The sequence below is a fragment of the Herpetosiphon gulosus genome (assembly GCF_039545135.1).
GTDB lineage: Bacteria > Chloroflexota > Chloroflexia > Chloroflexales > Herpetosiphonaceae > Herpetosiphon > Herpetosiphon gulosus.
Map to the genome: position 1 here is coordinate 1 of NZ_BAABRU010000006.1, position 57,671 is coordinate 57,671.

Genomic DNA, 57,671 nt, shown 5'->3' on the forward strand with positions numbered 1-57,671 from the left:
TCAAGGTGAGCGCGTAAGCCCATCGAGTCGCTGCTGCCAGCGATTGCGGCAATTCGGTCGAGCCACACGGAGGTTGGGTATGAGGCCACTTGGCGCATTTGTGAACCAAGCGTGCCACCAGTGGCATTAGCTTCGGCGTTCACCTGCGCAGCGTATTCACTGTTGATGTAGCCTTGTGCCCCCACAAATGGGTTGGCAACATGGATACCAGGCTCAGTGGTTGGCGCTGGCGTATTAGTTGGGCCAGTTGTACTGGTTGGAGGTGTGGTTGGAATCGTCGTATTGGTTGGGCGCGTGGTTGCGCTTGGAACTGGCGTATTCGTTGGAACATTTGTTGGGCCAGTTGTACTAGTTGGTGGCGTGGTTGGAACTGTCGTATTGGTTGGGCGCGTAGTTGCGCTTGGAACTGGTGTATTGGTTGGTGGTGTGGTTGGAACTGGTGTATTGGTTGGTGGTGTGGTTGGAAGAACGGTACCACCACAGGTTACACCATTGAGGGTAAAGACGGTTGGCTTGGCATTTGCCCCACTATAGCCAGCTTGGAAACCGAAGTTTACCGTGCCGCCAGTGCCGATGTTGCCATTCCAGCCTGCGTTGCTAACGCTCACATTCGCGCCGCTCTGCGCGACAACCCCACCCCAAAGATTGGAAATGGTTTGGTTGCCTGCGAACGACCAGCCGAGCGTCCAGCTTGAAACAGCTGAACCAGTGTTTTTAAGCGTTACATCGCCAATAAAACCGCTACCCCAATCGTTAGCAATGTTATAGACGACTTCGCAGCTTGTCGCTGCGGCGGTTGGTTTGGCATTTAGTTGGCCTAGGCCACTGCCAACCACGGCGGTCAAAAGAACAAGAATTAATCCACGGGAATTAAAGATCCGAGCCATCGAATTCGCCTCCTTGCGTAGTATGTGTACTCTTCATCGATTAAAACGCGCATGGTTTTATGTACACAAACAATTCATTGTCGTTCAACGTGGAAACTGCCTAAGAAGTGAACATCCTCCTTTGGAACCGGTCTCATTTAGCTAGCTTAATGTGGGTGAAATAGGCCTTGGGAGGGGAGGCGATGGCGTTGTTTGAGAGCGATCCCAAGACTGTTGTAAGAATGTTAAAGCTTTTAATTAATTTTGTCAATACTAAATCTTTAGAGTTTCTTAAGTTAATCCAGATCGCTAAAACCAGAATCGGTGGCAACGTTTTTGATACAATAGCAGCACACTTTTTAAGGCCAGACAAGGATCAGATTGCCATGCCAAATTCGCTACGACCCGCCGCGCCACGCATCGATCAAGCCACCATAACCAAGCTGCTGCATGAGTTTGATTGGAGCTCAACGCCACTTGGGGTAATCGATACTTGGCCAACTGCCATGCGCAGTATCGTTGATATGCTGCTGGCAGTTCCGGTCGCGATCGCAACGCTGTGGGGACAGCAAGGCATTATGATCTACAACGCTAGCTATGCTACTATCGCAGGCTCACGCCACCCCGAACTTTTTGGAATGCCAGTCACCGCAGCTTGGCCTGAAGCTGCCGATTTCAATCAGTCGATCCTTGATCAGGTCTTTGCTGGAAAAAGTCTTACCTACCAAAAACGCAACTTTATGTTGCAACGCAATGGCCGCAACGAACAAGTTTGGTTTGATCTCAGCTATAGCCCGATTTTTGACCAAAACGGCGAAATTCTGGGGGTCATGGCGCTGGTGGTCGAAATAACTGCCCAAGTTTTGGCTGAACAACAACGTCATCGCGCCGAAGAGCGCTTTCAATTGGCCTTGGATGCTGGCTTGCTGATCGGCACATGGGATTGGGATATCGTGGCCGATCGTTGTATTGTTGATCCGCGTTTTGCTGAATATTTTTCGCTTGATCCGGCCCTTGCCAGCCAAGGCGTGAGCGTCGAAGCCATGCTTGAAGCGATTCATCCCGACGATCAAGCCACAATTGGCCAATTAATTCAATCGGCAATTCACAGTGGCCAATCATATCGAGCTGAATATCGCGTGCTCCATCGTGACGGCGATTATCGCTGGGTCGAGGCTAATGGCTTTTGCATTTTTGAGCAAAATCAGCCGCAACGCTTTCCTGGGGTATTAATTGATATTACCGAGCGCAAGCGCCGCGAGGATGCCTTGGAGCATAGCGAAGCTCGCTTGCGGGCAATTTTCGATACCTTGCCTGTTGGCTTGGTTTTCGCCGAAACCCCGACTGGGAGGATCACCGATGGCAATGCCCATGTCGAGCAGATTTTGCGCCATCCTGTGCTGCCATCACCTGCGACCGAGGCCTACGGCGAATGGATTGCATACGATGAACACAATCAACTTGTGCCAATTGAAGAATATCCACTGGCGATTGCCGTCAAAACTGGTCAAGTTTCCGAGCGCGATTTTCACTATCAGCGGGGCGATGGCACCCGCGCTTGGATCAAGGTTATCGGCGGCCCTGTGCGTGATCTTGATAACACAATCACAGGTGGCTTGATCACAATCATCGATATTGACCGCGAAAAACGCGCCGAAAAACAACTGCAAGCGCTCAACAACGATCTAGAAGGCTTGGTCGCCCAACGTACCCGTGAGCGCGACCGAATTTGGCTGGTCAGTCAAGATCTGTTGGGCATTGCCGACCCAGCAGGCAATTGGCTGGCGATCAATCCTGCTTGGCAACGCACACTTGGCTGGGATGATAGCGATATTCTTGGGCGCACTAGCGAATGGCTTGAGCACCATGACGACCATGAACGTACACGCCAAGAGGTTGCCAAGCTGGTCAATGGCATTCCTACCAGCTATTTTGAAAATCGTTTTCGCGGTCGCGATGGCGAGTATCATTGGCTTTCGTGGACGGCAGTGTTGGATAATGGCTACCTCTATTGCGTTGCCCGTGATATTAGCAACGAAAAACAGCGCCAAGCTGAAATCGAACGAATGCAAACCCAATTACGGCAATCACAAAAAATGGAGGCGATTGGCCAACTCACAGGCGGCATCGCCCACGATTTCAACAATATTTTGACCAGCATTTTGGGTGGGCTAGATTTACTACAACGCCGCATCAACGTAGGTCGTTTCGATACGATTGAGCGCTATATTAACAGTGCAATCAAATCGGCTAAACGTGCTGCCGCATTAACCCAACGTTTATTAGCATTTTCGCGCCAGCAAGCGCTCGATGTTCAACCAATCAACATCAACAGTCTGATTCAATCACTCGACGATTTGCTCCAACGCAGCCTTGGCGAGCAAATTCAGGTTGCAACCAACCTCAGCGATGACGTTTGGCGGGTACGCACCGATGCCAATCAGCTTGAAAACGCCCTGCTCAACCTAGCGATCAACGCCCGCGATGCGATGCCCTACGGCGGAATTCTGACGATTAGCACCAGCAACATCGACGTGCAACAAGCAGATCAGCTACAACTTGACTCGCATGAATATGTGTTGATTGAAGTCATTGATACGGGCACTGGCATGAGTAATGAGGTGATTGAACGTGCTTTCGATCCATTTTTCACCACCAAGCCTTTAGGTCAAGGCACAGGTTTGGGTTTATCGATGATCTATGGCTTTATCAAACAAATTGGCGGGCATATTCACATTGAGAGCCAGCTTGAATATGGCACCAGCGTCAAGCTCTATTTACCGCGTGACCAAAGTGGGCTTGAGCATGGTTTTGCCGCCGAATCGGCTCAATCTCGCAGCATCGAGGGAGCCACAATTTTGGTGGTTGAAGATGATGAAGCAGTGCGTATGGTGTTAATCGATGTGCTGGACGAGTTGGGTTACCACACGCTTGAGGCCGAGGATGCCAGCAGTGCCTTGACCTTCTTCGAGCAACCAACACCAATTGATTTAGTAATTAGCGATATTGGTTTACCCAAAACCGATGGCTACGATTTGGCCCTCCAGCTTCGCCAGCGCTACCCAACCCTGCCAATTTTGCTCGTCAGTGGCTACACAGATCGAGTGGCAGTGCGTAGCGGCGAACTAGAAGCACATATGGAATTGCTCAGCAAACCATTTGAAATTACCGATTTGGCCAATAAAATTCACGATTTGCTGCAACAAAGCCACGAGTAAACTTGCCGCCTAGAAGCAAACTCACTTGTGGCCTTGAATCCAACATAAGCGAGCCTATCGCCTAGAAACAGGCTCGCTTGGCGATTTGGTTATGGCGCAACGCTACAAGCAACGCCATTCAAAACAAAGTTAGTTGGCACAGCATTTGTGCCATTATGACTAGCAATAAAGCCAAAGCTTTGCGTGCCATTGGTTGGAATATTGGCATTCCAATCGGCGCTATGCTTGGCCGTGACAGCTGAACCAGTTTGAGTCAGCACTGTATTCCAACTACTTATCACAGTTTGACCATTGGCAAAATTCCAAGTCAAGTTCCAACCACCACTAATCGGCGCTCCCAAATTGGTAATCGTTACACCACCAGTAAAAGCGGTATTCCATTGATTAACCGCATAGTTAATGCGGCAACCGCCAAGCGCTGGGGTTGAAGTTGGGGTGTAGGGCAAGCCGGTTGGCGTAATTGGGGTTGCGGTTGGCACGCGGGTCGCGGTTGGCGTTGGCGTATAGGGAATCGCGGTTGAAGTCAGCGGAGTAGCCGTTGGCACGCGAGTTGAGGTCGCGGTTGGCGGAACACTCGTTGCCGTCGGTGGTACACTGGTTGAAGTCGCGGTTGGTACACGCGTTGAAGTTGCCGTAGCAGGAGCTGGCGTATTGGTTGGGGTTGAGCCAGCAATATCACCATAAACAATCCCACGCCCATTCGTACCGATATAAACCCGCCCATAAATCCGTGGGTCGCCCGTAATGGTTTCATTGGTCGAGCCATATTGATGGTGATCATCGTTGATGCGCAGCCATGTTGTGCCGCCATCATCCGAGCGGAAGAAGCCTTCAACACCATCAATTGCCCCAGTAATGTAGATTGCTTGATAGCTCTGGCCGGGTGCAGCCTTGCCAAAACCAACGACATTAGCAACCTGCACTCCAGCAATGTTGCTGAATGTTGAGCCACCATCGGTTGAATGGAACAACCCATCTTGGCCACCAGCCAGCCACACATCACCTTCGATGCCTAAAACGGCCTCGATTTTGGCACTCTTGGTGGGCAAACCGGTTGCAACCGCCGTAAAGTTGCGGGCAGCATCAGTGCTGCGATAGAGCGTGCCATTGGCAATCCCATAGAAGGTTGTCGATTTTACTCGATCAGCAATCACGACTGCCCCAGCAGGAATACCGACACTCGCCGACCAACTATTACCACAGCCCATCGAGTAGCTGACCGGAGCAGTCGTCCCACTCCAAACAATCATCGAAGCATCAGCAGCCATGGCGATTTTGCCGCCGCCAACTGAGCCAGTTGGTTCACTGCCCGCATGCGACCAATTTTGGCCGCCATCCCACGAACAAGCTACCCGTTTGATCGTGCTGCCTTCGCCAACATAGCCCGTACGAGCCATCACGTTGGGTCGGGTTCCAGCGAAATCGATGCTGGTCGATGAGCCAAATTTGAGGCTAGCCGACCATGGTGGGGCGGTGGTGAGATCAGTATGGTAGAAACCAGCAATATCACCCAAGGCACTCACCAAGTGCACGCCTTCAGGTGGGCTGACCAATTCCAAAACTGCGGTCTCTTCAAGGCCATGGGCACGCACATCAAGCGCAACTGTGCCACCGGTATCCCAAGCGGTCAAATTATCGGTGCCATAAATCGTTGCGCCAGTGCCATACAACATACGGTCTGAATTGAATGGATCGATCTCAATATCACCGATCATCCAGCCTAATTTGGGCGCAACTTCGGGCGCAGTCGCATTGCCACCAAAATCGAGCCATGGCGCAGTGCTAATATCTTGGGTATAGCGGAAGGTACGTTCGGGATAATTGGCCCATGACCAGATGCCGCTCCATGTCGCGCCACCGTCGGTACTGCGATAAATCAAGGCATCAGGCCACCATGAATTGAGGCTGGTTACTAGCAATGTATTGGGATTTTGCGCATCAACCGCCAAGCCGCCATAGCCAAAATAATCGTCGGTGCTGCTCGAAGGAATTGGGCTGATATTCGTCCAAGTTTGGGTCGCGGTGTTATATTTCCAAACATCACCTTTGCTCCCATCGTAAGGGCCAGGTGTATCGCTGTAGGTGATGTAGAGCATGCCGTTTGAGGCCAAAGTAGCATGATGCGGCAAATAGCCAGCAGTTGGTTGGCCGGGTAATGCTGCCCAGGTTGCCCCGCCATCGGTGCTACGATAAATACTGGTGGTCGTATCGGCAACCCCAACATACATCGTTTGCGAAGCGCTGCCACTACTACCAGTCCGAGGATCAAAAGTTACCCACACCACCCCAATGCGGTCATTGAAATAGGGATCGGTATAGTTGCCAATCGCCGGAAAACTGGTAACTTGGGTCCATGTTGCACCATAATCAGTGCTGCGCCAGAGGCCTTGGCCACGTGTGCCGAGGTAAAGTACGCTATTTTTGTTAGGGTCAATCGCCAAACGTTCGCCCATCGAGCGGCCTGGCATATTGCCGCCAAGCTTAAATGGCAGGTCGGTGCGTGCCCACGAATTGCCTTTGTTGGTTGAGCGTAGAATCGCGCCGTTGGCCGAAGTCCAGTCGTTGGTATAGGTACCAGCGGCCAAATATACGCGGTTGGGGTCAACGGGGTCGGTCGCGAGGCTATCAATCCCAGTCCAGTTCCAATCGGTTGCACCAATCCAGTCAGTGAGGGGAATCCAGCGGTTCGTCGTGGGGTTCCAGCGGTATGCACCACCAATATCGGTGCGGGCATAGACCAAATCGCGTTCAGTTGGATTGTAAATAATGCCTGGGACAAAACCACCGCCAACAATCTCGACATTCGACCAATTGTATGGCTGACTACTTGCCGCCCGCGATTGCGGCACGGCCACCATCGCCTGAATTACGCCTGCAAACAGCACCACTACTGCTGCGGCCATCTTTAGCATTCGCATAGATGGGGTCTCCTTTGCACCCGGTTTTTGGTTACGATGTTTGGTTTAAAGCAGCAGGCAAGCACTGGCCATAACGACAAGCAGCATGGGCTTGACCTTTAATCAATATTAATTATGGAATCGGTTCCAAAAATACTCATAAATTAACCCTTAGTAAGCTCAATGGACGAATAAAACCTCCTTTGCCAAGTAGGTATTTGGGATCGGTCTCAAAAATTAAATTGCAATTAATCAAGCATCTTAGCTAAAAAAAGCAGTAAGTCAATACTAAAACTTTAGAGTTTATTAAAAAGACCTGCATGCGCAGACGATTCCAGCCATAATAGCGCCGATCTAGCGTTAGCGTTCGTCAGATCGGATTGTATCAAGGATCGCATCGACGGTCTGAGTGACATTCAAGTTACTCGTATCGAGCACAATCCATCCCTGATCAGGCGTATTTTGGCGGCATAAGTCCTGATACAGGCTCGCGATGACAGGCTGCCATTTTTGCCGATCAAATTGGCGATAGCGTTCATAGTTTCTTTCAATCACTCGTTCAAACGTTGGACAGAGCAAGATTTTATGCAATGCGCTCTGATCAGCTTGGGTAAACATCGCTTGGAGATCAGCCGAAACAAGCACATCATCAACAATCACGCTATATCCATGTTTCTGATACAACCCTGCCATCGTGCTGACGACTTCGCGGGCAAGCCGCAGTTGCTCGATCGCAGGCGGAGTCAAGACCGGAATCGGCTCAACCCGACCTGACACCACCCATGAACGTAGCTCATCGGTCGGGATATGCAAACTCAAGTTAAAGCGTTGCGCCAAATGCTGGGCAACAGTTGTTTTTCCGGAGCCAGGCGCACCTGTGATCACAATAATAGCGGCGTTCGCCATAAATCATTTCCTTATAGCTGAAAAGTGCTTTATCATTCCACTCACACCCAAACGGCTGCTAAGGGCACTAGCATTCAAGCCGAGCTTGGAGCCATGAATGAGCTTTGGCAATAAACGCTTGAGCCATCGCGCTATCAAAGGCCCAATTCTGAAAGCCATGTGGCCCGCCACCTACCACCTCAAACGTTACGTCAACTCCAGCTGCTTGCAAGTGCTCAGCATACAAACGATCTTCTTGATAAAACAAATCAATATCACCAACGCCAATCCAAGTTGGCGGCAAGCCTTGCAAATTTTCGCGCCGTGCAGGCACTGCATATGCTGGCATCGCGCCAACGCCAGGTTTAGCGGCCAAATAGGCCTGCCAACCGATCAGATTTTTGCGGTTATTCCAGACAAAATGGTCAATTGACGTTAATTCAGCATTGATAGTCGTGCGGTCATCAAGCATTGGGCAAAACAGCAATTGGGCCAGCGGCTGGATCGTACCCAGATCAACCAAGCGTTGCGCCAAACTTGCCGCCAAACCACCACCAGCACTTTCGCCACTCAGCACCACCCGCGATGGGTCAAGCCCTAGCATCGTGGCCTGTTGCTGAAGCCACTGCCAACCAGCCAAACAATCATCGAGCGGCGCAGGGAAAGGGTGTTCGGGAGCGAGCCGATATTCCACCGAAACCACCACAATCCCTAATCGTTGCGCCGTCGTGGCACACCATTGATCATCTTGCGAAGCCTGACCAATAATCATGCCGCCGCCGTGAATCCAAAAAAGTGCAGCGTTTGAGCGGCAAACAGCTGGACGATAGATGCGCACTGGGGGATTTAAATCGTTGCGTTGATCAACCGTCACTCCATCAAACTGCTTGGTAGGAATACGACTGCCCAACCAACGCACAAAACGCCGCCCCCAAGTGCTGCCCAACGGCAAGGGTGGAATTCGGCGAACATAGCGCTGTAATTCAGCAGCAACCATTGAAAGCTGCATCGATAACCCCTTTCAAACGTGGATTAATCCTAGTTCATAGCATTCTACTGGCGTTTTGTACAGTAAATGGCAGTGATTTACCAGCAAAAATCCCTTTTTTCGCCATTTCAGGCAGGTATGCTAAAGCTGGATCACCCAAAGGAGCAACCATTGCCAACGCGGTCAATTCGCACATCGCAGTTCGAAGAGCAGAGTATAAACCTACAGATACAAAAAGGGAACCAAAGAGGAGCAGGCAACGTTTGATTGGTGTGGTCCACAATGCATAATCAATTTAACCAAAAAGAGGATGTTATGCGACTAAAACGAAGCAGCATTGTGCTGATCGCCTTGATCATCAGCGCTTGTGGGGGAGAAGCGAGCCTACCAACGATCAATCCGCAACCACAACGGCCAGCACCGCAAACCCAGCCACCCATCAATGCTGATCAGCCAGCGCCTCAGCCAGAACCAACTGCCGCTGCTGAGCAGCCAGCACCAGCGCCTCAGCCAATGGCAACTCAAGCACCACTTGATGCCGCTGGAGCACCTTTGCCTGATGTACAGCAATTTCCAACGCAAGTGCCGCAACCAGGCGCTGCCTACCCAAACGAGCAAGATCAAGAAATCTTTGACTCGATGTATTTCCAAAATTATGGCACAAATCCATTCGTGCGCACCGAAACTGATTCATTGTCAACCTTTGCGATGGATATTGATAGTGCCTCGTACAGCCTAATGCGCAGCAGTATTAACCAAGGCCTCTTGCCACCAGCTGATTCAGTGCGGGTTGAAGAATATCTGAATGCCTTTGATTACGAGTATCCTCAGCCCGAAGATGGCGATTTTGCGATCTACAGCGAGGTAGCACCATCACCATTTGGTGGCCCCAACTACGAGTTGGTGCAAATTGGAATTCAGGCTCGCACGATCGAAGAAGCTGATCGCAAGCCTGCCGCCCTTACCTTTGTGATCGATACGTCTGGTTCGATGGCCCAAGGTGGTCGTTTGGAAATGGTCAAAAACGCCTTGATTTATTTGGCGGGGCAACTCGAACCCGACGATAGCTTGGCAATTGTGGCCTTTAACGATGGAATGCGAGTGGTATTAAACCCAACTTCGGGTGCAAATCAGATGGATATCATCACCGCAATCAACTCGCTTGAGCCAGCTGGCAGCACCAACGCCGAAGCTGGCCTATACAAAGGCTTTGAATTAGCTTGGCAAGCCTTTAAACCTAAAGGCATCAACCGAATTTTGCTCTGCTCGGATGGGGTAGCCAATAGCGGCATGACCGAACCAAGCCAACTACTGGCAACCTTCCAACAATATCTTGATGCAGGTGTGCAGCTTTCGACCTACGGCGTGGGCATGGGCAACTACAACGACATTTTGTTGGAGCAACTGGCCGACAAAGGCGATGGCAATTATGCCTATTTCGATTCAGCCGATGAAGCTCAACGTCTCTTTGGCGAGCAACTGACTGGCTCACTACAAACTATCGGGCGTGAGGCCAAAATCCAAGTTAATTTTGACCCAAATGTGGTTAAACGCTACCGCCTGATTGGCTATGAAAATCGCGCGGTCGCCGATAGTGACTTCCGCAACGACAGTGTTGATGGTGGCGAAGTTGGCACGGGCCATAGTGTGACAGCGCTGTATGAAATTAAGCGCCATCCTGAGGCCCAAGGCCCAATCGCCCAAGTTAATATTCGTTATGTCAGCATGGATACCAACGCGCCAGTTGAAGAAAGCTTGAATATTTCAACCGCGCAAATTCATAGCAGCTTTGATCGCGCCAGTCCGCGAATGCACTTGGCAACAAGTGTCGCCGAATACGCTGAACTATTACGCCATTCACGCTGGAATAATGGCACCGATATCCTTGATGTGCTTGATCTGGCTGAAGAAGCAGCGCTGGATTTGCCCAATAATCAAAGTGTGGTTGAATTTGTAAACCTGCTGCGGCGGGCTGAGCAGATGCACCAATAACTAAAATAATCAACGCCCGTTTCAGCAACTGAAATGGGCGTTGATTACCAGAATGCCAGTACAAAAACAATAGTACCTAGCAAGCAACCTCACGAGCGAGCAGATGGTCATCGAAAATCAAACCATGGTCAGCGCTATTCCAACCCAATGGCCACAAGGTTCCAGCGTTATAGCGAGCACCTTGGAGTTGAGCATCAGTCAGGGTAGCGTTGCGCAGATCAGCATCACGCAGATCAGCACCGCGCAAATCAGCGCCAGTGAAATTCAATTGTTGGCGAGCAGGGTGAGCCGATTGATTGGAGCGAACGCCAAACAAACTAGCATCAACCAAAATTGCGCCACAAAATTGAGCTTGGCTCAGGTTGGCCCCTGAGAGATCAGCATTGGTAAAATCAGCACCATCGCATTGAGCTTGATTCAGATTTGCATCACGGAAATCTGCAGCGACAGCAGCAACTCGATTGAGTCGAGCGCGATGAAAATTAGCGCGTTGAAGATTAGCGCTATTTAATTGGGCACGCACTAAATCAGCCAAGTTGAATTGAGTATCTGCCAATTGTGCATCACAAAAATCGTGGTGACGCAAGCGGGCAAATTGCATGTTGCTGCGATAGGCCGACGAAACGGGCGTTTGAACAGGGTGGTTTTGTACGTCCAAAACCAAAACATCGCGCTGGGTTGTCATAGCAGTCTACCTTCATTTAACATCGTGGTTAAAAGAGCAAGGGCGAATAATGATGAGCGTTGGGGTTTGCTATTAGCGCAAGCCTAAGCAAGAAGTATGCTCATCGTTCGGTGACCAAGCCAAAAGGTATCTAGAACTCCAGCTACGCTGTTGAATTCGAGGCATTGCAGGCAAGAATGAAACCAAAAGAGCAATTGTTTGGGTAATCATACCAACGCGGACTGATGAACGATTACGGTCTGGAAAGAAACAATACAACATGGTAACTCCAAACATCAGACGGTCAGGGTCTGAGGTAAGAATTTGGGTGTGTTTATGCCATATAAACACGGGCCGATAGAAATCCCGCCTCCGATAGCACCAACCACGCGTAGCCATAGCGTTGCTGCTGGCAGTAATCAGCGGTATATCACCCACAATCACCAGCCAAGGTTCGCTGCAAACAACGAGGCTATCAGCCTTGTACAGGGTTGTTTGTTAGAACTTTTAGCTCGACTCGCTTACCCTTTGGGGGGATAAACCGTCAATCGTTGTGGCAGGTTGTGCCACAGTAATTTGGTGATGGTTGTTCAGATAAGATTGGTTTATCTGTGGGTTGTGGGGAAGATTATACACAGATTAACCGCCATACCACTAGGTAATTAGAAACCATTTCGATAGTACCAATAGTACCACTTGGTTTCTGACCTAGAGTGTATAGGAACTCAGTACTAGCACTTCTAGAATGACTTACCCATGCTATGGTATAACATTCACAAGGATAATTGTGCAACAACCGTTCTAGTCCTGACTATCAAGTAGTTAGGATCAGTGTAGCCCTTATCATACCAAGAATTGCGAAATTTGTCACATGGAAATGGTGGTAATGGTAGGGTGGAAATACAGGCCAAATATCCAACTTAAATACTATACAATTATAGGTCGTCTATGGTACACTTTCCACACATAAACCTATAGGCCTATCGGTATATTGACATATGTGAAGTGTAAACGAATTCCACACTGGATCGGGCCTACCACTGCTTGAATGCCACCAATTCCGCTCTTTGCTCCGCGCATCAATTCAAGCAGATCATTGTAGTTGCTGATGGAAGAGTTGTTAATCTTTGGTAGGGCATAGCAGGCGCTATGCTGAAGGAGCAAGCATGCAAGCCTCAATCCAGCGCTGGCTTAATACCATTAAAATCTCCGACCCCGTGCAACGTGAACAAGCTGTTCTCCTTCAAATCATGCTGATTGGCATGTGTATTATCTGTTTGGGGACGATTCCTGGCTCCTTTTTCTTATTTAATACCATGAATGGGGCGATTACATCGAGTACAGCGAGCGGTTTTATTTTTATCTTCTTTATTATGTCACTCATAACAATTCGTCAAGGCCATTTCCGGCGTTCAGTAATGCTGGCATCTTTTGGCTTGTTATTAGGATTAAGTGCAATTCTCTTTTTCGAAGGTGTTCGCAATAGTGGCTGGATGCTTTCAGCTTTTATGATGCCAATTACCTTATCAGGTTTGTTGACTGGGCGTAAAGGTATCACGACTATTGCAACAATCAGTATTGCAGTCGTATCAATTATCGGGATACTACAATTAGTCGAAGCTCCTTTCATTGCGATTTACCCACGAGCTGATGATATTCTGCCACCAAGTCTTAGTACTTTTGTATTAAGTACGATTTTGGTAGGCTTCTTCTTTCATCGTTTTAGTGCCTCGTTAAATGATGCGCTCAGCCGCGCGTTGCAACGTGAATATGAACTCCAACAGATTCGCGATAAACTTGAAATTTTGGTCGATGAACGGACTGCCGCCTTGCAAGATGCCTTACACGCGGTCGAAGAGCGTGAAGGGCGGCTTGAAAAAACCAATATCGAACTAGCCGCTGCCAAAACTGCCGCCGAGGAAGCCAATCAACTCAAGTCGCGCTTCTTGGCCAATATGAGCCACGAGCTGCGCACCCCACTCAATGCAATTATCAACTTCACCGCCTTTTTGGATCGTTATGGTGAGTTTTCTGAGCGCCAACGTGAACTGCAAGAACGGGTGCTCTATAACGCTGATCATTTGCTTGGTTTGATCAACGACATTCTCGACCTCTCGAAAATTGAGGCTGGACGTATGGAGTTGATGTATGAGAAAACTCAACTTGAGCCAATTATCACTGGGGTTATGGCGACAGCCAGCGGGCTAACCCGCGATAAAGGGCTTGAACTTGAACTTGATATGCCCGAAGAACTACCAACGATGGTTATTGATAAAGTGCGAATTCGCCAAGTATTGCTCAATTTGCTTTCAAACGCCGTCAAATTTACTGAGCAAGGCCAAATTAATGTGGCGATCAGTCAACCCGATCCTGAAACTGTCCAAATTTCAGTCCAAGATAGCGGAATTGGGATCGCTCCTGAACATCAACAACAAATTTTCGAAGAATTTCAACAAGTGCAAAATGAAGTTACCCATCAATATCAAGGCACTGGCTTAGGCCTGCCAATTAGTAAATTATTGGTGGAGATGCACGGCGGCAATATGTGGCTCGAAAGCACCCCAGGCAAAGGCTCAACCTTCTTCTTTAGTTTGCCAATTACCAATAAATTACCCGAAACTACCACGATCGATTTAACTGCACCACCAAGTTTGGCTGAACTTGAGGCAGAACCAAGCAACCCTACAACCATTGAGATTGTGGTGATTGATGATAATCCTGATGCCCATGAGACCTTCCGGGTCATGCTAGAATCAGGAGGGTATCGGGTGCATAGCGTGCTTGATAGTCGCTTGGCAATCAGTACGATCAAACAAATCGAGCCACGCTTGATTATTACCGATGTGCAAATGCCCAATCTTGATGGCTGGGAGTTGCTGGCCCAGATCAAGAATGATCCAACGATTGCCCATATTCCCATCGTAGTTTGCTCAGTTGTTGATCAGGGGACGATTGGGCTGGTACTGGGGGCAAGAAAACATATTGTTAAACCTGTACGTGAGGAGGTATTGCTGGCTGTTGTTCAAGAATGTGTCGAACCAACTGCCGAGATCTTGGTCGTTGATGATAACCCTGATGCTCGTCAAGTCATTCAGCACATCCTCGCAGCACGTGATTATGCCATCAGCGAAGCAGCCGATGGGATTGAAGCGATTGCCATGATCGAACAATCAAAACCCGATCTGGTCATCCTTGATCTCATGATGCCACAAATGGATGGCTTTGAAGTGCTCGAAAACCTGCGGCATAGTCCTAATTATGCCGATATTCCCGTGATTATTGTCAGCGCCAAGGATCTTGATCAACAGGAACATGATTGGCTGCGCACTCGCGCCCAAGGGGTCATTGCTAAACGCCAACTTAGTGAGGAAGAATTTCTTAGACGCATTAATGAGATCTTTAACCAAGGAGTAGAGTATGCCCGTGGCAAGTAATGAATATTTTGTTCCCGTTGTACCGAGCGACGCATCTGTGATTATTGTTGAGGATAACCCCGACAATTTGTTCGTTTTGGAGATTCTGCTCCGCGAAGATTTGCGCGTCAAATACTATAACGGACGCGCCTCTGGCCGCCAATTTTTCAAGCTGCTTGAGGCAAATCCACGGTTATACCCCGATTTAGTGCTGCTCGATATTCAGTTGCCTTATGAAGATGGTTTTACTGTCTTTAAAAATATGCTCAATGTGCCACAACTTAAAAATACCCAAGTGATTGCGGTAACCGCCAATGTGATGCCGCAAGATGTGGCCAAAGCCCGCGAACTTGGCTTCAATGGCCTGATTGGCAAGCCGATTAATCGCAATCGCTTCCCCGCTCAAATTACGCGCATCTTAAATGGTGAATCAGTCTGGGAACCCTACTAAGCCCCTGTGATCAAACCAGCGTCTTGTCCTAGGCGCTGGTTTGATCGCTATCCAGAAAGGAGCAGGGTTCAGATTACGACCTTGTGTAGGATCTCGACCCGTTGTCTATGAGCTTAATTGTTGATATCTTAATTGACGATCTGCGGGCCTTGATTCGCGACCTTGGCCAAAATGGTGGCCTGATGAGTCCATCAGTCTATGATACGGCCCAAGTTTTGCGGCTCTATCCAACGCCCAGCGAAGATCATGTTTGGCCAGCAGTCAATTGGCTGATCAGTCAACAACAGGCTGATGGTGGCTGGGGCAATCCATCGATGCCGCTCAGCCGAGCAGTGCCAACCCTCGCAGCAATTTTAGCCCTGCGCCGCCACTGCCAGCGTCGTTCAACCTTCGATGGCCTGCTTGAGGCCAAACGTTTTCTGCGTCGCCAACTTGAATATTGGGAAAAACCGCTGCCCGATAACCTACCAGTTGGTATGGAACTGCTGCTGCCGTACATGCTTGAAGAAGCTTATCGCGAAGAGCATCAAGATGATATCGACGATGTGCCAATTAAGCTCCGCCTCAATATCCCCCTTGCTCCCTATCGCGAGTTGATCGCACTCGGCGAACATAAACGCTCATTGATTCAACAAAAAAAGCCCCGCGCTGGCACAGCCCCAGTTTATTCATGGGAAGCATGGGCCAGTCATGCTGATCCAGAATTGATCGATGGCTCAGGTGGAATTGGCCATAGTCCCGCCGCCACTGCTGCTTGGTTGTTTGCTGCCAATCGCAATCCAAATCTACGCAACCAAATCGCTGGCGCTGAAAACTACTTGCGCCAAGCTTCACTGGCTACTTCGGAAAGTGCCCCGTGCATTATGCCAACCGCTTGGCCAATCCCACGCTTCGAGCAATCGTTCAGCTTATATGCTTTGGTAACCGGGGGAATTCTCGATTTCCCTAGCATTCAGGATGTGCTTAAACCACAAATTGCCGATTTACATCAAGCACTCAAGCCGCGCGGCATTGGCTTTAGCGACGATTTTATGCCCGATGGCGATGATACAGCTGCCGCCGTGGCGGTATTAATCGCGGCTGGCTACCCAGTCGATCTCGCGATATTAAACCAATTTGAGCGTGCCCCACATTTTGTGGCGTATCATGGCGAATTGCAACCCTCTATTTCATTGACAGCTCGCGCAGTGCATGCGCTCGATTTGGCTGGGGTTGATATTTCACGCTGGTGGAAGATTTTTATCGACGCACAAAAACTTGATGGCAGTTGGAGCGGCGATAAATGGAATACTTCGTGGCTTTACACCACCTGCCATGTGCTGATTGCACTCAAAAATTCGCCCTACAAAACCGCCATGAAAGAAGCCGTCGCTGCATTACAGGTTCACCAACACCCTGATGGTGGCTGGGGCATCATCAATCGATCAACCACGGTTGAAACGGCCTATGCGGTACTGGCATTACAAAACTTGCGTGAAGCTGGACTCTTAGATAACGACGACATTCACATGCTCCAACGTGGCTATAATTGGCTCTGTATTCATTATCGTCCGTTTCGGATGAAAGAGTATCAATGTTGGCTCAATAAAGAAATTTATTGCCCCCAACGGATTGATCGCGCATATGAGTTAAGCGCCATGTTAGCAGTCACCCTAGGAGAATTAAAATTATGAAGCCAACCTTAGCTGAATTCCTGCAACAGCCAATTGATCTCGTCAATGAGATTGTCCCTGAAACGGTTGTCTATTCATGTGCAGGCAGCCGACGACAAGCCGCACTTGCAGGAGTGCCAGCAACAGGTAATGCATTTGCCCAATGGAGTCATGAGCAAATGCTCAAAACGATTAGCATGCTCATGAGCTATCGGATTCGCCATTTATTTGTTCCCTTATTACTGCCCAATCAGTTTAAAGAGCAAACCCCTAACTACCGTGAGAAGCTTGAGGGTTGGGTTGAATGGGGCATTGCTAGCCAAACGATGCTTGATTTCTATCGAACCCATCAATGGCGGGTGCGCTTGTTGGGAACAGAACAATTGCCAAGTTTACATGCCACTGCTGAGCGATTGGATCAGACAGATCAGGCAAGCGAGCAACAAACTTTATGGTGGTATATCGTTCCTGATCAAGAGCAAGCCTGGCAAACTATCTTTCGTGCAATCCAGCAGCGTACAATCACAAGTCGAGCCGAGGCAATTCAGGCAATCTATGGCGAAGCAATTGCTCCTGCCGAATTATTTATTTCGTTTGGCAAACCAATGTTAAATGCTCATGTCATTCCGCCACTTTTGGTTGGCGAGTTGCAATGTTATTGGACTCAAAAGCCTGGCTATAATCTCAGCGAAGAGGAGTTTCGCCAGATTTTGTATGATTTTGCCTTCTTGCGCAAAACTTGGCAGGCCGATAAAACCGAACGCCCCCAAGCAGCCTTAGATTTTCGCCACCACTGGGAGCGTGGTCCGATCTTAGGGCTTGGTCAACAACTTGGGCCGTTTTGGTATCCACAATCAACCAGCATTGAATCAGAGTTGTAGCAGCGTTTTAGGAGAATTGTGTATGACAGTCCTATCAACCGATATTCCAGCACCCAACTCACCAAGCATCAGCGATGTTGAAGCCTACTACGACGCGATGGGGCCGTTCTATAAATTAATTTGGGGCGATAGTGTCCATGGCGGCTATTGGCCAGCAGGTTTAGAAGACATGTCGCTCCCCGAAGCCCAAGAACATTTGACCAATTTGATGATTGAGAAAACGCCGATTAAGCCAGGCCAACATATGCTTGATCTGGGCTGTGGCACAGGCTTGCCCGCGATTCGCATGGCCAGCGCCAAACAATGCCATGTCCATGGATTAACTGTGGCGCACGGCCAAGTTGCCGAAGCACAAGCTACCATCCAAGCCATGCAAATGCAGGAGTTTGTGCACATCAATTGGGGCAATGCCATGGAATTACCGTTTGAAGCCGATTTTTTCAGCGCTGCATGGGCTTTTGAATCGATTTTTCATATGCCAAGCCGCCTCACTGTGATGCAAGAAGCCAATCGAGTTTTGCAGGCCGGCAGTTATTTCGTGCTGACTGATATCGTTGAAGTCAAGCCGCTTAGCCCTGAGCAGCAACAGATCTTTTTCCCAGCCTTTCAAATTAATACCCTCACCACCAAGCAAGGCTATCTTGATCTCTTCGCCCAAACCGGCTTCGAGCAGCTTGAGTTGATCGATTTGACCGCCGGGATCGAGAAAACCCTCGCCCATACCAAGCTTGGCATCGAGCAAAAACGGGCCGAACTAGCGGCGATTTATCCAGCCCCAATGCTCGCCATGATCGAACAAACTTGGCCGATGGTCGAGAAAATTTATGCTGAATTTGTGCGTTATGTCCTGATTGTCGCGCGTAAACGTGGCTAAACCCAACAAATTCTAATTGTTGTGCTCATTTCAACCGTTCCATGCCCCAGATCAGCGACAACGATTTACATACTTCAAACGATCAAACGAATTAATTACTCACGAAGGAGTTAATGGTATGTCGCTGATTCAAAAAATGACCAAAGCGTTTGTGCTAATCGTCGAAGATAATATTGATAACATGCTGGTATTAACTGAATTGCTGAATGTTATGCCAGAAGTACGTTATTGTAATGTACGGCCTTCAGGCCGCCAACTTTTTGCCTTCCTCGAAAACGATGCAGTACCCGCAATTAATTTAATTCTGTTGGATATTAACTTGCCACGCGAAAATGGCTATGTGCTGTTACCCAAAATTCGCGTCCACCCCAAGCTTTGCAACGCCTTGGTGATCGCGGTCAGTGCCCAAACTGGCCCTCAAGAAGTGGCCAAAATTCGCGCTGCTGGCTTCGATGGCTTTCTGGCCAAACCACTACACTTCCAACGTTTCCCTGAACAATTACGCCGAATTATGAATGGCGAACAAATTTGGGAAGGCGCATAATCTGGATATTTAGCTAGGTCATTCTTAAGTATTCTAGCCAGTAAATTATAGAATTCAAAACTATACTATTTTTGCGATCTATTTAGATAATTTTAGGGTTGTGAATAAAATAGAACCAAAATTTGAACTAAATTTAACCAAAATTATTATTTTCTGACGTATAATACTAAGTGATCTGTGTGTCCAGGAGAAACAATTCATGGATTTTGCAATGTGGCATAACGTGAAAAGCAAAGTAGGTATTCTACTTAGCCTCACGCTGTTGGTTGGCTCGCTTGGCCAAGCTGCACCAACGAAGGCCGCCGAAAAGCTGTGTTTCAATCAGCCAGGCGTTGTCGAATGTATTGCTCCCGAATTCCGCGATTATTGGGAAAAGAACGGTGGGTTGCCCGTTTTTGGTTATCCCCAAACCGCAGCCTATGAAGAAGCCACTCCTGAAGGTAAGTTCTTGGTGCAATATTTTGAGCGCCAGCGGCTTGAATATCACCCCGAGAAACCAGCTCCATTTACGATTTTACTTGGCCGGATTAATGATGAAGTGCTGTTGCGCGAAAACCGCGTATGGCGCGATTTCCCCACCGCTCCCCAAGCGACTGGCTGCCAATTGTTCAGCGAAACTGGCCACAGCGTTTGCGGTGAGTTCTTGAAATATTGGAACTCGCAAGGTTTGGATTTGAGTGAAAATGGCATTACCTACGGCGAATCATTGGCCTTGTGGGGCTTGCCACTCTCTGATCCCCAAGAAGAAATTAACATCGATGGCGATAAAGTTTTAACCCAACACTTTGAGCGTGCTCGCATGGAATGGCACACCAAAGATGGCAAGAATCAAATCTTGCTGACTCGCCTTGGCGTGACTTTGGTGCCAATGCAGCTCAAAATGTTGGCAATCAACGACTTCCATGGTCAAATCTCAACGGGCCGCAAGGTGAGCAATAAGGATGTTGGTGGCGCTGCCTACTTGAGCAGCTACATCAAACAAGCTCGCGCCAAAGCTCGCTACTCGTTGACCGTGCAAGCTGGCGATATGGTCGGCGCAAGTGCCCCAAGCTCAGCCTTGTTGCAAGATCAGCCAACCATGGAATTCCTTAATATGTTGGGAGTTAATGTTGGCACAATCGGCAACCACGAATTCGATGAAGGCTTCGATGAAATGATGCGCTTGATCGATGGTGGCTGTCACCCAACCGCTGGCTGCTGGGAAGGTGCAAACTATCCCTATGTTGTGGCCAATGTGATCGACAAACGCACCAATAAGACGATTTTGCCAGCCTATCATGTGATGAACATTGATGGGGCACGCATCGGCTTTATCGGTGTCGTATTGCAAAATACCCCTGAAATCGTGATTCCATCAGGCGTGACCAACCTTGAGTTTATCGATGAAGTTACGGCGATCAATCAAGCAGTAACCGAGTTGAATGGCCAAGGTGTCCATGCAATCATTGTTTTGGCCCACGAAGGTGGTACGCAAAACGCCACAACTGGCGCAATCACTGGCCCAATCGCTGAAATTGCCAATGGTATTAATGATGATGTTGATGTGATCGTTAGCGCTCACACTCACACCTCAATCAGCGGCGAAGTCGATGGTAAGTTGATCACCCAAGCACTTTCATATAGCACTGCTTTTGCTGATATCGATTTGACAATCGACCGCGCTAAACGCGATATCGTGGCCAAAAAAGCCACGATCGTCACGACCTTCCACGAAGGTATGACCCCTGATGCAGAGGTTGCGGCAATGGTCAAGAAATACGAAGACCAAGTAGCATCGCAAGTTAACCGCAAGGTTGGTACTTCAGCCATCGCCATCACCAACACGGCCAATGCAGCCGGTGAATCGGCCTTAGGCAACTTGATTGCCGATGCGCAACGTAACACCATGAGCACCCAATTTGCCTTTATGAATCCAGGCGGCATTCGCGCACCACTCGATGCTGGCGAAATTACCTGGGGCGAGTTGTATTCAATTCAGCCATTCAGCAACGATTTGGTCAAGATGACTGTAACTGGGGCTGATATTTACACCTTGCTCAACCAACAATGGCAAACCCAAAGCGATGGTTCAGTTCGCGCTCGTATCCTGCAAATTTCAGGCTTGAGCTACACCTGGACTGATGCCAATGCGGTTGGCCAAAAAGTGCTTGAAGTACGTGATGGTAGTGGCCAACTTTTGGATAAAGCTGCCAGCTACACCATCACTGTCAATAGCTTCTTGGCTGATGGCGGCGATGGCTTCGTTGTGCTCAAACAAGGCAAGAATCGCGAAGTTGGCCCAACTGACCTCGATGGCTTAGTGCGCTACATCGAAAAGTTAGCTCAGCCAATTAGCGCTAACATCGAAAACCGCATCGTCAAACAATAATTACACGATAACACACGATCACCAATGCAGCAGGCCAAACCTGCTGCATTGTGTTTTAGGGCAACCAGCGCGGCCAAATTGCATCATCGGCAATTTGGCTGGCATTTGTGGTTTCAGGGGGTTGTTGCCAAATTGAATAGCGCGATTGCTGTGGGTCAAGCCTGCTCCAAACCAATTGTTGGCTATCTGGCGACCACTGGGGATCAAAATTATCGTATTGAGGATCGTTGGTTAGCTGGCGTGCTTGACTTGAATTATTGAGATTTAATAGCCAAACTTCGCCTAGTTCAGCACCCAACGGGCGACGAATATAGGCTAATCGCTGACCATCAGGCGCGAGACGTGGATAGTAAACATCGGCATCAGGGCTTTCAAGCACAACACTTAATTGCTCGGTTGCCAGATCATAGCGCAGCAACCGACCAAAACGTCCGGTTTCAGGCTCGGTGAGTTGGGCAATAATCAAGGCTTGGCTATCGGGCTGCCATGTAAACGTCCCAGTCAAAGTTAATTCGCGAGTTATGCCCGTTGCAGCTTGCAGCACTAATTGCGGTCGATCAGCCAATTCATAGATCAACCAACGCCCATCAGGCGACCATTGTTGATTTAACGCGGGCGTTTGATCGACATCCAAGCTTTGGGGCTGGCTCACGTTAGCACTAACTTGCCAAATGCTGGGCGGTGCAGGCTCGTCATCAATCAAAGCCAACGGTGAACGCAAATAAAGCAGTTGATCAGTAGTAGGATGACAGGTAGCTTGGCTCAACACCGCCTCAGGATCTTCGACTAAGGTTTCAGGATACAAACTCGATAAGTCACTTGCGACCAACCGCTTGGTTATGCTGGTCGCTGTGGTATAGACCAAACGGCCTTGGCTGAGGCAAGCAGGGCTATTCACTGCCGTCGCGATTGCTTGCTCTCGCCCAGCGTCATCGCGCAGCACCAAATTTGCCTCAGCTAATGGATTTTGCACATAGCTCAAACGCCAATTTTGAGGGCTAGGAGTTGGCACAGCGGTTGCTTGCTCCGAGCCACAACTGATTAAACTCGCGATAATTCCCAAAAATACAATCCAACGCATGGGGCAAAATTCCTCTAAATAGTCAGAATCCGTCAGGTTTGCCACCTTATAGCAGCAACTCTGACGGATTATAGAGCAATGATCGAAACCTATTTGAAGCGAATGTGTAAATGATTATCGTGATTGGGATAGGAAGTGGTCAAGCCTTCGCTAATCAACACCGGATCATTGAAGTAAATCAAGGCAATTTGGTTAGGCGCAGCAGCCCGAATGGCTTTGACCAAATTGCGGGTCGCAGCGCGATCGTAGGTGCTCGATTGCCAGGTAATTCGGCTGCCAGTACATTGCTTGCCATCGCTGCGAATTGGCCAAAGATCAACATCAAGGCCAGTTTCGTGTGAGGCATGGCCTGGAATATCGCCACCATGTTCAAAACTAATATCGCCAAGCGGCACTTTGCCCTTACCATAGCTGGCAAAATCACTAGCCGCCGCTTCAATTTGGGCCACCGTTGAGGCGACACCCCAGTTGGCATTACCATTATTATCGGGGTCTTGATCGCAGATGTTGGCACTGAAATCAGTATATTCATAATGCCAAATCAAGTTCTTCCAGGTGGTTGGGCCAACCACGCCATCGGCACTCAGGCCAGCATGGCTCTGAAAACTCTTGACAGCGCTTTCCGTACCAGCCCCAAATGCACCATCGACAGTTAAGCCAGCGTTGCGTTTGGCATTCAACAAGGTTTGGACGGCTTTAACTGCGTTACCATTATCACCACGCCGCACGGTTACAACCAGCGCATTCCAAGTGTTAGGGCCAACAATGCCATCAGCCCCAAGGCCTTGACTCGATTGAAAACTCTTAACAGAGCTTTCGGTGCCTGAGCCAAACACGCCGTCGGCACTAATATTGAGCAAATATTGCATAGCTTTGACATCAGTGCCACGATTGCCTTTGCTAATTGTATGGAAAAATGCCGCTGAAAATGCATGCGCCGAACCGATCGAACCAAGCACAATGCTCAAGATTAACGTAAAACTGGCAATCCGCCAAACGAAAGCTTTCATCAAATACCCTCATTACATCGCTAAATGATTCCAGCTGTTCAAGCCAACCACACCATCAACCGTCAATTGGCGATTGGTTTGGAAGGCGCGAACAAGCGTGTTTACGCCTGTTCCAAAGCTACCATCAATCGTCGTTGGGTAATTTTGCACCGTCAGTTGATTTTGCAAGGCCTTGACTGCCTCGCCCGTATCGCCTGAGCGCAAGGTCATGATTAATTTTTCCCACGTTGCTGCCCCAACGACTCCATCTGAGGTTAGGCCATTGGCGGTTTGAAAGCTCTTGACCGCAGTTTCAGTGCCTGGGCCAAAGGCTCCATCGGCGGTAATCGTCGCACCGCGTGCTCGCAAGAGATATTGCATAGTTTTGGCAAGGCCAGTCGCAGGTGTGTTACGCCGCAAAATCGGCCACATGCGACCAACTGCCCCACCACTGAGGGTTGTATCAACCGCCGTGCGCAATTGTGGCAGCAAACTATACAGCGTATCGCCTGGACAACTGGTGCTATCCAAATCGCGATGGCCGACAATAGCGTTGGCAGTGAGGCCATATTGCTGGCAAATATAGGCAATTAAAGCCACCAGTTTATTCCACAAGGGCAGGCTGGGCGTGACATTCATATACAAGCCTTCGCATTCGATGCCAATATGGGTTTCATTATGGCCATCGACGTGTGCGCCTTGAACATGCTTCGTACCGCCTTGCAAAATACTCAAACTTTGATGGCGGCCTTCCATAATCCAGCCACCACGGCTGATCGTAAATTGTTGGCCAGTATCGATCCAACCGCGATTGAAATGGCTTTGTTGAATTTGCCGCGCCACTTGCCATGCCTTATTGCGGGTAAAATCGTTGGTGTTAGGATTAGTCGTGTGGTGCACAACAATGCCGATTGGCTTTTGATTGAGCACATTGATTGGCTCTTTGGCAGCAGCAGCCCCCCAAGCAGCAGTTGAATCAATCGCAGGAGTTGCAACGGCGGCATGAGCTGGCCGCAAGAAGCGTAATTCTGTGCCACCAACCACCACGCTCATTGCCACGCCCAGCGATAGTTTGCCAAATGTACGGCGGGAAAGTTTCTTCATTGCGGGGTTTCCTTTGTTCAAAAAACAAGCCCCACGTTAGGCAACGTGAGGCTTGTAGGCAAGAGTGATTATGGGCGGGGCCAAGCGCAGTGGATGTGGGTGCTATGGCCAGAATCGCCAGGGCCAAGCACTTCGGTTGCGCCGAGATTGGCACATTTGTTGCGGAATGATTGTTGGTTGGGGTGTGATGCGCTAACGTGTGAGCCGTTGATCACATTAACATCGACGGCAACGCCAGCATAGTGACGTGAGTTGGCGCTGTGGGAGCCACCAGCAATTTCGCTAACCGAGTAGCTCCACGATTGTGAGAGGGTGATCATCCCGTTCAATAATGAGGTGCTGAGGTAAACCGAACCACCTGGAGCATTGCCATAGCTGCTCCGGCGAGCAGCGCCACCATTGGCGGTGTCAACAATGTTTTGGCGGGCGGTTGCGCTATCGGAAACGCCTGAGGTATGGATCGTCGCGAGGGCGATGCGGCTGCTATCGCGGATGGTACGTGCCAAATCGGCGCGGCTGGAGCCACCACCACCTGGATTGCCAGTCAAGGCGGCCCAGGTATCAGCGCCAACAATCCCATCAGCTCCCAAGCCTTTGCTTGATTGAAAGCTTTTGACTGCCGACAGCGTGCCTGCGCCAAAATCGCCATCAACCGTCAACGAATGGCCATGCTTTTTCAATTGGCGTTGCAAGGCATTGACGACAATGTTGTTATCGCCTTGGCGCACCGTGAGAACCAATTGCTCCCAAGTGTTGGGGCCAACCACGCCATCAGCGCTCAAGCCTTTGCTTGATTGGAAACTTTTGACAGTTGACAAGGTGCCTGAACCAAAATCGCCATCGACCGTCAAGCTATAGCCGCGTTGTTTCAACATTGCTTGCACGGTATAGACGTTATCGCCAGAATCACCGTTGCTGACGGTTGCCCAAGTGCGGGCTGCAACTCCCTGCGCCGCAGGGCCAAAACTTGCCAACATGACCAACGCCATGGTTAGGCCGCTGAACCAAAATGCCCACCGCTTGTGCATAATTGCTATCCTTCCTTGTGAATGCCACTAAAAAAGATCGGGAATGGGATTGTTTCAAGCTTGATTGTCGAAAAGCGCAATTCGTAGGTATACTATATGCAACCCTTCTTAAAAAATTCTAAAAATATTGTTATGTTTCTAAAAAATATCTTAAAGCTCTGCCAGTGATCCACTAGGAGGTTCCATGACGCAACAGCCTACAATCTTAGTGATTCAACCAGATCGAGCCTTGCAAGCCTTAATTGTGCGGGTCTTGAAAACCGCTAGTTTTCAGGTGTTACGCAGCGATAGTATTCAAGCAGCTCAACTCCTCGTCGAGCAAGAGGCGCTTGATTTGGTGGTGATCGATCAGTGGATTCCCGACCACGATGCGCTGGAGTTTTGTCGTAATCTTCGTGAGCATTCAAATTTGCCGTTGCTGATGGTGGGAGCCAGCAGCGATGCCTATATGCGGGGCATTGCGCTCGATCAAGGGATTGATGATTATGTGATTACACCGTTTCATGAAAGTGAATTTTTGGCTCGGGTGCGGGCCTTGTTGCGGCGTAGCCAACAAGCGACCCAGCAACAACAGCCGCAGTATACCGAATGTGGGGTGTTGCTGATCAATTGGCAGGATCAGCAGGTGCGCAAATATGGCGAATTAGTTCATCTTACCAAAACTGAATGGGCCTTGCTCAAATTATTTGTTCAATATCACGGCCAAGTTTTGACCCATCGCATGCTATTACAACAGGTTTGGGGCAAAAGCTATAGCGAAGATCGGGCTTATCTGCATGCCTATATTCGGCGTTTACGTGCCAAACTCGAAGACGACCCAACCAAACCTCAGCTAATTCACTCAGAATCGGGGATTGGCTATCGTTTTATGCGGATTGAAGCTCCTAGCCAAGCGCCGCAAGCTAATCCGACAAGCCTTGCCCATTTGCGCCTGCCCTACCCGATCGCTGCGCTGATTGGTCGCCAGCATGAATTAACCGCCTTACAAGAACTACTGAGCAAACCCGAAGCCCGATTAATCACGATCACGGGGATGGGTGGCTCAGGCAAAACCAGCATGGCTAGCTATATTGCCCAGCAGTTACATCAAACCCAGCAAATTCCCGTGGTATTTGTTGCGCTCGATACCATCAACGACCCCAATATGGTCGCCGCAAGTCTGGCTCGCGCCGCAGGATTACGCGACCACGGCGATGATCAGTCGCTTGAACGCTTGCAGGATTGGATTAGCAATCAAACCATGCTCTTCATTTTGGATAATTTTGAGCAAGTGTTGGGGGCAGCGCCGCAAGTCAGTCAATTACTTCAGCATTGCCCAAATTTGAAAATTGTGGTCACCAGCCGGATTGTTTTGGGGGTGTATGCTGAATATGAGTTTGTGTTGCCCCCACTCGGCTTGCCCGACCTACAACAAAGCCCACCACTTGAGCAAATTGCCGCCAGCCCAGCGGTTCAGCTATTTGTGCAGCGGGCGCAAGCGGTTGATAGTCAATTTCGCTTGACTGCTGAAAACGCTCCCATTGTGGCCGAAATTTGTGTGCGGCTTGATGGCTTGGCCTTGGCAATCGAACTAGCGGCAGTCCATAGTAAATTTTATCCGCCGAAGGTGATGTTGCAACGGCTCAACCAGCGGCTGGATTTTCTCTATCACAACAGCCCTGATCGAACGCAGCGCCAACATTCGCTGCGCGGGGCCATCGATTGGAGCTACGAACTGCTTGGCAGCTACGAACAAACAATTTTCCAAGGAATTAGTTTGTTCGATGGCAGTTTTACCCGTGAGGCGGCCCAAGCCTTGTGGCCCAACGACGAGCCAAGCCGGATCGAACGGGTTTTGCAGCATTTGGTCAACGCTAGTTTGTTGCAACGCGAAACCAGCAGCGATGGCCTAAGTTGGTTCGCCATGCTCGATACAATTCGTGAATATAGCTTGAGTAAATTGCCCAAAGGCGAGGCTCATTGGCTACAACAACAATTACTCGATTATTATGTTGAGTTGATGCAGCAAGCTGAACAAGCCTTTTTGGTGAGCAACCACACAGGCTGGATCAAACGGCTCGAGCGCGAACTGCCAACAATTCGCAGCATTCTCGCATGGGGCATTCAGCAAGAGTATAGCTTGGCAGTCTGGCAATTATGTGCGAGTTTTTGGCGCTTTTGGCACGAACAAGGCCATATCAGCGAAGGTCGCGAATGGCTCGCCAAAATCCAACACCTGCAACCAAGCACCATTCCCTTGGCGATACGCGATAAAGTACGGCTTGGAGCAGGCGTTTTGGCCTTTATCCAAGATGATTATGCGGCAGCCAATCAGGCTTTTGGTGAAGTGTTGGTCGAGCCACGCGCCGAACATCAACCCAAAGCAATCGCTCATGCATTAACTAACATCGGCATGGTTGCCTATTGGCAAGGGCGTTATGACGAAGCAATTCAGGCCTTAGAAGAAAGCTTACCTCTATTAAAAATGCTTGATGATCGCTATGGCATGGCCAGCAGTTTGCGCCATTTGGGCATGAGTCAGTTGGTACATCATGGCTCACGCAGTGCTTTGGCGCTGTTGGCCGAGAGTCTCAGCTTCTATCAAGAGCTTGGCAGCAAAAGTGGCATCGGCACCGCCATGGGGTTTTATGGCAGGGCTTTATTAATTTATGGCGATGATCACGAGGCTCAACAATGGCTCGAACAAAGCATCGCCATGCTTGAGCCATTGGGCAATTGGCCAGCGATGGCCCGCAGCCAAACCTTTTTGGGGCGAGTAGCCTTGGCCCAACGCCGTTATGCAGATGCTCAACAATTGCTCAGCCAAAGTTTAGCGACCCTTTATCGGGTTGGCGATCGCGAAGGCGTGGCCGCTTCAATCGAGGGTTTAGCGGTTTGGAGTGCACTCAACCAGCAGCCTGATCGAGCACACGCACTTTGGAGCGGCGCACATTGGCTACGTGAAGTAATTGGCGCACCAATTCCGCCTGCCGACTATCAGGCGCTACGCCGCATGTTACCCCAATCTTTCAGTTTTATTCAGCAAGCTCAAACGCCAAAATCACTGCGCCACTTGGTTGGCTGCGCCTTAGCCAGCGATTGTAACTCGTTGGGCTGCGATGAGCATGAGCAATAACATAATGTGCTCTAATGATACTGGTACAATAGTTTCAACATTGTTCACAACGACTCAGCAGAAATAAATTAATGCGCAGAAGTGCAATCTCCCGATCTCCAAGCTATAAGGAATAAGCATGACCCGTCAACTACCGCGACAGCTTGAAGCGTATCGCGATTTATTGAATGAAACTGAACTAAATCAACTGCTTGAAAGTATCAATCAGCCTTTGCCCAGTGGTTTGCGCACCAATCCGCTCAAGGCAAGTGTGAATGCCCCTCAAGCATGGCAACAACAGTATGGATGGCAACTTGAGCAAGTGCCATTTTGCCAAACAGGCTGGCAATTGCGCAACGAGGTTGGCAATTTAAGCCGCACCGTCGAGCATCAAATGGGCCATTACTACATCCAAGATGCTGCATCCATGTTGCCCGTCGAGCTTTTTGAATTGCAACCTGAGGCTGAACCCAGCGTGCTGGATTTGACTGCCGCGCCTGGAGGCAAAACCACTCATATTATTTCGCAGTTTGAAGATCGTGGGCTGGTAGTTGCCAATGACAGCAATTTACAACGCATCGCCGGCCTCAAAGGCAACATCCAACGCTGGGGTAGCACCTCGGCGGTCATCACCAACCAACCAGGTGAACGTATGGGCCGTTGGTTGCCTGAACAATTTGATTATGTCTTGTTGGATGCGCCGTGTAGCGGTGAAGCGCTCCGTACCAGCGAACGCCATACCAGCCGTCTGGTTTCGAGCCATGAACGCAACACCCTGCAACAACGCCAAATTAAGTTGCTTGAAAGTGCCTTGCAAGCGGCCCGACCCAACGGCCATGTGGTTTACTCGACCTGTAGCCTTGCGCCAGAAGAAGATGAAGCTGTGCTCGATGCGCTGCTCAAGCGCTATCCCGAGCAAATTCAAATTATGTCAATTCCAGCCAATGTACCAATTGAAGCACCTGGCTTGTTGGCGGCAGGCTCGCAAAATTACGACCCAAGCATCGCCAATGCTTTGCGCTTGTGGCCGCATCTCTACAACACCGCCGGATTTTTCGCTGCGCTGATCGTCAAGCGCGATCAGATTGCCACACCCAACCTTGAGCGACCGCAACAAACCCTCGCCAAAGCTGGCTATAAAGCCGTCACAAATGAGGAACAGCGCCAAATTCTGGATACATTGCACGCTGTTTATGGCTTTGATTTGCGCCAAATCTTAACAACCAAAGGCCTTAGTTTATGGCGCAACGGCAAAACAATTCAGGCGATTCCTGAGCGCTGGCTAAGCAATTTTGAGCAATTTCCCTTTGTCAGTGCGGGGATTCAGGTTGGCAAACTATCGCGGCATGGTTTTCAGCCAGCCCACGATTTAGCCTCGCGTTACGCCGAGCAATTCAGCCAGCAACAGCTAACAATCAGCGATCAGCAGCTTGACGATTGGCTAGCACGGCGCGATTTAGTGATTAAAACCAGCCAATATCCTAATGGCAGCGTCGTGGTAGTGCGTGATCAACAGCAACGTTACCTTGGTTTAGGCCAAATCGACGGCAACAGCTTGGAAAATTTGCTGCCACATTGGCAATAACCAGAGGGTTCAGGGGTTAGGGGTCAGAGGTTAGGGGTCAGAAGGGCTGAAACCACGAAGAACACGAAGAGCGCGAAGGGTCTGGGTTTACGTTGTTTATGTATGAACCTTGCTCCTTGACACCGTTGCGATAAAAGCTAACTTCTGGCAACTAAAGTTCCAGTCCCTGACCCCTGCCCCCTAATCCCTGAACCCTCTAGCCAAACTGTTTCCAATGGCCCTCGGAAATCACCTCAACCTGACCATCGACAACCTGCATCGCCGTTTGATCATCGATCGCATAGGCTGGCTCAGCGATACTAGCAGCCCATTTTTCAGCATTAGCCAGTATGTTATGCGGCAGGTCTGGGTGATCAAGGTGCGGAAATATCGAAAAATTGACCATGCCCAGTGTGCGATCGCCGCCTGTTGGTGGTCGCCAACCTACAAAGTACTCGCCAATGCGTGGCGTTAGCACCATGCTGCCAGCACTCAAGCCTACATAGACCAGATTGCTCAGGCTCGGCAAAAGCTCAGCCAAGCCCGATTGCTGCATCCAATAACCCAGATAGAGCGGATCACCACCGCCAACCAGCAGCACATCACATTGCTGGACGACCGGAACCCAGCGTGATCGATCAATACTGGGCAGTGCCGTCAATTCCAAAACCCCCAAAGATTTCCAGCCTAACTCGCACATCGGTGTTTGTGGTTCATTGCCGCTGATAAAGCGCCAAGCACTATCGATGCCATTTGAATTAGCATAACTGGCGGTTGGGATACAGAGGGCATTGCATTGGTCAATTGGTTTACCGAGCAGCTTCACCAATGTGGCGTGAATACTTGGATTGGTAATTCCAGCCGAGGTCAGCAGATACTTCATCAAGGTTACTCCTACCAAATTTCATCGATTAGCTTTGTATAAAATAGCTCATTTGTTCGATTATATAAGCCCTGTCAAGCTCAAGCAAACATGGCTATTGATTGATCCGCGAAGAGCACAAAGAGCAGGAAGGGCGTAACCGCGAAGTGCACGAAGGGGCTCTGCTTTCACGTTCTTCATGTATTGTACCCTGATGCCTCGCCCCTGATCCCTGACCCCTCGAATCGTCTGCGCCAAAGCCCCAATGTTGCTCGCTGAAATGCCTAGACATTTATTTGACAAACAGCGATCAGCCGTCTACAATTAACACTTTGTTGATACTTGATATCAATAATCAGATAGAAAGGTTTGGCAATGCGGCGTTTAACTCAGCTTTTGGGGCTGATTCTAATAATACAAAGCTTAGTGGCGTGTGGTACATCCAGTGAAACACCTCAAACAACAACTTCAACCAGCAATTCAAATGGCGAATTACGAATTGGCACGGGCATCAATTTGCCAGCCAGCCTTGATGTAGCTCAAGGCTCGAACGGCTACAATATGCTGACATATGGAGCAGGCGAAACCTTGATGCGTTTTACGCCCAACAATCAGCTAGAACCATGGTTAGCTGAAAGCGTTACCGCGCTTGATTCAAACACCTGGCAAATCAAATTGCGCCAAGGTATTCGCTTTCACGATGGCAGCGAACTCAAGGCCAACGATGTGCTTAATTCATTCAACAGCAGTTGGCAAAACCTTAGTGGCGCTAAAAATTTCATTCCTGCGGATACCAAAGTCAGCGTGGTTGATGATTACATTCTGACCTTAACCACCAGCCAAGCCGAGGGCAGCATTCCCTATAGCTTGACCAACTGGAATTTCGTAATCCATAAGCCTGAGGTCAATGGCATTTCGATTTTAACAGGTATGTATCAGCCAATCAGCCTTGAAAAAGATCAAGAGTTGGTGCTCGAACGTTTTGCCAATTATTGGGATGGTCAGGCAGGGCTGAAAAAAATCAGCGTCAAGAAAATTCCCGATGCCAATGCTCGTGCGTTGGCTTTACAAAGCGGCGATTTGGATCTCCTGACCAATGTTTCGCCCGATGTTGCCCGTGGATTACCCGCCGACATTGAGATTCAGAGCGTGGCTGGCACTCGCATGCATTATGTTATGTTGGATAGTGCCCATCCACCATTTGATGATCGACTGGTGCGTCAAGCCATGGCCCTAGCGATTGATCGTCAAGCCTTATTGCAAGCGACGCTGGATGGCCAAGGGGCAGTCGCCACCAATCTTTATCCAGCAACGGTGGGAATTGAGCTGGTTGAGGCCCAAATTTTTGACCCAGCCCAAGCGGCGAGTTTGCTTGATCAAGCAGGTTGGGCGGTGGGCAGCGACGGTATGCGTAGCAAAAATGGTCAGCCGCTGGCCTTTACCTTGCACAGCTACCCTGGCCGCGCCGAACTAACCTTGATGGCGATCGCAATTCAAGCCCAACTCCAAACCCTTGGGATCAAAGTCGAAGTAAACGAAGTTGCTGATATTGGCGAAGTGCTCGAAAAAGGCAATTTCCATGCCAGCATGTATTCAATAGGAACCTCGAGCGACCCCCAATATACGGTTGGCATTACCTTAGTTGCAGGCGCGGCCTACAATTATGCTGGCTATAACAATCCAGCGATTGAAAGTGCCTTTGCTGAACTGCGAGCCGAGCAAGACCCAAGCAAACGAATTGCGATTGCCAAACGCATCCAAACCGAGGTCAAAAATGATCCAACCAACCTTTATTTGACCAGTCCACCGCTGATCAGCGCCTATCGCAAGGGCAGCATTAGTGGCTATGTGCCCAATCCCAACGATGTCTATTTGATTACCAAGGATTTGAAACTTAATCAATGAGCATTCCGTTGCCGCAATTTGCAGGGCGCTTGCTCAGCGGGCTGCTAGTGTTGTGGATGGTCAGCATGCTGGCATTTCTGATCATCCATATGGCCCCCGGTGATCCAGCTCGAATGTTGTTGAGCGCCAGCGGCCTTGATGCGCCGCCCGCCGAAGCTGTGGCGCAAAAACGGCGTGAGCTAGGGCTTAATCGTCCACTGCTCAGCCAATATGCCAGCTGGATTGGCGGAGTAGTACAGGGCGATTTTGGGGTCAGCTATCGTTCGGGCAAGCCAGTTTGGCTGATGTATCGCGAACGTCTGCCCGCCACCTTACTAATGGCGGGCTTGGCGCTCACAGTTTCGCTGAGCATTGCCATTCCCTTGGGATTGATCAGCGCGATCAAGCGCCATAGTTTGTTGGATCATGCGGCGCAATTTTTGGCCGTGATTGGTGCGGCAATTCCTGGCTTTTGGATTGCGCTGGTGTTGATTTTGGTGTTTGCAGCCAAATTACGCTGGTTGCCAGCCCTGGGCAGTGCCACATTTAAAGGCATGTTATTGCCAGCCATCGTTTTAGCCTTGCCAAATATTGCCCTCACATCACGCTTGATACGGGCGACCACCCTCGATGTGCTTAATCAACAGTATATCGTGACGGCCCGAGCCAAAGGACGCTCCGAATATGGCTTATTGTTTGGGCATGCGCTTCCTAATATTGCAGCCAGCTTAATCACCCCAATCAGCCTAGAATTGGCCTTTTTGCTAACTGGCACGGTGATTATCGAAACTGTATTTGCCTATCCTGGGGTTGGGCGAATGGCGGTCGAGGCAGCCTTAGTGGGCGATATGCCAGTTTTGGGCTTGGCAGTGTTGATCGCAGGGGGAATGTATGTTATCGCTAACTGGTGCGCTGACCTCGGCATGGCAGCGCTTGACCCACGGCTCCGTCAAAACACCGCCAATTGAGCAGGCTGAGCAACGTGCCAAACCACAGCTGAGCCACATCGGAAAATTAGCCGCTGGCGGATTGTTGTGTATGCTGATAGCGGTGATCGTTGGCCCATGGCTCTGGCAGGTTGATCCGCTAGCGCAGAATATTGGGCAGCGCCTAGCCTCGCCATCAGTGAGCCATCCCTTTGGCACCGACCAATTTGGCCGTGATGTGCTCGCACGAATTTTGGTTGGCGGACGTTGGTCGTTGTTTGGAGCAGGCTTCGTGTGCCTTGGTACAAGCTGTTTGGGCTTGGGCTTGGGGGCATGCTGTGCCTTGGGGCCACGCTGGCTGGATTATCTACTGAGTCGGATTACCGAAACCTTTCAAGCCATTCCACCAGTGTTGCTGGCCCTTGCCTTGAGCGCAATTCTCTCGCGTTCGTTTAGCAATTTATTGCTGGCGCTGATTTTGACCAACTGGACGTGGTATGCCCGCATGTATCGCGCCTTGATCCTCAAAGAATTAGCAATGCCCTACATTGAAGGTGCGCAAGCAATTGGCGTAAAACCACTGGCGATTTTGCTGCGCCATGTGCTACCCAACCTGTTTGGGGCGATGGTTGTGATTGCCACAACCAACTTTGGCAGCGTGATTTTGAATCTGTCAGCCTTATCGTTTATTGGCTTTGGCCTGAATCCGCCAACCCCTGAATGGGGCAATTTGATCAACGAATCACGGGCATTTTTTCAACGCGAACCACGGCTGATGATCATTCCAGGCCTGTGTATTGCCACAACCGTGCTATGGCTCAACTTGCTTGGCAATGCCCTGCGCGATCGTTTGGATCGCTATCAAGGGATCAGGGATTAGCTGTCAGAAGTCTGGAGTTTTTAACCCAGCGGTGCAGAGCAGATTTAGGAATAAGGGGCCAGCGATCAGGAGTCATGATTGATGCTTGGACTCGGTAATTTAAAGCTGACCCCTCATCCCCGAATCCTGACCCCTTATTCCTTGGTGGATCTAGCGTTCATCCTTCATACGAATTTTCTGATAGACCTGAATCGCACTTTGGGTCACAGCCGCAGTGCTTTGACCAGGAAAAGTGCTATCCCCCACCAACCACAAGCCGTTAATGCGTGCCGCTTGTGGCCCTAAACTAAGCAAGCCCGAAATCGAACGCCATTGCGGCAAGCCGCCCACCATACCGCGTTTGCGCTGGGTGTAGCGGGCAAACGAAACCGGCGTACCAATTTGTTGATAGCGAATATGGTGGCGAATTGCGGGCATTGCTAACGTCACGGTATCCAGCATGCGCTCGGCCATCGCTATCTTTTCGACGCGATAGCGAGCTGGGTCAGTTTGTCGCCAATGCCACCAGCGTCCAACATCAGTATGGGTTGAAATGGTCATTGCTCGTTGGCCAGCGGGCGCACGCGAACTATCATCAGCTGGATGCAACGAAATAAACACACTATTGGCCTCGCCAAGAGCTTGATCGTAGTTGGCAATAATTTGATGATGTTCAGCTAAGCCTTGGGGAATTGCTGCTTCGTCGATGCCCAAATAGAGCGTTGCCGCGCCCCAACCTTGCGGTACAGCCTTGATCGTTCGACGGAGCATCCAACTTGGTGGCTGATCGATCAGCTCAGCTAAATCCCAAACCGTCGTATTAGCAATCACCTGCTTTGCCCGAAACCGCTCGCCCTGCTCAGTGGTTACCCCAACCACTTGCCCACGATCGGTCTGAATTTGGCTTACTTTTTGGCGATAGCGAATCTCGCCGCCAACCTTGAGCAAAGCTTGTTCGAGGGTTTTGGCTAAATTCCATGCGCCGCCCTCAACATAGTATGTACCAATCCGCGCCAAATCGAGTGCCACCGCCCCGTAGAGCCAAGCACATTCGGCATGGCTACTTTGGGCGCTAATCAACAATTGACCATCAATAAATGCGCGAATCCGCCGATCATCAACCTTATGTCGATTGAGCGCATGCTTGACGGTGCGCGGCAGGGCTGGCAACAAATTCAGCATCTCAGGCCGAATTGTAGTTGCCAATTGACCAAGATCGGCCAACGATTCGGGCGGCATTGGCGGCATGCGGCCAGCAAAGCGCCAAGCAACCTCGGCCAAACGCTCTTGCTCACGCCAAAATTGCTCAGCTTCCCATGCTTGGCTGGGGCAAAGCCGCTGGCGCTCGGCGATCCAGCGCTCATCACCCCAACGGGTCACCCGCAGATCGGGCAACCACACTTGCATAGCTGGATTGAGTGGGCGAATTGGCCAGGTTAAGCCTAATTTTTGCCCAAGCCAATAATGCGCACCACCAGGCCGAAAGCCAGCAAAGACGGTTGCGCCAACATCAAAAATATAGTGTTCGCCATTTGGGCGTTTACGTTGATAGGAAGAAGCACAGCCACCAGGCTCGATATGCGCCTCTAGCACGAGAACTCGGTAGCCATCGTTGGCCAAGAGGGCGGCAGCAGACAAGCCTGCGATGCCTGCACCAATCACAATCAGATCATATTCCATCGCCAATTCCCCACTGAGATCGAACAGGCTATGCTACGTGGGGAACCAGCGCTTGGTTTAATAAATGTCCCAAATCGCTTCGCCGCGCAAAATCCGCACAATATAATCAGGGAAGGTTTTAACTGAAACCGGTTTCGCGACAAAGCCATCAAAGCCTGCTAAACGCATACGTTCAACATCTTCGCGGCTGCTATAGGCCGACATAGCCACAATTTTGGTGCGCTTAAAATCGGGTAATACGTGTAACTTTTGCAGCACCATATAACCATTCTCTCGCGGGATGCGAATATCCAGCAAAATTAAGTCGAGCATGCCAAGGGAGGGATTTTGTTGAACTTGCGGCGAACTCAACCAATTGAAAAAGGCCTCGCCCGAGGCACGAGCGTTACAATAGGCCACATTAACTCGTTCACGCAGCAGCAACAACGCCAAATCCATGCTATCTGCATTATCTTCAATCACCATAACTTTGGCCTGAGCTGGAGCGACGATGGTTGGTTTGGGCCGAAAAGCAGCGCCTACCATGTGAGAACCTCCGAATGGATTGGTTATTTGTCGCATGGCATCATTAACTCAGCTAGCATAAATCATAGGTGATGCCATATCCCCCCAAAGTGGAATTTTTCACACTACTATCTACTCCCTTGGGGTTAAATTTGCCTCAAAATCAGCAATAAATCAAGAGCCTAGGGTAAAATGGGGACTTTTAGGCTAGGTCGAATGATAGAGAATGGGTATGGATTACAACACGGTTATAGCTGAGCAAGGCCTAGATCGCAACGCAACCAATGGCTGGTGCGTAGCAAAACCGCCCTTGCAAACCACACCCAACGGTTACTAGGAGGATTGGATGCACGATACTATGACTAGCACAACACTCTATGCTGCCTGCTTTGAAAAAGATTCGCTGGCTCAGCACGAGGCCTATACCACACTTTGGAATATGCTCTATCGTGTGGCCTATGCCATGCTCCACGAATACCCCGATGGCGATGCAATTACCACCGATTGCACCCAAAAAGCCTTGATCAAAATTCATCGCAACATCGAGCAATGCCAAAATCCGGCCACGTTTCGCGAATGGTGTATGCAAATTGTGCGGCGCACCGTGCTTGATGAATTGCGCCGACCAGAACATCGCCGCCGCGCTAGCATGCCCGATGCTGAACACGGCCCATGGGTTGCCCCAATCGAAACCTTGCAACTTGATGATCTCCGCGCTATCTTAAACGAGGTGATCGAGGAAGGGCCGCTCAGCGCCCGTTCGCGGCGCGTGGTGGTTGGGCGCTATTTCAGTGAGCAAAATGATGATATTTTGGCCCAAACTGAAAGCGAATTGGCCCAAAAGCCTGTCTTGGCTTCGCATATTCAAGTAACTCGCGCCAAAAATTTAGCAGCCTTACGCCGCGATCCTGCATTAATCGCTCGTTTACGCGAATTTGTTGAAGAAGGATAGGTCAGGGCGCTTGCATGCGTCTCCATGCTGAAGCCGCTGATTAGTTGTAGTAGGAATGTTCTATGAATCAAGCAAACTGGAGCCAGAATGCCATGCAGCATTTGGTAAAAACCTTGGTCGTACCAGTTGATCAGCACGCATGCGAGACATGCTGCGATCAACTGGCCATCTATGCTGAGCGCAACCAACGGATTGCCCAACAACACTTGCCACCCGCCATCCAACACCATTTAGATGCATGTGTTGGTTGCTCAGAGTATTTCGCGGCACTTGATCGCTCATTTACCGCTGTTGTTGGCGATCTGCCTGTGCCTCAGCCCGATTTGAGCTTTTTGAATCAAGCGCCAAGTTGGTATAAAAAAGTGGCTGCGGCGCTCGCTATGGTCGGCAACCATATCCAAATTAGCCTTAACCAAAGCTTGTTGGATGGCTTCGCCGCCTTACAACCAGCCCAACCAGCCCTACGCGGTGAAAACACCCAACCGTTGCAGTTGACTTTCACGCCGAGCATTCAGCCCTTGCGCGAAATCAATTTGGCAATTTATCCGGCAGAGGCTAACCTTTGCCGTGTGCGGGTGCAAGTGCAGCTTCACGACCGTGAATGGCCCGATTTGGCCAATATCAATGTCCATTTGATCGCTCCCTCAGGCCGCCGTAGCACCGAAACCGATGTTTGGGGCGAGGCTGTGTTTGGCGAGGTTCAAGAAGCTGATGTGGCTGGCCTAACGGTAGAAATCGAGTTGCCAACTCCAATTAACTGATAGCCCGCCCAATAATGCGGATCGGCGAACGGGTACTCTGTCTGCTGGCTTGGAGCAAGCGGCATAGTTACCTGTGCTTGAGGCATGCTGCGAATCTGTTGCACTGCTTGGAGTAATGCCTCGGCGGGAGCAGCCCCAATTTGTAAGGCTTGATAAAACAGCTTCATCAATACCGCACTGGCCACATCATCAACCGGCCACAGTGTAACCAACACTGCCCGTGCACCAACTGCTAAAAATGCCCGCACCAAACCAAATGGCTCGTCGCCACGCACAATTTCGCTCACACCGCTTTGGCAAGCACTCAGCACCACCAAATCAGCGGCCAATTGCCAGGTCGTTAATATTTCCAAGGCCGAGACGGTTTGCTCAGGGCCAAATTGCAGCCACGAAGCCAAGGGTTGGTCGAGCACAAATACGCCATGGCAGGCAATATGCACAATTCGATACTTACCAAGCTCTTGTTGAATATTTGGTGCTGGCAATGGATAATGCTGACCACCTAGTGCCTGAACCGCTGCTTCGGCCTCGGCATGGGTATGTACCAAAGCTGGTTCAACCCCACCAGCATAACTTAATGCCACACAAGCCTCGGTCGCTTGGCTCGGCAGGCGTTGGCTCAATTGCAAATAGCTGGCAGCGCTTGGAATGGTAGTCAATGGCAGATCAAGTTGAAGTTCACCCAGCAACAGGGCATTCCAAGGCACATGATGCAAGGCTCCATGCGGCACGATAATCACCTGTTGAGCTTGTTGTAAGCAGGCTTGGGCTGGCAAGAGCAAACGTTGCTGCAAGCGCTGTAGAATTGCCGGGCGCAAAAAGCGTCGTCCATCACACTGAAATGGTGAGGTCGCCAAGAGAATATTGGGGTCGATTTGGCAATTGAAGGCTTGAGCTTGCTCGGCGGTAATTGCAAATAGCCAGGTTGCTGCGGGCTGAATTAACAAACTGCGCAAGGCTTTGGCACTCGCAGGCAAGGCCGCCAACAAACTGGCCTCAGGCCCAACCGCACCAATCGTCATATAATCGAGCATAAGGCTGCCTTGCGCCAAGCTTTGTTGCAACGCACTCAGGCTGGGAATTGTGCCAATTGTTTGGTTGGTTTGGCCGTTACGGGCCAGCAAATCGTTGAGTGCGCGGGCACGGGCTTTTTCGGCCATCACAAAGGCAGCTTCAACCTTGGATTGAGCTAGATAGGCTACCACTGCCCCTTCGTAGACCTGTTGCCAGCGCCCCATCAAACTAATTTGCAAGCTTTCGGCCAAAATAGGCGCACGCATCGCCTCGATGAGTTCAATTGCTTGCAGATAATGCTGCTCAGCTTGCTGATGATCGTTGCGAGCAGCCGCAACTTGACCCAAACGAAACCAAACCAAAGCAGCAATTTCTTGGCGCTCAACGCTTTCCACCAGATCGAGCGCTTGGCGATAGGCGCTTTCAGCTTGCTCGAACATGCCTTCAACATGCCACGCCAAACCATAATTCAAATAGGCATCGATGTGATAAACCCGACTGCTCATTTGAGCTAGGGCTTGCTCAAAATGCTCGCGAGCAGCTTGATATTGGCCCTGCAACAAGGCTAATTCGCCTAAATTATTGGCGATGCGCCCCAGAAAATCAGTGGCATTTTCGGCTTGCAAAATCGCTTCGGCCTGCTCAAAATGGCTCAAAGCCTGCGCCCAATTACCACGATCACGCGCCAACAAACCAAGATTGATCAATACTAAGGCTTGAGGATAAAGCAGATTTTGGGCTTGCAAGGTTGCTAAACTGCTATTCAAGCAACGCTCAGCAGCACGATATTCTTGCAGGTGGTAGCGCAAACTACCTTCGTTTAGCAGCACATAGGCTTGGCGCACCGGATCAGATTGGGCTTCCCACAGCGCAAAACTGGCTTGATAATTGGCTAAAGCCCGATCATAATGGCCACTGTAGCGGGCAAAGGTGGCATCGGAGTTGAGCGCACGACCCCGAATCATCGGCTCCAAATCTGGTTGCGCCAATAATTGGCTGAGCAACGTACATGCCTCTGCATATTGATCACGCAGGCCAGCGGCGAGGCCACGGTAATACTCCAACAGTTGACGATCGGCCTTGGTTGGCGCTAAATCAGTCGGAATTTGATAGACCACATCGGCCAGTTCATGGGGTGCTTGACGAATCAGTAACTCGGCAAACGTTCGTAAATCGGCAAATAAACGCGTGGCGAGCGCTGGTTGTTTTTCACTCAACATTAACTCAGCAGCAATTAATTGCTGATACGCAACGCGGATGCTGGCCGAATCGAATTGCGCTTGCAGCTGTTCGCGACGCTCGGCAGGCAAACTCAATCCATCGGCGGTAGCTTGCACCCAACCAGCGGCTTGGAGTTGCCCAACGCTTGGAGCAGTGGGAGCAAGCAGCGGCCATAATTCAGGATCAAATGGATCAAACACCAAAAGCACTGCAAGATAGGTTGAATCGGCATCAAAGGCAGTCATGGCAACCTCCTAGGGAAAGAATTAAGCCGTCGGCACGTCATTAATATGCAACGATTGATTTGTTTGGAACGCTCTTTTCAGAATTATCTTAAGGAGTCGAGTGTATGTTTTGGCGCAAAATAAGTTTCATTCTCATTAGCAGTTTATGTTTGATTACCTTAATATTGCCAACCAAACCAAAGCAAGCTAACGCCAACAGCGATTTTCAAAATCTGCATTTAATTGTTTCGATCGAATGGCAGCCAGGCCAACAAGATGCATTACGGCAAGCAAATGGCAACACCTGCGCCGCCTTTACTCAAGCATCGCTGCAAGATATCTTAACCACGGCCTTGCAAGAAACCAGCCAAACCCTGTATCAAGCCACTGATGGCCAAGTCTGGGTGGAGCAATACTCGGTTTACACCAACGGCGAACATTGGAATGATGCCGATATTCGGATTTTGGCCAACAACGATTATCGGCCAACCGCGTTTCTAGGCGGCTTTGAAAAAAGTATTCGCACAATCGAAACCCATGATGGCAAAGTTCATTTTGTGCCAGCAGCGATTATGCTGGGTCGCTTATGGAATGGTATCAATGCCCGTTGTGGCTATTGGTCGGAATTAACCGGCAGCCAAACCATGAGCCATGAATTGGGTCACCATATTTTGGGCTTGCACGATGGCTATGCACCCGATGCTGCTAGTGCCAATTATACCTATTGTAGTTCAACCAGTAACGACCTTAGTGCTGAGTTGCCTCACGACCGTATGAGCCACAATTCACTGATGTCGTATCACTATAGCGCCAGCAAATTGCGTGGCAATGCAGCCCAGCATTACCATTGTGATAATACGCCCCAAACCTTGATGTATGCCATGGATGATTGGAAAACGATTCAAACGCTCTATGGTTTAGTGCCGAGCAATCAGCCAAGCGTGCTTGCCCACAATGGTGCGGCAAGCGTCAAATTTATGCCCGCCAACACGAAGGGCAACACCAGTTTGGTACAATTTAGTGGCTTGAATGAGACTCAAGCAATGGGTTTTAGCATCAAAGGTGCTCCCAATAAACCCACACGGGTTATCAATCAAGGCTTGTTGAGTGAGGGTCAACAAGAAGCATGGTATGGCATCAACTTTAGCGATAATGATCGGGCGATTATCCTAGCCCGCGATTGGAACACCAATTCGGTTGCTTCAATTAGCCAAGCGAAGAGCGTTCTAAGCCCAACCAGCAGTTTTACATTAAGCAATCAACGTTGGGTTGCTGATCTGCAAGTCAAGCCAAAACTCAATAGTACAAGCACGCTGCCCGAAATTAATGCGATTGAAATTCAAGGCAAAGAATGTGGTGCAGTTCGCGGCAAAAAGGTTAATCTATCGTTTTGTCCGGCTGGGGGCAATTGTCGCATGGTAGAAAATATTGATATTAGTAGCAGTCGCACATTTGCTGCAACCTTCGAATTAACCGCTGCTGAAATCGCTGGCTTGGCCAGCCATCACAACTATCTGTATGCCTATAGCAGCGAGTATCAAACCCCAGTTGCAACCTGGTATCAAATTGCTGGTGGCTTTGGGCCGGCGACTGCCGAAATCCATGCGCCACTGGCTGATGGCAATGTTGGCCTAGATCTCCAAGCTGGCGCAGCGGCTGATGTCAATGGTTTCACGCTTGAAGTCTATCAACCAGCGCCATTGTGTACCAACTACAACAATTTGCCCAACTATACGATCAAACAATGGCCAACCTTGATTCAGCCTTATATGATTCGCGATAAGCGGCTGTTGGCTTGGTATAGCAATCATCCACCGCTATATGCCCAACTCAGCTATGATCCAAGCTTGTATCGCGGTGGCATTCCAACCGTGCTGGTCTATAATCCAGCTAACCCAACCGCTGGCTGGAGTGTTGTGCCGATTGTCGCGCTCAGCCCTGAGTTAGGCTATTTGACCGTCGATCTGCGAACCTATACCAGCCAAGGCTTGGTGTATGCCTTAGCCGAATAAACATAAAAAGGCCGTGGGTTCGCACTAAACCCACGGCCTTGCTTAATTACTTAGCTCTTGGCGGTTTCCAAACGCTTAGCGCGAATCAACGAAGCACCAATCGCCGTTGCGATAATCGCAGCCACCACACCCAGTGAGATTCCCGAAGGAATTTTGAAAGCAGTTTCAACTAAGAGCATCTTGACACCCACAAAGCTGAGCACAAAGGCCAAACCAAGCTTAAGATAATGGAACTTATGCACCATCCCAGCCAGTACAAAGTACAGCGAACGCAAGCCCAAAATCGCAAATACATTGGCGGTATAGACCAAAAACGGCTCTTGGGTCACTGCAAAGATCGCTGGAATCGAATCGACAGCAAAAATCAAGTCAGTCGCTTCAATCATCAACAGCACCAAGAACAACGGGGTTGCCATCAACACGCCAGCTTTGCGCACAAAGAATTTATCGTTCTCATACTCATCGGTTACTGGCATCAAACGGCGGAACGTTCGCACCAAAATATTGTTCTTAGGATCAAGCGTTTGTTCTTGGTGGAAAGCCATCTTAATCCCAGTGACAATCAAGAATGCGCCGAAGATGTAGATAATCCAGTGGAATTCACGAATTAAGGCTGCCCCAGCGCCAATCATGATCCCGCGCATCACCAACGCCCCCAATACACCCCAGAACAAAACGCGATGTTGATATTGGGCGGGTACAGCAAAGCTACCGAAAATCAGCACAAATACAAAGATGTTGTCGATACTGAGCGATTTTTCAATCAGGTAGCCCGTCATAAAGGCGAGTGCGGCTTCGCTATTGGTATAGCTGCTTTGGGGCACGAGTTGCTGCCAAAAGAGGTAAATCCCCAGGTTGAAGATCGCGGCTAGGCCTATCCAGGCGACACTCCACAAGGTGGCTTCTTTGATTGAAACCACATGCGCTGAACGGTGAAACACGCCGAGGTCGAGCGCCAACATGGCCAAAACAAAGACATTAAAGCCGATCCACATCCAAACGATGGTATCCATTGTTGCATTGCCTCCTGCAAAGGCCGTGGTTGGTCACACAAAAAAACCAACACGGCTTATATCAAAGCCAATGTTGGTCTGACCAAAATACGCAATACGTATTGTTTGCAACCGAGAATTGCTTCTGGATTGACGATTGCAAACCCTGTCGATGCAGGTGGCTACTCCCCAACGGAACGTATGGATATATAGTATCAATAGTTTTTAGTTTGTCAAGAGGGTTTGTGATGTTAGTTAAGCAAATTGATTAGTAATAATCGGCCTTTAGGCTTAATTCAATCTGGTAAGCAAATGCTATAGTAATGCATGGTTGATTGATGAGGGAGCAGCAAGAATGGGTATTCGACTATATTTTTATCTTGCGCCATCTGAAGGGCTTAGCGCACTTATTCTCGAACACATTGAACTGTTTGTAGTTTGGTTTGAAGATCTTCACCTAGAATATCCTGACGAGTTTCCAGAAGATGTTTTGGTGTCTGCCAAGAAGATAGAGCACGATGGTATAGTCGCACTCCAGGCGCAAACAGTCCAACAAGCAGCCCTCATTGATAACTTTGTTATGTATTTTTGTGTTGACTTTGATAATAGTTATCAAATTCTAAAATCGGCCAGCGAAAGTTGGATTAAAAGCTACCACTATATAGAATGTCGCCCTTGGCTTGAGGTGCATTGTTCACCAGCCTTTGAAACACTATGGATATTTATGCTCAAAGGGCGTGGGATTGAACGCGATTCCTCGCTATTGCCATTTGAACACGAACCACATGAGCGTGGCAGCATTGCCTATTGGACACCACAAGAATGTACAGAAATGCTCAACGACCGACGACCATTGACGATACCCGAAGCAGAGCCAATTTTTTGCGTGCGAATCGTCCGCGAAGCACTACAAACGGCAGTCGATCAACAAGCATCAATAGTTATTCTTGTGAATTAGCGAATTATGATCAAAGCGTTTCGCAAAGCACCATGGCCTCGCGAAACGCTGCTTGGCAAGATCAACAATCTAGGCGATATTTAAACCACGACGATTCAGCTGTTCAACGACTGCGGCAAGCAATTTCAGTGGTTGCAGGCCACCAACAAACAAAACCTCACCAGTAAACAAGGCAATCGGATATGGCCAGTCTTCTTCAGCAAAATAATTAAGTTGATCGACATGCTGCTGCTGAATCGCCGGATCATCAAGATCATAATAGATCACCTTCACACGCTCGCCAACCAAACGGGCTAATGAAAGCGCAACAGTATTAGCAACCTTCAACGAAGGCATGCGCGGGCCTCAGCCATAGCCACAGGTTGCATCACCTGCGTGGCCAAAAATTTCTAATTGCAATTGATCGATCATTGCACAATTGCGCTACGAGTCATTTGCTGCAAAATTGCCTGATTGGCAGCGAACCCTGATTCAGGCACAAAGCCAATAATAACTCCTAAACTACCACCAGGCCCAGGCTTAACCGTGACAAACGCTTGAATTTTAGCTTCCTGACCACGCACGACCCGCACAAACTTAACCGTGCCTTCCGAGGCATTGATTGCATATTCGCGTTGGGTATTCGGCGCGGCCAAAAGATTAAAGGTTTCTTCAATCGCTGCTTGAATGCCAGCAGCATCATTGGTTTTACCAATAACCTTGCTTGCCAAAATCCCTTGCTCACCGTCAACTGCGGTCGAGAAAAAGACCGCAAGATCAGAGCCAATCACATATTCTGTCCAAGCTTGAGGGTGCGACACGCTAATATTGGTGTTGCTGTTACGGGTTAATATGATACTACTCGGATCAATTGGCGCAGTTGGTAAATCGACTGGGCCGGCTGGTACGGCAGTCGCGTCGGCAACAATTGGCGGCGGGGCAGTTGGTTCAGTCACGGTCGTGGCTAAAACCCAGCCATTTGTGCCAAGTTCGGCAGCAGGTAAATCCATATTAGCCCGCTCAAACAGTCGCACATTCCACCAAAGTACACCATCAACCTCGCGTGATTCGATATATTGCAGGCTATCGTTAGGGTTGATATTACCCTTCGATTGCGAGCGTTCATTCGGCTCAAAGCGCAATTCTGTGGTAGCCAACGAGCGACCAAGCGGTAGATTTGGGGTAGCCGTTGGAATCGCCGCTTGGGTTGCTTGGATGGCCCGTTGGGTGGCACGCGCAAACGTCGTTGGGGCAATCGCGGTGGCGGTTGCAGCAGCAGCAGCATTTTGCTCAGTTAGGGTCTGATTCAGCAACCAAACCCCATAACCTAATCCACCAGCAATGCCAAGCACTAATAAGGTTTGGAGTAAAACAGCGAGTGGGCCTTGTTGACGTGGCCCCTTGGCCGAAAAGTTCGCATCCCAATCATTGGGGTCAATTTTAGCTGGCACAGGTCGCCTCCCATGTGAACAATTGCACGCGCAACAGTATACGTTAAAAGTGCAAACTTGGGATAGCCAAGCACCAGCAGTTCAGGCCCAATTAGCAAACCGCGATCATGGGCAAACCCACAATCGCGGTTGCATTCAACTAGATTGGCTGCCAGAGTGCTGGCACAATATTTGGTTCCCAGCCAGGCAACGAAGTATGAGCTTGAATACAACGATAGCTAATTCCATTGTGCTTAACAAGGCTGCCAACACTATAGCTGGTGTAGGCTTGCCAAATACTAAGAGCTGGGGTAGCGGTAAATGGTGGTGGAGCCATAGTTGGAACCAAGGTTGGGGTTGCCGTCGTGGGAACAATCGTGTTGGTTGGCGGTGCGATCGTGGGGGTTAGGGTCGCTGGTTGTGCCCCAAAAATAACCGTTGCTTCATGAATTGACCACCAGTTGGCTGAATTGGCGTTCAGCTCAACCCGAATATAACGTGCTTGGCGGGCAGCAAAGTTAATGGTGGTGATTTGGACTGCGCCAGTTCCGCTGGCAACTGTCACCCAATCACTAGTATCATCACGAGTTTGCACAATAAAGCCCGCCGGATAATCGCCTGTTGAGTTGCCTGTATCAAGTTTAATTCCCGAAACAGTCGTGACATGGGGCAGGCCAACGTACATCCATTGGCCGGCGGCCTGAGGTAAGCCACTGCTCCAACGGGTGTTGAGGTTGCCATCAAGCGCATTTTGGGTGCTGCTACCAGCCTCAGTCGATGAAGCATTCATTATTGTTTGATCAGGACGGGTGGTTGGGTTAATTATGGTTGGCGTTGCCGCATGGGTTGAGGTTGCAGTGCCAGTTGGGCTGACTGTTGGGATGCGACTCGGTGTAACTGTGCTGCCAGGTGTTGGCACATATGGAAACTGTTGATTGCCAGCGACATCGCCCTCTGAACGTAAGGGAATATTGCTATCAGTAAAGACATTGCCATAAACATCAGTTACACGGAAGGTAAAGGGGCCAGTTCCCATCCCACCAGGCACCAGAAAATAATTGTAATTAACTCGATCAACGTTCTGGAAAACTCCTTGAGGATTGCGATATTCGAATTTGGCGATCGCGTTCCGATGATTGCGGACTTGCACCCCAGCCCACCATTGGCTGCTGCCCTCTTTGTAATTGTAAATCACGTTGCCACTGACATTTGGTGCACTGATCAATTGCCATGTAATTGGCACATTCCCAGCTTCAAACGCGGCGATGCGCTCGAAGGCTTGCGGGCTAAGGTCGATCCCACCCACGACACAGCCAGGGCAACGATCAATAATTTTAACCGTGACACTACCCCGCGGCCCATTGACGGTCACATAAGCGCCACAATAATCAGCCAAGCCATAATCGCTGGTATTCATCGCTGCTAAAAGCATATCGCTGGGCATCGGCAGGCTACAATTGCCCATCCCAACCGTCGGATCATAGTAGGTTGCCCGCCCACTACGCAGCGCCCATGGATTCGTGATCGTCTGTATGTTTTGAGCATTGCCTTTGCCAATCAACCAGCCCGAGCTTGCTAATAAACTAAAAATCATCCCAAAGCTCAGCAGTATCCGTCGATTCCAAGCCATCCATAGCCTCCAATCCTATGCCAAATCATTCAGGTGATTTCATTCTAGGGCTGGATTGATAATTAATAAGTTCAATGAAATTACAAACACACTTTAAGCAATTTTTTACTAAAGTCAAGCCTTTAATCGCAAAATCTACAGGGGCCAAAAAACCACTCCTGAGCCAATGCCCAAAGGCAGCTCAAGAGTGGTTTGATTAACCTACAACCGTAGAGAAGTTTAGGGAGTTTGATCCGGCGCAATCGCCAAGAAGATCGGATCACTGGGGATGGTTGGTAGTGGGCCGAACGTTGTTATAGGAGGCTGATGCTCAAGCATGGTTAATGCTTGTTCGTTTAATGTTGCCCCCACCTTCCAAGCACTTGGAGGAACCGATGCGACCGAAACGGCGAGCTGCCATGCATCAGGGGGAATTCGCTGCAAAGTGGCCTGAATATTAACCTGATACACCTCATGGGTTACCACATGATCGAGATATTCAATTGAATCGATCGCTGGATCATCAGCAGGTGTTTGCCCAGGATCAGCATCAAGCGATTTGGCTAAAAGCGGCGGATTGAGCTGAATCAAGAAATTTTGGAGCAATTGGCCCCACGTCAGAGCAGTATGCCGTTTGATCTGTTCGACCGGTTTGGGAAAAAACGTTGGAATATTGCTTGGTTTTGGTAAAGGATCAGTCTCAGCTAAAAAAGCTAGTTGCTCTTCCATTTGCAGCGCATATTCTTCAGCAAGCTCAGGGTATTGATCGAGTGCTTGTAAAACCAGCGCATATTCTTGCTCGATAGCAACACCAGATAGTTCAGCGATTACCAACTGAGGAATTTGCGCTTGTGCTGCTTGAAACGATAATGGTGAAACAGCTTTAAGCGCTTGCTTTAGCTTGTGGATTTTTTGATCAGCATTCATGATATACACTCATTATAAAATAACGCCAATTGTCGATTAATCCGTCTCAATCCATACTTGTAGTGCTGGATGTGAGCGAATTTTTGCAAGTGCTCGTGATTTTTCAACTCTAACATGATGGGCGCTTGTATTAAGTCTTTCAGCTGCATCGCGTGGAGTTAATTCTTGAAAGCAAACTAAATCAATAATCTGACGTTGTAGTGGAGAGAGGATTGTTGGTAGCAAATCAAGAATTGCCTGAGCAAATAATCTATCCTCGATTTGTTTGCTTACATTAGTGTTAGATACCAAGATCGCAGAAATATTCGTTTGCTGTTCTGCTTGCTCAAGCGAATCAGCTGATTTAGCTCGTCGATAACGGCTGGTAAAATCACGGACCTGATACCAAACCCAGCTTATCAGTGCTTTAGGATCACGCACCTTTTCAGGATTCGTGATCAACACTTTGACGACCTCTTGAGCAATATCACGTGCTAGTTCCTCATCGACTCCTAGGATGAGCGCTCGCCGAAACGCCATTGTGTAAATATCGTCGCAGGCCAAATTGGCGTTTGGTTGGACATTCCGCCGTGGATTATTCCTGCGCATTGCCATAATAGCATTATAGAGACACTGCGCATAGGCTTGCTGAATTGCCAATTTAATCTGTTGTTCATTAATTGGCGCAGCTCGTTGGGCTAAATCTTGGGTTACCGAGCGAATGATCGCCGCTTGTTCGTGGACAAGCGACCATTGAAATTGGCGCTGAAGCTTGTGCCATACCGCCTCAACTTGAGCATCAAGGGTATCGTGCATCGGTTAATCCTTATGAATCAATAAACTCATTCAAAAATCCTCACGATCAAATGAGATGAAATGCTCGCTCAAAACTCTTCTGTGATGCCAGGATTTTCTGGGCAACACAAAGGAGTACAGCATTATGAAACGCACAGTTTGTGGATTGATGATCGTTGGCTTGCTTTTCGTTTTTGGTCGCATTGAATCAGCCAATCAATTACAGCTGCCTGAACATTCAAACCAACTCCTTGCTTGTGGCAATCCCTTAATTTGCGGTGGTGGCGGTGGTGCCGGTGGATTGAAAGGCCCAGTCCGCTGGTAAGTCGTCTAACATAATTCAATCGAACGCGGCTAAACTCCCTTGTTTAGTCGCGTTCTGCAGCATAATATTGACTGGTAAACACTAATCCGCCCCAATCCAAAACGAGGTCTTCACGTTGGATGGCTTGGCGATGCGCTAAAGCTAGGGCAAGCGCTGGGTCGTCTCCTTTTCTAAGCGTCGTATGGATTGTATTTAAAAGGCTACTGAGGCTGCCATCACGGCTCGGCCATAGATTGGCAAGCACTCCTTGAGCACCCGCGATAATCCAAGCCCATGCCAAACTTAAGTTTTCTTCACCTGGAAGGAGTTCGGCCACAGCCCCATCACATGTCGATAGAATAACTAAAGCTTGGGCTACGTTTAAATGGATAATCTCGCTGAGCCATAACTCTCCATCAGTAAAGGCAATATGGCCAATCAGCCCATGAATCGGGCGCATACTGGCATGGGTTGCAAGATGGATAATGGAATAGTCACATTTATTCGTCATTGCTTTGATAGTAGCAAGCTGGCATTGCTGCTGGAGATCAAGCGTGTAGTCGTCTGGGTAATCAGTCGCTATCGTATCCAGCTCGGCTTCCACATGATCAAGGTTTGGATATGGATGATTAAAGGTAGTACAACCACCCAGAAAAATACGCTTGGAGCTTACCACAGTTGGGCTTGGAGCAAATAACGTCAGGCTTGGAACAACTTGTAAAATTGCCATCTCGCACAACCACTTATCAGCAATGCGCAAGGCAGGCCAAGGCAATTGATGTAAAACACCACTTGGCACAAGATACAAACGATAATCAGCATGGAGTTGCTGCTGCACCCGCTTGGGAATAAGCAATGATCCCAAGGTTGTTTGCAGCGACCAGCGTGGATCATCGCGATCAGGTGCTAAGCGCCCATCACGATAGGCAAAATTGCGGGATTGGGGATCACATGCCAACCGCAGCAATTGCTCAACTTCCTTGGTAATGGCGATACATTCATAGAAAATCGATTGATGATCAATTCCTATAATTAAAAGATTATGCTCAACCCAGCAATAGGATAGAATTGTCCAATGTGAGCCGTAGCTGCGTTGAAGATTAGCTTGGATGGTTTTAATCTCAAGCTGTTGTTCTGGCAATTCGGGTGGTAGCTGTTGATGACGAAGTTGCCCAAGCATCCGAACATAGTCCGCTAGTTGCGCTTGTAATTGGGCTTTGAGCGCCGCATTATGGCGTTGCGTTTGAACTGAACGACTGATTTCACGAATTGATTGCAGGAGTTGGGTTTGTTCAAAGCCTTGGGCGATCGTTGGCAATTGATGCCGTAAAAGGCGTTGAATCGTTAATGCTCGTTGCTGTTCGGCCAATAGCAGCATACTTGCAGCATTGTCCAAGCGCAAAGCACATACTAATGCATCAAGATACAATTGTTTGGCTCGCGTAAACAGCGAGCTACTAAGATGCTCACTCGCAAGTTGACGGCGCAGCATAAAGATACATTGACTAGCCGCCTCATAGTAGCTCAGTGCTTGGGATGGTTGGTGCTGTAATTCAGCCAAGCGGGCTAAGCCATACAAGGCTCGCCATTGATGAATTGGTTGCGATGCAAACTGATCAACTAATTCTTCAAGCAATCGTTGATCAATGGTTTGGCCATGTCGATGCTGTAATCCAATCCAGGTATGCTCTAAGCGGCATTCCGCAGCACGAGTATACTCACCATTTTGCAAAAACTGATCATGCGCCAAATAAAGCGTTTCCATGGCCAAATCAATCGCTGCTTCCTGATAGAAAATATCAGCTTTGATCCGCGAGGCGCTACCCTTAAACAATTGGTGCTCAGCGGCTAGGGGAGCTTTTTCATAGGATTGTATATAATAATGTGCTAGGGAGATATCATGCTTGAGAATCGCAATGCTGGCTAGGTTTAAATATAACATTAACATCCGGCCTTGAGCCGATTTCTCAGTAAAAATTGCCAAAGCCAGCATATAATGGGCTTGGGCAGCATCCCAATGCCCAATTTGCTGATAAATTGCGCCCAAGCTTCCTTCACAACTCCCCACATCAATCGTTCGACCAACTTGGTTAAACAATTCACGGGCTTGTTGGCAACGAGCTAATGCCCCAGCGTAATCGCCGCGCAATTGCAAGAGGGCACTTTGGTTGAGTTTCACAAAGGCTTGTTGTAACGGCAAATCATGGGTTTGAAATTCAACCGCCGCTTGATCCAGCAACGTTTGAGCTTCGGCTAATTGCTCGGATGAGATCAAGGCCCAAGCTTGTTCAACATGGCATTTAGCGATTTCAAGCAGATTAGCATCATGATCAAACCAAGCAATTGCTGCTTGCAAAAGCGGAATTGTCCGAAGATATTCGCCTTTCGCCACCAGCGCTGCTCCAAGAACACGCTGGAGTTTCGCCGCATCGCTCCGATCTTGAGGATTATCCAAGTAGGGCAGCCATTGATCGACAACCTGCTGAACCGCCTGAGGGTCGCGTTTACTATGCCAGGCCCTAGCCAAATAGATTGCGGTACGAGCAGCTTCAGTCATTTCGTTAAGCTGCTGATATTGATCAATCAAGCTTGTCCATGCTTTGATCTCCGTCGAACTATCGGCTAATGATCGTTGGAGCAGCAGTGCGCGAAGCGAATGAAGTTGCCATAGTTGCGGAAACTCAGCTTGTTGAGCCAGCGTATGAGCAGTTTCTAACCATTGGACTGATTCGCTGATTCGCTCCCAAGCCAACAAGGCGGAACCTAAGAGGAAGGCCTTCCAGAATGGTTCGGCACCATCCTGATCGAATAGTTGAGCCTGAATTACTGCAGCCCGAGGATTTCGTTCCATGGTGTTCAGAATGGCATAAGCTTGTTCAGGAATCGTAAAAACAGAGGGCATCGCCAATCCTTTCCTTGGAATTGTTAGGCATTTCAGGATTATTAGCTTGCTAATAATAGCCATTTATGTTATTGATTAGCGTATCAGATGCAGATGGAGTGGATTCTAGCATATTTTACTGAATGTTTAAAGCGCTTGATTGGCATGCTATGCCAATGTTCGATCTATTGCTGAGCGATTAATTCGCTGATAAATTTGGTATTTTAAGGAACACCCATGGCAACTCACCATGCGAAGGTTGATTTTGTAGCAGCGTTTAGCTTGGCTCAAAGCTGGCAATTAAGCCCAGAACAATGCTTCGAGTATGCGATTACACTTGAACAGAGTGAAGCCATAACGCCTGAGGAACAGGCGCTCGTTTTGAGCTATATTCATACCGAAAAACATCTGGTGCAGGCACTCCAAGATAGCAACCACCCTGATCACGCAGCTGCGCTGAGCGAAGTTCAAGCCCAATGTCTCCATACAATTCGGCTCTATAGCTACCACTGGAAAAAAGATAATGCCTTAGCCGAAGAAGATATTTGTCAAACAGCCTTGCTAAGAACCCTTGAGAAAATTAAACTGTTCAAGTATCGTTCAGCCTTCCGTACATGGATTACGCGGATTGTCATTAATGAGTCGTTACAGTTACATCGCCGCCAAAATACCCAATCCCGAGCCGCCGAACAAGAGTCGCTGGAATTGCATGCAGGATTACAGAGTCACCAAGAATCAGTGCTTGACGTTGCCATCAATAATGTTGAACGCATTGAATTTGAAGCGATCCTACGCCAACAAACCGATCAACGCTTACTAACCGTTTTTGAAATGTATGTTGATCAAGATGCAACCCTGAAGCAAATTGGGGAATATCTGCATCTCAAGCCAAGCCGAGTGCATACCTTACTGAAGCTTGTCCGGGATTTATTTCGGGGGTTTCGCGATAACCCTGATCACAATCCACCGCAGACCTGAAAAATTTTTTAGTTAACGTATCTAGATCATAAGACGCGCTATGCTATTGAATGACGAAAAATCTAGTTGATTGAGTATGCTATGAACCCACCATTATGCGCTTGTAGCGATGTACAACATTGGCTACAAACCAAGCTCACAACAATCACCTTGGCAGAAGCCTATCAAGCCTTTAATCGGCATCTTTGTGAGTGCCCAATTTGCCGAGGAGCACTCTATGAGTCCATTCGCCTAGAGTGGTTAGCTGATCACATCCCATCGTCGGATTGCGAGCAGTGTCAGGATCTCATGACTGATTTTGTTACTTTAGAGCGGCATAATCCGCTTGAAGCATTGCAACGCTATCCCAGTGTTTGGCTGCACCTGTGGTTTTGTGCTGAATGTTTAGAAACCTATACTGAATTTGTTGGCTTGCTTGATCACGAACCTTCATTACTTATGCCAACCCATTGGATTGGCCCGAGTGTCGCTGCTTCGATTGCCAAACCATCGGTCATCGAGCGCTTTAAACCATTACTAACCATTCTCCGTTCGGCACTTGGTGGCTTGCCAACCCAGCTTGAACTGAGCGGAGCATTTCGTAACAGCGGGGCTATGGGCTATTTGATTCGTCCATTTGGGGCTTATACCATCCCACCATTCTCAGGTGAGATCCATGCCTTTGCCGAAACCGATGGCACTTGGACACTTGAGGTAAGCATTGAGCCATTGCGTCCTGGCTCGTTGAAAGCCCAAATTGGAACCTATAGTCAAGTTTGCCCAATTCCTTTGGAAGGGCCAGCCGTATTTGTTGCCATTCCGCAAGATCAGTTAATGTCGCCGGAAACTGATCTCAAGCTCTCGATCGAACTTGCTGATTTGCCCTAAAGCTCATCGATCTGGCCTAACCCAATAAGCCTCAAGCCTAGGGTTAGGCTATTTAACATGCTTACGGCGAGTCAGCTCACAACCCCAATCAAAGCTTATGGTATTCTCTGTGCTAAGAGTCCTTCTTGCTGCCTGCGCTGACGCTGATATCCTAGATTCTCGGCGGTTAGCAGCAGCGTTGCTTGCTAGCTAGGCTTGGAGAATGCCACATGATAGCTGACTTATTGTCGCGCCCCGAGGTTAATACCCTGCCCGATCTGCTCCGAGCCGCAGCAGAAGCCAATCCCAATCAAGTAATTATCCATATCGCCGCAGCAGGACACGAACGGGTTATCTGTTATCGAGACCTGTATACCAATGCTCAGCAGATGGCCCATATGCTCCGGAGCAGTGGCTTGGCTCCACGCCAGTTAATCCTTATTGCTGTTGAAGCCAGCGATGATTTCCTAACAAGCTTTTGGGGTGCGATCATAGCGGGCCTTATTCCAGCACCCTTAGCCGCCGAACCAGAACGTATTTTGGCAATCTGGGCAGCCCTCGATCAACCAGCCTTACTGGTTAATCCAAACCTTGGCGAGCGCCTTGTTGCATTGGTCACCCAGCAAGAGCTAGCTCATCGATTTCCGCTAGCGCCCCAAAAGCTCGAAGCGGGGTCATGGACAATCCCAAATATTCAGCTTTTCTCTTCTGTCCCACAGACTACTATGTTTTCCGATAGCCTAGTATCAATTGATGCTTGGCAACCCCAAGCAAGCACAACTGCCTACCTTCAGTTTTCATCGGGAAGCACTGGTAATCCTCGTGGGATCGAATTATCTCATGCGGCATTGCTTGCCAACCTACGCCAGATGCAGACTGCCTGTGCGCTGAATGATCAAGATAGTACGGTAACTTGGATGCCCTACTATCACGATATGGGCTTGATTACAACCCATCTATTGCCACTTGCGGTCGGAATCAAGCAGGTAAAAATCGCTGAATTTTATTTTGCCCGCCGACCGTTGATCTGGCTAGAACTTGCTGATCGCCATCAAGCAACGTTGCTCACAGCAGCACCCTTCGCACTGGAGTTAGTAACTCGGCGCGTACCAGCAGAGCGGATTGCAGCACTTGACCTCAGTTGTGTGCGAGCACTGGTCGTTGGAGCCGAACCGATTATTCCAGCCACCTGTCGAGCCTTTCTTGAACACCTCGCCCCAGCAGGACTAGCCCCTCAAGCCTTGCTACCAGTCTATGGGCTGGCCGAGGCCTGCGTTGGCGTTACGCTCTCGCCGCTTGGCACTGGCATGCGCACCTATCTGCTTGATCGTCAGCTGTTGGTACACGAGGGCAGAGCGGTTATGGTGGATCACGCTCAGCGAGATCAACCTCAGAGCACAAACTCCGACGCTGAGCCGCCGCTCGAAATCGTTGATGTAGGCCGAGCATTACCAAATTGCTCACTACGGATTGTTGATGATCATGATGATGTACTGGCTGATGGCTATATTGGCCAGCTTCAGGTGGCTGGACCGCAATTGATGCGTGGCTATCATCGGGCAACTGACCCAACCGCTGCATTTGCTGATGGTTGGCTACGCACTGGCGATCTGGGCTTTTTACTGCATGGTCGGTTGGTCATTACGGGCAGAGCCAAAGAAATCATTATTGTCAATGGTCAAAAATATCATGCTCCCGACCTTGAAGATCGCATTCGCAACCTTGATGGCTTGCAGCATACTCGGCTGGCGGTTTGCGGAGCAACTCGTATTGACGATGCTAGCGAGCGGGTTGTGGTCTTTCTTGCGCTGCCGCGGGCAATCCAAAGCCACCCTCAAGGCGTTTGGCAAGCTGCAATTCCATTACTCAGCGAGGTTGTTCGCTGTCTACGTCGTGCGACCAATACCAGCGCAATCGATATTGTGCCGTTGTCGGCCAAGCAATTTCCCCGCACGACCAGCGGAAAAACACGGCGCACTCAGCTACGGGCACGCTATGAGGCAGGTGAATTTGATAGCCTGATCAACGCAGTTCATGCTGAGTTAGCGAAATTTCACCCAATCCCTGCAATGATCGTTCCTGCGAGCCTTGAACAAGCGATTATTCAGCTTTGCGCTCAAACTCTGGGGATTGAGCCAAGCATTATTGGCTGGCAAACATCAATTTTTGAGCTTGGCGCGACCTCGTTACAATTGATGGATCTTTTGGCACTGATTGGTGATCAATTTCAGGTTGAGCCTGATCCTGCGGTGTTGCGAGCATATGAAACCCCGGCCAAATTGGCCAACTGGCTACGACTTCAAACCCAAAAAGCCCTTGAAACGCAGCCTCGATCGATCAGCAAAGAACCTTTGCCAGCAGAAACAGAGCCGATCGCGGTTATTGGCATGGCCTGTCGTTTGCCTGATGCCGAAACCCCTGAACAGTTTTGGGCCAACCTCATCGCTGGGGTCGATAGCATTCGGCCGCTACCCGCCTCGCGGCATAACTCACTACAATCAGAATACGCTTGGGGCAGTAGCATCGCCGATGTAGACTCCT

42 protein-coding genes (1 of these 42 running past the window's edge) are annotated in these 57,671 nt (G+C 49.4%); 22 read left to right on the forward strand and 20 right to left on the reverse strand.

Going from position 1 to position 57,671, the window contains the following annotated elements:
- On the reverse strand, window positions 1–887 hold an 887-nt coding region (locus ABEB26_RS09110; protein WP_345721663.1), incomplete at its 3' end, for a cellulose-binding domain-containing protein.
- A gap of 365 nt (window positions 888–1,252) precedes the next feature.
- Between ABEB26_RS09110 and ABEB26_RS09115 the strand changes: the two genes are divergently transcribed.
- Entirely contained in the window at window positions 1,253–4,084 is a 2,832-nt protein-coding gene (locus tag ABEB26_RS09115) for a hybrid sensor histidine kinase/response regulator (protein ID WP_345721664.1), read from the forward strand.
- Between the two features lie 89 nt (window positions 4,085–4,173).
- On the opposite strand, the gene ABEB26_RS09120 is transcribed toward ABEB26_RS09115, so the two are convergent.
- The 3 genes from ABEB26_RS09120 to ABEB26_RS09130 all read right to left on the reverse strand — a co-directional run bounded on the left by ABEB26_RS09120 (window position 4,174) and on the right by ABEB26_RS09130 (window position 8,875).
- The gene (locus tag ABEB26_RS09120; RefSeq protein WP_345721665.1) at window positions 4,174–7,002 is read right to left on the reverse strand and encodes a cellulose binding domain-containing protein; all 2,829 of its coding nucleotides are present in this window, start codon (window positions 7,000–7,002) and stop codon (window positions 4,174–4,176) included.
- 339 nt (window positions 7,003–7,341) lie between these two features.
- Entirely contained in the window at window positions 7,342–7,887 is a 546-nt protein-coding gene (locus tag ABEB26_RS09125; RefSeq protein ID WP_345721666.1) for an ATP-binding protein, read from the reverse strand.
- Window positions 7,888–7,954: 67 nt separating this feature from the next.
- Entirely contained in the window at window positions 7,955–8,875 is a 921-nt protein-coding gene (locus ABEB26_RS09130; protein ID WP_345721667.1) for an alpha/beta hydrolase, read from the reverse strand.
- 294 nt (window positions 8,876–9,169) lie between these two features.
- On the opposite strand from ABEB26_RS09130, the gene ABEB26_RS09135 reads away from it, so the two are divergent.
- A complete protein-coding gene (locus ABEB26_RS09135) occupies window positions 9,170–10,846 on the forward strand; it encodes a vWA domain-containing protein (RefSeq protein WP_345721668.1) in 1,677 nt (558 codons plus the stop codon).
- A 76-nt stretch (window positions 10,847–10,922) separates the two neighbouring features.
- On the opposite strand, the gene ABEB26_RS09140 is transcribed toward ABEB26_RS09135, so the two are convergent.
- Window positions 10,923–11,531 (reverse strand): pentapeptide repeat-containing protein, encoded by a 609-nt coding sequence (locus ABEB26_RS09140; RefSeq protein WP_345721669.1) that lies wholly within the window; start codon window positions 11,529–11,531, stop codon window positions 10,923–10,925.
- A 1,145-nt stretch (window positions 11,532–12,676) separates the two neighbouring features.
- Between ABEB26_RS09140 and ABEB26_RS09145 the strand changes: the two genes are divergently transcribed.
- From ABEB26_RS09145 to ABEB26_RS09175, 7 genes are all read left to right on the forward strand, one after another.
- On the forward strand, window positions 12,677–14,944 hold the full coding sequence (locus ABEB26_RS09145) for a hybrid sensor histidine kinase/response regulator (protein ID WP_345721671.1): 2,268 nt from the start codon (window positions 12,677–12,679) through the stop codon (window positions 14,942–14,944).
- A complete protein-coding gene (locus tag ABEB26_RS09150) occupies window positions 14,928–15,374 on the forward strand; it encodes a response regulator (RefSeq protein ID WP_012189687.1) in 447 nt (148 codons plus the stop codon). The genes ABEB26_RS09145 and ABEB26_RS09150 overlap by 17 nt, the downstream gene beginning before the upstream one ends.
- 107 nt (window positions 15,375–15,481) lie before the next feature.
- Window positions 15,482–17,047 carry a prenyltransferase/squalene oxidase repeat-containing protein gene (locus tag ABEB26_RS09155; RefSeq protein WP_345721940.1) on the forward strand — a complete coding sequence of 522 codons (1,566 nt, stop codon included), beginning with the start codon at window positions 15,482–15,484 and terminating at the stop codon, window positions 17,045–17,047.
- Window positions 17,044–17,907, forward strand: a complete 864-nt coding sequence (locus tag ABEB26_RS09160; RefSeq protein WP_345721672.1) for a hypothetical protein — start codon at window positions 17,044–17,046, stop codon at window positions 17,905–17,907. Before ABEB26_RS09155 ends, ABEB26_RS09160 begins: the two co-directional genes overlap by 4 nt.
- Before the next feature lie 22 nt (window positions 17,908–17,929).
- A complete protein-coding gene (locus tag ABEB26_RS09165) occupies window positions 17,930–18,781 on the forward strand; it encodes an SAM-dependent methyltransferase (RefSeq protein ID WP_345721673.1) in 852 nt (283 codons plus the stop codon).
- Between the two features lie 118 nt (window positions 18,782–18,899).
- A complete protein-coding gene (locus tag ABEB26_RS09170) occupies window positions 18,900–19,325 on the forward strand; it encodes a response regulator (protein ID WP_012189691.1) in 426 nt (141 codons plus the stop codon).
- A gap of 199 nt (window positions 19,326–19,524) precedes the next feature.
- The gene (locus ABEB26_RS09175) at window positions 19,525–21,693 is read left to right on the forward strand and encodes a bifunctional metallophosphatase/5'-nucleotidase (RefSeq protein WP_345721674.1); all 2,169 of its coding nucleotides are present in this window, start codon (window positions 19,525–19,527) and stop codon (window positions 21,691–21,693) included.
- 55 nt (window positions 21,694–21,748) lie between these two features.
- Here the strand turns inward: ABEB26_RS09175 and ABEB26_RS09180 are convergent, their stop codons facing one another.
- The 4 genes from ABEB26_RS09180 to ABEB26_RS09195 all read right to left on the reverse strand — a co-directional run bounded on the left by ABEB26_RS09180 (window position 21,749) and on the right by ABEB26_RS09195 (window position 25,895).
- Complete coding sequence (locus tag ABEB26_RS09180) at window positions 21,749–22,774, reverse strand: TolB family protein (protein WP_345721675.1); 1,026 nt, start codon at window positions 22,772–22,774, stop codon at window positions 21,749–21,751.
- 89 nt (window positions 22,775–22,863) lie between these two features.
- On the reverse strand, window positions 22,864–23,784 hold the full coding sequence (locus ABEB26_RS09185) for a penicillin-insensitive murein endopeptidase (protein ID WP_345721676.1): 921 nt from the start codon (window positions 23,782–23,784) through the stop codon (window positions 22,864–22,866).
- 12 nt (window positions 23,785–23,796) lie between these two features.
- Window positions 23,797–24,867 (reverse strand): peptidoglycan recognition protein family protein, encoded by a 1,071-nt coding sequence (locus tag ABEB26_RS09190; protein ID WP_345721677.1) that lies wholly within the window; start codon window positions 24,865–24,867, stop codon window positions 23,797–23,799.
- Window positions 24,868–24,935: 68 nt separating this feature from the next.
- Window positions 24,936–25,895 carry a peptidoglycan-binding domain-containing protein gene (locus ABEB26_RS09195; RefSeq protein WP_345721679.1) on the reverse strand — a complete coding sequence of 320 codons (960 nt, stop codon included), beginning with the start codon at window positions 25,893–25,895 and terminating at the stop codon, window positions 24,936–24,938.
- A 184-nt stretch (window positions 25,896–26,079) separates the two neighbouring features.
- Between ABEB26_RS09195 and ABEB26_RS09200 the strand changes: the two genes are divergently transcribed.
- Window positions 26,080–29,010, forward strand: a complete 2,931-nt coding sequence (locus ABEB26_RS09200; RefSeq protein ID WP_345721680.1) for a winged helix-turn-helix domain-containing protein — start codon at window positions 26,080–26,082, stop codon at window positions 29,008–29,010.
- Between the two features lie 118 nt (window positions 29,011–29,128).
- On the forward strand, window positions 29,129–30,574 hold the full coding sequence (locus ABEB26_RS09205; RefSeq protein ID WP_345721681.1) for an NOL1/NOP2/sun family putative RNA methylase: 1,446 nt from the start codon (window positions 29,129–29,131) through the stop codon (window positions 30,572–30,574).
- 196 nt (window positions 30,575–30,770) lie between these two features.
- Here ABEB26_RS09205 and ABEB26_RS09210 read toward each other — a convergent pair whose 3' ends face one another.
- Window positions 30,771–31,436, reverse strand: coding sequence for a Type 1 glutamine amidotransferase-like domain-containing protein (locus ABEB26_RS09210; protein ID WP_345721682.1), 666 nt, complete (start codon window positions 31,434–31,436; stop codon window positions 30,771–30,773).
- 354 nt (window positions 31,437–31,790) lie between these two features.
- Here ABEB26_RS09210 and ABEB26_RS09215 point away from each other — a divergent pair, with 354 nt between their 5' ends.
- From ABEB26_RS09215 to ABEB26_RS09225, 3 genes are read left to right on the forward strand one after another with little or no spacing between them, the layout of a single operon-like run.
- Window positions 31,791–33,320, forward strand: a complete 1,530-nt coding sequence (locus tag ABEB26_RS09215) for an ABC transporter substrate-binding protein (protein WP_345721683.1) — start codon at window positions 31,791–31,793, stop codon at window positions 33,318–33,320.
- On the forward strand, window positions 33,317–34,267 hold the full coding sequence (locus ABEB26_RS09220) for an ABC transporter permease (protein ID WP_345721684.1): 951 nt from the start codon (window positions 33,317–33,319) through the stop codon (window positions 34,265–34,267). The genes ABEB26_RS09215 and ABEB26_RS09220 overlap by 4 nt, the downstream gene beginning before the upstream one ends.
- Window positions 34,191–35,105, forward strand: coding sequence for an ABC transporter permease (locus ABEB26_RS09225; RefSeq protein WP_345721685.1), 915 nt, complete (start codon window positions 34,191–34,193; stop codon window positions 35,103–35,105). The genes ABEB26_RS09220 and ABEB26_RS09225 overlap by 77 nt, the downstream gene beginning before the upstream one ends.
- Window positions 35,106–35,255: 150 nt before the next feature.
- On the opposite strand, the gene ABEB26_RS09230 is transcribed toward ABEB26_RS09225, so the two are convergent.
- Both ABEB26_RS09230 and ABEB26_RS09235 read right to left on the reverse strand, forming a co-directional pair.
- Window positions 35,256–36,764 carry an FAD-dependent oxidoreductase gene (locus ABEB26_RS09230; protein ID WP_345721686.1) on the reverse strand — a complete coding sequence of 503 codons (1,509 nt, stop codon included), beginning with the start codon at window positions 36,762–36,764 and terminating at the stop codon, window positions 35,256–35,258.
- A 57-nt stretch (window positions 36,765–36,821) separates the two neighbouring features.
- A complete protein-coding gene (locus ABEB26_RS09235; protein WP_345721687.1) occupies window positions 36,822–37,289 on the reverse strand; it encodes a response regulator in 468 nt (155 codons plus the stop codon).
- A gap of 325 nt (window positions 37,290–37,614) precedes the next feature.
- Between ABEB26_RS09235 and ABEB26_RS09240 the strand changes: the two genes are divergently transcribed.
- Both ABEB26_RS09240 and ABEB26_RS09245 read left to right on the forward strand, forming a co-directional pair.
- On the forward strand, window positions 37,615–38,220 hold the full coding sequence (locus ABEB26_RS09240) for an RNA polymerase sigma factor (RefSeq protein WP_345721688.1): 606 nt from the start codon (window positions 37,615–37,617) through the stop codon (window positions 38,218–38,220).
- A 62-nt stretch (window positions 38,221–38,282) separates the two neighbouring features.
- Window positions 38,283–38,981 (forward strand): hypothetical protein, encoded by a 699-nt coding sequence (locus ABEB26_RS09245; protein ID WP_345721689.1) that lies wholly within the window; start codon window positions 38,283–38,285, stop codon window positions 38,979–38,981.
- Here the strand turns inward: ABEB26_RS09245 and ABEB26_RS09250 are convergent.
- A complete protein-coding gene (locus ABEB26_RS09250) occupies window positions 38,921–41,461 on the reverse strand; it encodes a CHAT domain-containing protein (RefSeq protein ID WP_345721690.1) in 2,541 nt (846 codons plus the stop codon). The two genes, ABEB26_RS09245 and ABEB26_RS09250, sit on opposite strands and share 61 nt — an antisense overlap.
- Before the next feature lie 104 nt (window positions 41,462–41,565).
- Between ABEB26_RS09250 and ABEB26_RS09255 the strand changes: the two genes are divergently transcribed.
- Window positions 41,566–43,452, forward strand: coding sequence for a hypothetical protein (locus ABEB26_RS09255; RefSeq protein ID WP_345721691.1), 1,887 nt, complete (start codon window positions 41,566–41,568; stop codon window positions 43,450–43,452).
- A 50-nt stretch (window positions 43,453–43,502) separates the two neighbouring features.
- On the opposite strand, the gene ABEB26_RS09260 is transcribed toward ABEB26_RS09255, so the two are convergent.
- Window positions 43,503–44,465, reverse strand: a complete 963-nt coding sequence (locus tag ABEB26_RS09260) for a TerC family protein (protein ID WP_345721692.1) — start codon at window positions 44,463–44,465, stop codon at window positions 43,503–43,505.
- A gap of 334 nt (window positions 44,466–44,799) precedes the next feature.
- Here ABEB26_RS09260 and ABEB26_RS09265 point away from each other — a divergent pair, with 334 nt between their 5' ends.
- Window positions 44,800–45,402 (forward strand): hypothetical protein, encoded by a 603-nt coding sequence (locus ABEB26_RS09265; protein WP_345721693.1) that lies wholly within the window; start codon window positions 44,800–44,802, stop codon window positions 45,400–45,402.
- 69 nt (window positions 45,403–45,471) lie between these two features.
- On the opposite strand, the gene ABEB26_RS09270 is transcribed toward ABEB26_RS09265, so the two are convergent.
- From ABEB26_RS09270 to ABEB26_RS09290, 5 genes are all read right to left on the reverse strand, one after another.
- Window positions 45,472–45,738 (reverse strand): hypothetical protein, encoded by a 267-nt coding sequence (locus ABEB26_RS09270; RefSeq protein WP_345721694.1) that lies wholly within the window; start codon window positions 45,736–45,738, stop codon window positions 45,472–45,474.
- Between the two features lie 71 nt (window positions 45,739–45,809).
- A complete protein-coding gene (locus tag ABEB26_RS09275; RefSeq protein ID WP_345721695.1) occupies window positions 45,810–46,832 on the reverse strand; it encodes a hypothetical protein in 1,023 nt (340 codons plus the stop codon).
- A gap of 139 nt (window positions 46,833–46,971) precedes the next feature.
- A complete protein-coding gene (locus ABEB26_RS09280) occupies window positions 46,972–48,441 on the reverse strand; it encodes an expansin EXLX1 family cellulose-binding protein (protein ID WP_345721696.1) in 1,470 nt (489 codons plus the stop codon).
- Window positions 48,442–48,660: 219 nt separating this feature from the next.
- Complete coding sequence (locus ABEB26_RS09285) at window positions 48,661–49,347, reverse strand: hypothetical protein (protein WP_345721697.1); 687 nt, start codon at window positions 49,345–49,347, stop codon at window positions 48,661–48,663.
- A gap of 36 nt (window positions 49,348–49,383) precedes the next feature.
- Window positions 49,384–50,142 carry a sigma-70 family RNA polymerase sigma factor gene (locus ABEB26_RS09290; protein ID WP_345721698.1) on the reverse strand — a complete coding sequence of 253 codons (759 nt, stop codon included), beginning with the start codon at window positions 50,140–50,142 and terminating at the stop codon, window positions 49,384–49,386.
- A gap of 124 nt (window positions 50,143–50,266) precedes the next feature.
- On the opposite strand from ABEB26_RS09290, the gene ABEB26_RS09295 reads away from it, so the two are divergent.
- Window positions 50,267–50,446 (forward strand): hypothetical protein, encoded by a 180-nt coding sequence (locus ABEB26_RS09295; protein ID WP_345721699.1) that lies wholly within the window; start codon window positions 50,267–50,269, stop codon window positions 50,444–50,446.
- A gap of 43 nt (window positions 50,447–50,489) precedes the next feature.
- Here ABEB26_RS09295 and ABEB26_RS09300 read toward each other — a convergent pair whose 3' ends face one another.
- A complete protein-coding gene (locus tag ABEB26_RS09300) occupies window positions 50,490–53,327 on the reverse strand; it encodes a CHAT domain-containing protein (protein ID WP_345721700.1) in 2,838 nt (945 codons plus the stop codon).
- 216 nt (window positions 53,328–53,543) lie between these two features.
- Here ABEB26_RS09300 and ABEB26_RS09305 point away from each other — a divergent pair, with 216 nt between their 5' ends.
- The 3 genes from ABEB26_RS09305 to ABEB26_RS09315 form a co-directional block, all read left to right on the forward strand.
- Entirely contained in the window at window positions 53,544–54,284 is a 741-nt protein-coding gene (locus tag ABEB26_RS09305; RefSeq protein ID WP_345721701.1) for an RNA polymerase sigma factor, read from the forward strand.
- A gap of 288 nt (window positions 54,285–54,572) precedes the next feature.
- Complete coding sequence (locus tag ABEB26_RS09310; protein WP_345721702.1) at window positions 54,573–55,151, forward strand: hypothetical protein; 579 nt, start codon at window positions 54,573–54,575, stop codon at window positions 55,149–55,151.
- A gap of 209 nt (window positions 55,152–55,360) precedes the next feature.
- Window positions 55,361–57,671, forward strand: the beginning of a protein-coding gene (locus tag ABEB26_RS09315; RefSeq protein WP_345721703.1) for a non-ribosomal peptide synthetase/type I polyketide synthase. The gene runs 10,085 nt beyond the window's last position; only the first 2,311 of its 12,396 coding nucleotides appear in the window; its start codon is at window positions 55,361–55,363; the stop codon falls past the right edge of the window.

Coding starts and splice junctions, on each gene's coding strand:
- ABEB26_RS09235 (WP_345721687.1), bottom strand. CDS start 37,289: ATGGTAGGCGCTGCTTTTCGGCCCAAACCAACCATCGTCGCTCCAGCT.
- ABEB26_RS09185 (WP_345721676.1), bottom strand. CDS start 23,784: ATGAAAGCTTTCGTTTGGCGGATTGCCAGTTTTACGTTAATCTTGAGC.
- ABEB26_RS09205 (WP_345721681.1), top strand. CDS start 29,129: ATGACCCGTCAACTACCGCGACAGCTTGAAGCGTATCGCGATTTATTG.
- ABEB26_RS09120 (WP_345721665.1), bottom strand. CDS start 7,002: ATGCGAATGCTAAAGATGGCCGCAGCAGTAGTGGTGCTGTTTGCAGGC.
- ABEB26_RS09245 (WP_345721689.1), top strand. CDS start 38,283: ATGAATCAAGCAAACTGGAGCCAGAATGCCATGCAGCATTTGGTAAAA.
- ABEB26_RS09270 (WP_345721694.1), bottom strand. CDS start 45,738: ATGCCTTCGTTGAAGGTTGCTAATACTGTTGCGCTTTCATTAGCCCGT.
- ABEB26_RS09160 (WP_345721672.1), top strand. CDS start 17,044: ATGAAGCCAACCTTAGCTGAATTCCTGCAACAGCCAATTGATCTCGTC.
- ABEB26_RS09250 (WP_345721690.1), bottom strand. CDS start 41,461: ATGACTGCCTTTGATGCCGATTCAACCTATCTTGCAGTGCTTTTGGTG.
- ABEB26_RS09230 (WP_345721686.1), bottom strand. CDS start 36,764: ATGGAATATGATCTGATTGTGATTGGTGCAGGCATCGCAGGCTTGTCT.
- ABEB26_RS09290 (WP_345721698.1), bottom strand. CDS start 50,142: ATGCACGATACCCTTGATGCTCAAGTTGAGGCGGTATGGCACAAGCTT.
- ABEB26_RS09280 (WP_345721696.1), bottom strand. CDS start 48,441: ATGGCTTGGAATCGACGGATACTGCTGAGCTTTGGGATGATTTTTAGT.
- ABEB26_RS09175 (WP_345721674.1), top strand. CDS start 19,525: ATGGATTTTGCAATGTGGCATAACGTGAAAAGCAAAGTAGGTATTCTA.
- ABEB26_RS09220 (WP_345721684.1), top strand. CDS start 33,317: ATGAGCATTCCGTTGCCGCAATTTGCAGGGCGCTTGCTCAGCGGGCTG.
- ABEB26_RS09150 (WP_012189687.1), top strand. CDS start 14,928: ATGCCCGTGGCAAGTAATGAATATTTTGTTCCCGTTGTACCGAGCGAC.
- ABEB26_RS09135 (WP_345721668.1), top strand. CDS start 9,170: ATGCGACTAAAACGAAGCAGCATTGTGCTGATCGCCTTGATCATCAGC.
- ABEB26_RS09260 (WP_345721692.1), bottom strand. CDS start 44,465: ATGGATACCATCGTTTGGATGTGGATCGGCTTTAATGTCTTTGTTTTG.
- ABEB26_RS09200 (WP_345721680.1), top strand. CDS start 26,080: ATGACGCAACAGCCTACAATCTTAGTGATTCAACCAGATCGAGCCTTG.
- ABEB26_RS09285 (WP_345721697.1), bottom strand. CDS start 49,347: ATGAATGCTGATCAAAAAATCCACAAGCTAAAGCAAGCGCTTAAAGCT.
- ABEB26_RS09155 (WP_345721940.1), top strand. CDS start 15,482: ATGAGCTTAATTGTTGATATCTTAATTGACGATCTGCGGGCCTTGATT.
- ABEB26_RS09195 (WP_345721679.1), bottom strand. CDS start 25,895: ATGCACAAGCGGTGGGCATTTTGGTTCAGCGGCCTAACCATGGCGTTG.
- ABEB26_RS09190 (WP_345721677.1), bottom strand. CDS start 24,867: ATGAAGAAACTTTCCCGCCGTACATTTGGCAAACTATCGCTGGGCGTG.
- ABEB26_RS09145 (WP_345721671.1), top strand. CDS start 12,677: ATGCAAGCCTCAATCCAGCGCTGGCTTAATACCATTAAAATCTCCGAC.
- ABEB26_RS09170 (WP_012189691.1), top strand. CDS start 18,900: ATGTCGCTGATTCAAAAAATGACCAAAGCGTTTGTGCTAATCGTCGAA.
- ABEB26_RS09130 (WP_345721667.1), bottom strand. CDS start 8,875: ATGCAGCTTTCAATGGTTGCTGCTGAATTACAGCGCTATGTTCGCCGA.
- ABEB26_RS09305 (WP_345721701.1), top strand. CDS start 53,544: ATGGCAACTCACCATGCGAAGGTTGATTTTGTAGCAGCGTTTAGCTTG.
- ABEB26_RS09165 (WP_345721673.1), top strand. CDS start 17,930: ATGACAGTCCTATCAACCGATATTCCAGCACCCAACTCACCAAGCATC.
- ABEB26_RS09310 (WP_345721702.1), top strand. CDS start 54,573: ATGACTGATTTTGTTACTTTAGAGCGGCATAATCCGCTTGAAGCATTG.
- ABEB26_RS09140 (WP_345721669.1), bottom strand. CDS start 11,531: ATGACAACCCAGCGCGATGTTTTGGTTTTGGACGTACAAAACCACCCT.
- ABEB26_RS09240 (WP_345721688.1), top strand. CDS start 37,615: ATGCACGATACTATGACTAGCACAACACTCTATGCTGCCTGCTTTGAA.
- ABEB26_RS09125 (WP_345721666.1), bottom strand. CDS start 7,887: ATGGCGAACGCCGCTATTATTGTGATCACAGGTGCGCCTGGCTCCGGA.
- ABEB26_RS09300 (WP_345721700.1), bottom strand. CDS start 53,327: ATGCCCTCTGTTTTTACGATTCCTGAACAAGCTTATGCCATTCTGAAC.
- ABEB26_RS09225 (WP_345721685.1), top strand. CDS start 34,191: ATGTTATCGCTAACTGGTGCGCTGACCTCGGCATGGCAGCGCTTGACC.
- ABEB26_RS09295 (WP_345721699.1), top strand. CDS start 50,267: ATGAAACGCACAGTTTGTGGATTGATGATCGTTGGCTTGCTTTTCGTT.
- ABEB26_RS09115 (WP_345721664.1), top strand. CDS start 1,253: ATGCCAAATTCGCTACGACCCGCCGCGCCACGCATCGATCAAGCCACC.
- ABEB26_RS09215 (WP_345721683.1), top strand. CDS start 31,791: ATGCGGCGTTTAACTCAGCTTTTGGGGCTGATTCTAATAATACAAAGC.
- ABEB26_RS09265 (WP_345721693.1), top strand. CDS start 44,800: ATGGGTATTCGACTATATTTTTATCTTGCGCCATCTGAAGGGCTTAGC.
- ABEB26_RS09180 (WP_345721675.1), bottom strand. CDS start 22,774: ATGCGTTGGATTGTATTTTTGGGAATTATCGCGAGTTTAATCAGTTGT.
- ABEB26_RS09255 (WP_345721691.1), top strand. CDS start 41,566: ATGTTTTGGCGCAAAATAAGTTTCATTCTCATTAGCAGTTTATGTTTG.
- ABEB26_RS09210 (WP_345721682.1), bottom strand. CDS start 31,436: ATGAAGTATCTGCTGACCTCGGCTGGAATTACCAATCCAAGTATTCAC.